This window comes from Leifsonia sp. EB34 (genome assembly GCF_041260585.1).
Lineage (GTDB): Bacteria > Actinomycetota > Actinomycetes > Actinomycetales > Microbacteriaceae > Leifsonia.
Genome location: NZ_JBGCCV010000003.1, coordinates 1 through 56,783, shown reverse-complemented (window position 1 = coordinate 56,783; position 56,783 = coordinate 1). Strand labels below are relative to the sequence as shown.

At 71.0% G+C, this 56,783-nt stretch carries 52 protein-coding genes (1 of these 52 running past the window's edge); 26 read left to right on the top strand and 26 right to left on the bottom strand.

The window, feature by feature from the left end:
• The 3 genes in view from ABIA36_RS17395 to ABIA36_RS17385 are tightly spaced (at most 38 nt apart) and all read left to right on the top strand, a layout consistent with a single transcriptional unit that may run on beyond the window.
• Positions 1–89: the final stretch of a TetR/AcrR family transcriptional regulator gene (locus ABIA36_RS17395; RefSeq protein WP_369963829.1), read on the top strand. It extends 520 nt beyond the left edge of the window; only the last 89 of its 609 coding nucleotides appear in the window; the start codon falls outside the window, past its left edge; the stop codon is at positions 87–89.
• A gap of 38 nt (positions 90–127) precedes the next feature.
• The gene (locus tag ABIA36_RS17390) at positions 128–397 is read left to right on the top strand and encodes a DUF1778 domain-containing protein (protein ID WP_369963828.1); all 270 of its coding nucleotides are present in this window, start codon (positions 128–130) and stop codon (positions 395–397) included.
• Between the two features lie 7 nt (positions 398–404).
• Positions 405–920: a GNAT family N-acetyltransferase gene (locus tag ABIA36_RS17385; RefSeq protein ID WP_369963827.1), complete on the top strand. Its 516-nt coding sequence runs from the start codon at positions 405–407 to the stop codon at positions 918–920.
• Here ABIA36_RS17385 and ABIA36_RS17380 read toward each other — a convergent pair.
• The 7 genes from ABIA36_RS17380 to ABIA36_RS17350 form a co-directional block, all read right to left on the bottom strand.
• The gene (locus ABIA36_RS17380; protein ID WP_369963826.1) at positions 913–1,995 is read right to left on the bottom strand and encodes an alpha/beta fold hydrolase; all 1,083 of its coding nucleotides are present in this window, start codon (positions 1,993–1,995) and stop codon (positions 913–915) included. The two genes, ABIA36_RS17385 and ABIA36_RS17380, sit on opposite strands and share 8 nt — an antisense overlap.
• Complete coding sequence (locus ABIA36_RS17375) at positions 1,996–2,904, bottom strand: alpha/beta fold hydrolase (protein WP_369963825.1); 909 nt, start codon at positions 2,902–2,904, stop codon at positions 1,996–1,998.
• Positions 2,901–3,647 carry a 3-hydroxybutyrate dehydrogenase gene (locus ABIA36_RS17370; RefSeq protein WP_369963824.1) on the bottom strand — a complete coding sequence of 249 codons (747 nt, stop codon included), beginning with the start codon at positions 3,645–3,647 and terminating at the stop codon, positions 2,901–2,903. Before ABIA36_RS17370 ends, ABIA36_RS17375 begins: the two co-directional genes overlap by 4 nt.
• 146 nt (positions 3,648–3,793) lie before the next feature.
• Positions 3,794–6,109, bottom strand: coding sequence for a glycoside hydrolase family 3 N-terminal domain-containing protein (locus ABIA36_RS17365; protein WP_369963823.1), 2,316 nt, complete (start codon positions 6,107–6,109; stop codon positions 3,794–3,796).
• Positions 6,110–6,168: 59 nt separating this feature from the next.
• Complete coding sequence (locus ABIA36_RS17360; RefSeq protein ID WP_369963822.1) at positions 6,169–7,041, bottom strand: carbohydrate ABC transporter permease; 873 nt, start codon at positions 7,039–7,041, stop codon at positions 6,169–6,171.
• Complete coding sequence (locus ABIA36_RS17355; RefSeq protein WP_369963821.1) at positions 7,041–8,105, bottom strand: carbohydrate ABC transporter permease; 1,065 nt, start codon at positions 8,103–8,105, stop codon at positions 7,041–7,043. The genes ABIA36_RS17360 and ABIA36_RS17355 overlap by 1 nt, the downstream gene beginning before the upstream one ends.
• Positions 8,106–8,116: 11 nt before the next feature.
• A complete protein-coding gene (locus ABIA36_RS17350) occupies positions 8,117–9,403 on the bottom strand; it encodes an ABC transporter substrate-binding protein (protein WP_369963820.1) in 1,287 nt (428 codons plus the stop codon).
• Between the two features lie 237 nt (positions 9,404–9,640).
• On the opposite strand from ABIA36_RS17350, the gene ABIA36_RS17345 reads away from it, so the two are divergent.
• The gene (locus ABIA36_RS17345; RefSeq protein WP_369963819.1) at positions 9,641–10,639 is read left to right on the top strand and encodes a LacI family DNA-binding transcriptional regulator; all 999 of its coding nucleotides are present in this window, start codon (positions 9,641–9,643) and stop codon (positions 10,637–10,639) included.
• A gap of 125 nt (positions 10,640–10,764) precedes the next feature.
• Here ABIA36_RS17345 and ABIA36_RS17340 read toward each other — a convergent pair whose 3' ends face one another.
• The gene (locus ABIA36_RS17340; RefSeq protein WP_369963818.1) at positions 10,765–11,367 is read right to left on the bottom strand and encodes a TetR/AcrR family transcriptional regulator; all 603 of its coding nucleotides are present in this window, start codon (positions 11,365–11,367) and stop codon (positions 10,765–10,767) included.
• Between the two features lie 123 nt (positions 11,368–11,490).
• On the opposite strand from ABIA36_RS17340, the gene ABIA36_RS17335 reads away from it, so the two are divergent.
• Complete coding sequence (locus tag ABIA36_RS17335) at positions 11,491–13,197, top strand: amidohydrolase (protein ID WP_369963817.1); 1,707 nt, start codon at positions 11,491–11,493, stop codon at positions 13,195–13,197.
• A 72-nt stretch (positions 13,198–13,269) separates the two neighbouring features.
• A complete protein-coding gene (locus ABIA36_RS17330) occupies positions 13,270–14,661 on the top strand; it encodes an APC family permease (RefSeq protein ID WP_369963816.1) in 1,392 nt (463 codons plus the stop codon).
• Position 14,662: 1 nt separating this feature from the next.
• On the opposite strand, the gene ABIA36_RS17325 is transcribed toward ABIA36_RS17330, so the two are convergent.
• Both ABIA36_RS17325 and ABIA36_RS17320 read right to left on the bottom strand, forming a co-directional pair.
• On the bottom strand, positions 14,663–15,529 hold the full coding sequence (locus tag ABIA36_RS17325) for a glycosyltransferase (RefSeq protein ID WP_369963815.1): 867 nt from the start codon (positions 15,527–15,529) through the stop codon (positions 14,663–14,665).
• Positions 15,530–15,644: 115 nt separating this feature from the next.
• Complete coding sequence (locus ABIA36_RS17320) at positions 15,645–17,120, bottom strand: MFS transporter (RefSeq protein WP_369963814.1); 1,476 nt, start codon at positions 17,118–17,120, stop codon at positions 15,645–15,647.
• Positions 17,121–17,209: 89 nt separating this feature from the next.
• Here ABIA36_RS17320 and ABIA36_RS17315 point away from each other — a divergent pair, with 89 nt between their 5' ends.
• On the top strand, positions 17,210–17,599 hold the full coding sequence (locus ABIA36_RS17315; protein WP_369963813.1) for a MarR family winged helix-turn-helix transcriptional regulator: 390 nt from the start codon (positions 17,210–17,212) through the stop codon (positions 17,597–17,599).
• Between the two features lie 68 nt (positions 17,600–17,667).
• On the opposite strand, the gene ABIA36_RS17310 is transcribed toward ABIA36_RS17315, so the two are convergent.
• The 3 genes from ABIA36_RS17310 to ABIA36_RS17300 are packed head-to-tail and all read right to left on the bottom strand — an operon-like array spanning position 17,668 to position 20,939.
• Positions 17,668–19,041 (bottom strand): extracellular solute-binding protein, encoded by a 1,374-nt coding sequence (locus ABIA36_RS17310; RefSeq protein ID WP_369963812.1) that lies wholly within the window; start codon positions 19,039–19,041, stop codon positions 17,668–17,670.
• A gap of 54 nt (positions 19,042–19,095) precedes the next feature.
• Entirely contained in the window at positions 19,096–20,034 is a 939-nt protein-coding gene (locus ABIA36_RS17305; protein WP_369963811.1) for a carbohydrate ABC transporter permease, read from the bottom strand.
• Entirely contained in the window at positions 20,031–20,939 is a 909-nt protein-coding gene (locus ABIA36_RS17300) for a carbohydrate ABC transporter permease (RefSeq protein WP_369963810.1), read from the bottom strand. The genes ABIA36_RS17305 and ABIA36_RS17300 overlap by 4 nt, the downstream gene beginning before the upstream one ends.
• Positions 20,940–21,132: 193 nt before the next feature.
• Here ABIA36_RS17300 and ABIA36_RS17295 point away from each other — a divergent pair, with 193 nt between their 5' ends.
• Entirely contained in the window at positions 21,133–22,209 is a 1,077-nt protein-coding gene (locus ABIA36_RS17295) for a glycerophosphodiester phosphodiesterase family protein (protein WP_369963809.1), read from the top strand.
• 43 nt (positions 22,210–22,252) lie between these two features.
• The gene (locus ABIA36_RS17290) at positions 22,253–23,350 is read left to right on the top strand and encodes a LacI family DNA-binding transcriptional regulator (RefSeq protein ID WP_369963808.1); all 1,098 of its coding nucleotides are present in this window, start codon (positions 22,253–22,255) and stop codon (positions 23,348–23,350) included.
• 12 nt (positions 23,351–23,362) lie between these two features.
• On the opposite strand, the gene ABIA36_RS17285 is transcribed toward ABIA36_RS17290, so the two are convergent.
• Positions 23,363–24,103 carry an MgtC/SapB family protein gene (locus ABIA36_RS17285; protein WP_369963807.1) on the bottom strand — a complete coding sequence of 247 codons (741 nt, stop codon included), beginning with the start codon at positions 24,101–24,103 and terminating at the stop codon, positions 23,363–23,365.
• Between the two features lie 114 nt (positions 24,104–24,217).
• On the opposite strand from ABIA36_RS17285, the gene ABIA36_RS17280 reads away from it, so the two are divergent.
• The 5 genes from ABIA36_RS17280 to ABIA36_RS17260 all read left to right on the top strand — a co-directional run bounded on the left by ABIA36_RS17280 (position 24,218) and on the right by ABIA36_RS17260 (position 28,445).
• The gene (locus ABIA36_RS17280) at positions 24,218–25,195 is read left to right on the top strand and encodes a zinc-binding dehydrogenase (RefSeq protein ID WP_369963806.1); all 978 of its coding nucleotides are present in this window, start codon (positions 24,218–24,220) and stop codon (positions 25,193–25,195) included.
• A 174-nt stretch (positions 25,196–25,369) separates the two neighbouring features.
• A complete protein-coding gene (locus ABIA36_RS17275; RefSeq protein ID WP_369963805.1) occupies positions 25,370–25,840 on the top strand; it encodes a hypothetical protein in 471 nt (156 codons plus the stop codon).
• Between the two features lie 142 nt (positions 25,841–25,982).
• Positions 25,983–26,459 carry a hypothetical protein gene (locus ABIA36_RS17270; RefSeq protein WP_369963804.1) on the top strand — a complete coding sequence of 159 codons (477 nt, stop codon included), beginning with the start codon at positions 25,983–25,985 and terminating at the stop codon, positions 26,457–26,459.
• A gap of 105 nt (positions 26,460–26,564) precedes the next feature.
• Positions 26,565–27,233 carry a phosphatase PAP2 family protein gene (locus ABIA36_RS17265; protein WP_369963803.1) on the top strand — a complete coding sequence of 223 codons (669 nt, stop codon included), beginning with the start codon at positions 26,565–26,567 and terminating at the stop codon, positions 27,231–27,233.
• A gap of 135 nt (positions 27,234–27,368) precedes the next feature.
• Positions 27,369–28,445, top strand: coding sequence for a COG4280 domain-containing protein (locus ABIA36_RS17260; RefSeq protein ID WP_369963802.1), 1,077 nt, complete (start codon positions 27,369–27,371; stop codon positions 28,443–28,445).
• Positions 28,446–28,475: 30 nt separating this feature from the next.
• Here ABIA36_RS17260 and ABIA36_RS17255 read toward each other — a convergent pair whose 3' ends face one another.
• Genes ABIA36_RS17255 through speB form a run of 5 tightly spaced genes read right to left on the bottom strand, consistent with a single transcriptional unit; the run spans position 28,476 to position 32,755 of the window.
• Positions 28,476–29,039, bottom strand: coding sequence for a Chromate resistance protein ChrB (locus tag ABIA36_RS17255; protein WP_369963801.1), 564 nt, complete (start codon positions 29,037–29,039; stop codon positions 28,476–28,478).
• A 31-nt stretch (positions 29,040–29,070) separates the two neighbouring features.
• The gene (locus tag ABIA36_RS17250) at positions 29,071–29,721 is read right to left on the bottom strand and encodes a cyclase family protein (RefSeq protein WP_369963800.1); all 651 of its coding nucleotides are present in this window, start codon (positions 29,719–29,721) and stop codon (positions 29,071–29,073) included.
• Positions 29,722–30,111: a nuclear transport factor 2 family protein gene (locus tag ABIA36_RS17245; RefSeq protein ID WP_369963799.1), complete on the bottom strand. Its 390-nt coding sequence runs from the start codon at positions 30,109–30,111 to the stop codon at positions 29,722–29,724. It abuts the gene before it with no gap.
• On the bottom strand, positions 30,108–31,706 hold the full coding sequence (locus ABIA36_RS17240; protein ID WP_369963798.1) for a cytosine permease: 1,599 nt from the start codon (positions 31,704–31,706) through the stop codon (positions 30,108–30,110). Before ABIA36_RS17240 ends, ABIA36_RS17245 begins: the two co-directional genes overlap by 4 nt.
• A gap of 59 nt (positions 31,707–31,765) precedes the next feature.
• Positions 31,766–32,755 carry an agmatinase gene (speB, locus tag ABIA36_RS17235; RefSeq protein ID WP_369963797.1) on the bottom strand — a complete coding sequence of 330 codons (990 nt, stop codon included), beginning with the start codon at positions 32,753–32,755 and terminating at the stop codon, positions 31,766–31,768.
• 149 nt (positions 32,756–32,904) lie between these two features.
• On the opposite strand from speB, the gene ABIA36_RS17230 reads away from it, so the two are divergent.
• Complete coding sequence (locus ABIA36_RS17230; RefSeq protein ID WP_369963796.1) at positions 32,905–33,483, top strand: helix-turn-helix domain-containing protein; 579 nt, start codon at positions 32,905–32,907, stop codon at positions 33,481–33,483.
• Between the two features lie 9 nt (positions 33,484–33,492).
• Here ABIA36_RS17230 and ABIA36_RS17225 read toward each other — a convergent pair whose 3' ends face one another.
• Positions 33,493–34,092: a TMEM175 family protein gene (locus tag ABIA36_RS17225; protein WP_369963795.1), complete on the bottom strand. Its 600-nt coding sequence runs from the start codon at positions 34,090–34,092 to the stop codon at positions 33,493–33,495.
• A gap of 226 nt (positions 34,093–34,318) precedes the next feature.
• On the opposite strand from ABIA36_RS17225, the gene ABIA36_RS17220 reads away from it, so the two are divergent.
• On the top strand, positions 34,319–36,061 hold the full coding sequence (locus ABIA36_RS17220; RefSeq protein ID WP_369963794.1) for an MFS transporter: 1,743 nt from the start codon (positions 34,319–34,321) through the stop codon (positions 36,059–36,061).
• Complete coding sequence (locus ABIA36_RS17215; RefSeq protein WP_369963793.1) at positions 36,045–36,509, top strand: MarR family winged helix-turn-helix transcriptional regulator; 465 nt, start codon at positions 36,045–36,047, stop codon at positions 36,507–36,509. The genes ABIA36_RS17220 and ABIA36_RS17215 overlap by 17 nt, the downstream gene beginning before the upstream one ends.
• Before the next feature lie 27 nt (positions 36,510–36,536).
• Here ABIA36_RS17215 and ABIA36_RS17210 read toward each other — a convergent pair whose 3' ends face one another.
• Both ABIA36_RS17210 and ABIA36_RS17205 read right to left on the bottom strand, forming a co-directional pair.
• Positions 36,537–38,102 (bottom strand): amino acid permease, encoded by a 1,566-nt coding sequence (locus ABIA36_RS17210; RefSeq protein WP_369963792.1) that lies wholly within the window; start codon positions 38,100–38,102, stop codon positions 36,537–36,539.
• 127 nt (positions 38,103–38,229) lie between these two features.
• On the bottom strand, positions 38,230–39,075 hold the full coding sequence (locus ABIA36_RS17205) for an EamA family transporter (RefSeq protein WP_369963791.1): 846 nt from the start codon (positions 39,073–39,075) through the stop codon (positions 38,230–38,232).
• A gap of 232 nt (positions 39,076–39,307) precedes the next feature.
• On the opposite strand from ABIA36_RS17205, the gene recQ reads away from it, so the two are divergent.
• Positions 39,308–41,320 carry a DNA helicase RecQ gene (recQ, locus tag ABIA36_RS17200; protein WP_369963790.1) on the top strand — a complete coding sequence of 671 codons (2,013 nt, stop codon included), beginning with the start codon at positions 39,308–39,310 and terminating at the stop codon, positions 41,318–41,320.
• Between the two features lie 13 nt (positions 41,321–41,333).
• Here the strand turns inward: recQ and ABIA36_RS17195 are convergent, their stop codons facing one another.
• Positions 41,334–41,909, bottom strand: a complete 576-nt coding sequence (locus ABIA36_RS17195; protein WP_369963789.1) for a dihydrofolate reductase family protein — start codon at positions 41,907–41,909, stop codon at positions 41,334–41,336.
• A 162-nt stretch (positions 41,910–42,071) separates the two neighbouring features.
• Between ABIA36_RS17195 and ABIA36_RS17190 the strand changes: the two genes are divergently transcribed.
• A complete protein-coding gene (locus ABIA36_RS17190; RefSeq protein WP_369963788.1) occupies positions 42,072–42,491 on the top strand; it encodes a hypothetical protein in 420 nt (139 codons plus the stop codon).
• An 85-nt stretch (positions 42,492–42,576) separates the two neighbouring features.
• Here the strand turns inward: ABIA36_RS17190 and ABIA36_RS17185 are convergent, their stop codons facing one another.
• The gene (locus ABIA36_RS17185; protein WP_369963787.1) at positions 42,577–43,188 is read right to left on the bottom strand and encodes a hypothetical protein; all 612 of its coding nucleotides are present in this window, start codon (positions 43,186–43,188) and stop codon (positions 42,577–42,579) included.
• A 223-nt stretch (positions 43,189–43,411) separates the two neighbouring features.
• Between ABIA36_RS17185 and ABIA36_RS17180 the strand changes: the two genes are divergently transcribed.
• The 3 genes from ABIA36_RS17180 (at position 43,412) to ABIA36_RS17170 (ending at position 48,184) form a co-directional block, all read left to right on the top strand.
• Entirely contained in the window at positions 43,412–45,235 is a 1,824-nt protein-coding gene (locus ABIA36_RS17180; protein WP_369963786.1) for a glycoside hydrolase family 3 protein, read from the top strand.
• A 149-nt stretch (positions 45,236–45,384) separates the two neighbouring features.
• On the top strand, positions 45,385–45,837 hold the full coding sequence (locus ABIA36_RS17175; protein ID WP_369963785.1) for a DapH/DapD/GlmU-related protein: 453 nt from the start codon (positions 45,385–45,387) through the stop codon (positions 45,835–45,837).
• A 184-nt stretch (positions 45,838–46,021) separates the two neighbouring features.
• Positions 46,022–48,184: an acyl-CoA dehydrogenase gene (locus tag ABIA36_RS17170; protein ID WP_369963784.1), complete on the top strand. Its 2,163-nt coding sequence runs from the start codon at positions 46,022–46,024 to the stop codon at positions 48,182–48,184.
• 79 nt (positions 48,185–48,263) lie between these two features.
• Here ABIA36_RS17170 and ABIA36_RS17165 read toward each other — a convergent pair whose 3' ends face one another.
• A complete protein-coding gene (locus ABIA36_RS17165) occupies positions 48,264–49,244 on the bottom strand; it encodes a malate dehydrogenase (protein WP_369963783.1) in 981 nt (326 codons plus the stop codon).
• A gap of 182 nt (positions 49,245–49,426) precedes the next feature.
• Here ABIA36_RS17165 and pip point away from each other — a divergent pair, with 182 nt between their 5' ends.
• A complete protein-coding gene (gene pip / locus ABIA36_RS17160; RefSeq protein ID WP_369963782.1) occupies positions 49,427–50,479 on the top strand; it encodes a prolyl aminopeptidase in 1,053 nt (350 codons plus the stop codon).
• 5 nt (positions 50,480–50,484) lie between these two features.
• Here the strand turns inward: pip and ABIA36_RS17155 are convergent, their stop codons facing one another.
• Positions 50,485–50,907, bottom strand: coding sequence for an adenylyltransferase/cytidyltransferase family protein (locus tag ABIA36_RS17155; protein ID WP_369963781.1), 423 nt, complete (start codon positions 50,905–50,907; stop codon positions 50,485–50,487).
• A 250-nt stretch (positions 50,908–51,157) separates the two neighbouring features.
• Between ABIA36_RS17155 and ABIA36_RS17150 the strand changes: the two genes are divergently transcribed.
• From ABIA36_RS17150 to ABIA36_RS17140, 3 genes are all read left to right on the top strand, one after another.
• Positions 51,158–51,901, top strand: coding sequence for a CDP-alcohol phosphatidyltransferase family protein (locus tag ABIA36_RS17150; protein ID WP_369963780.1), 744 nt, complete (start codon positions 51,158–51,160; stop codon positions 51,899–51,901).
• A complete protein-coding gene (locus ABIA36_RS17145; RefSeq protein ID WP_369963779.1) occupies positions 51,898–52,623 on the top strand; it encodes a hypothetical protein in 726 nt (241 codons plus the stop codon). Before ABIA36_RS17150 ends, ABIA36_RS17145 begins: the two co-directional genes overlap by 4 nt.
• A gap of 147 nt (positions 52,624–52,770) precedes the next feature.
• The coding region (locus ABIA36_RS17140) for a PKD domain-containing protein (RefSeq protein WP_369963778.1) at positions 52,771–56,783 on the top strand (4,013 nt) is incomplete at its 3' end.

The following is a 56,783-nucleotide window of genomic DNA, read 5'->3' as shown; positions in this document are numbered from 1 at the left end:
GCTGGGGAGGCGCGGCCGATCGGGGGTCGCTGCTGGCGCATGCGGTGGAGGGGATGCTGGGAGTGGAGCGCGGGGTGCTGGTGGGGTAGGAATTGTTTGTACGGCGATTTGCCGTACACTGGTGATCGTGCCTACCAAAGACCGACGACTCGAAGTGCGCGTGACGAGCGCTCAGCGCGAGCTGATCGAGCGCGCGGCGATCCTCCAGGGGCGCACCGTCTCGGACTTCACCGCCGACACGCTCACCGAGCGGGCGGAGGAGGTCGTGCGCCGTGAGCGCGAGCTGCGTGTCGATGAGGAGGCCTTCGCGGCGTTCGCGGAAGCACTCGACGCGCCCGCCCAGAGCGTCGAGGGGCTCGCCGAACTGTTCCGCCGCCGTACCGTCTTCATCGACTGATCGCTCCATGCCTCGGTACCACCGGCCGCGTCCCATCAAGGCCGGCGATATCGCCTCCGAGTTCGACTGCGGCATCGACGTCCTCGACCGCTGGCTGAAGGCGTGGGCGCGCCACAACGAGGCCGCGGGAGGCTCGCGCAGCTACGTGTCCGTCACGGACGACACGAATCACGTCGCCGGGTACTACTGCCTGTCGGCGAGTTCGATTGCGCGCGCGGACGCGCCCGGTGGCCTGGCGCGCAACATGCCCGATCCGATCCCGGTTGCGCTTCTCGGTCGGCTCGCGGTCGACCGGAGGCATGCGGGCGTGGGCCTCGGCGCCTCCCTGCTGCAGGACGCGGTGCTGCGCGCGATCCAGGCGTCCGAGACGCTCGGCATCCGTGCGCTCGTGGTGAACGCGATCGACGACGGAGTGGTCTCGTTCTACGAGAAATTCGGATTCCGGCGGTTCCCGGACGGCTCCGAGCGCATCCTGTATCTGAAGATCGCGGACGCGTTGAAGACGGCCGCAGACCTCAGCTGACCCACGCCGTCAACTCCGCCAGGAACTCCTCCGGCTTCTCGATGTGCGGCGAGTGGCCGGAACCCTCGAACACCACCTCCCGGGTCACCCCGCCCTCCGCCTGGTAGCGCTCCAGCACCGCGCGGATCTGCTGCAGCATCGGCTGCGGCGGCGCGACGTCCGGGCCGGGCCAGCCGGGGACGACCCCCGCCGCGCCGAGCTGGTTGAGGTCGAAGAAGGACCCGTCGTTGACGATCGCGTCGAGAGCGCCGTGGATCCAGAGGATCGGCGGCTTCTCCGGGAGGTCCACGATGCTGCTCGTGTCGAAGTAGGTCGGCGCCATCGTGTTGAGGACGCCGCGCGGACCCGGGGCGAAGCCCGGCCACGCGTCGGTCGCCGTCGCGTCTCCCGGGTAGTTGTCGACGCCCGTGGCCGTCGTGAGCATCGACTCCACCCAGAGGTCCTCGTACTCCGTTGTGAAGCCAGGCGCGACGTAGGCCGCGCGGTAGACGGCGCGGGGTGACGCGGGCGAGTCCTCTCCGGTGTCGCCGGCGGCGAGCCGTTCCACGAACTCCGGGTTCACTCCGCCCCCTCCGGTCCCCGCGGCGTCGGGGGTGAGGAGGCTGCCGTCGAGCGCGGTGCCGCCGAAACCGTACGGGGAGACCGTGGACACCAGGGTGAGGCTCCGCACCAGGTCGGGGCGGTCGAGCAGGAGCTGCATGACCACTCCGCCGCCCATGCTCCAGCCCACCAGGTGCACCGGCCCGGTGCCGAGCTCGTCGAGGACCGCCGCGACGTCCTCCGAGAAGTCGCGGACCCCGCGGGTCGCGTAGACGGGCAGCGTCTCGCTGTCGCCGAACCCTCGGAGGTCGACGGCGACGGCGCGCGTGCCCTCCGGCAGCGACAGCATCAGGGGCTGCCAGAACAGCGACGATGACACGTTGCCGTGCACGAACACGACCGTGCGGGCGGCGTCGGCGGCGGCGTCGGCGCCGGCGGCGACGGTGGGGTCGGTCGCGCGCGCCAGCACGTTGGCGGTGTAACGGGAGGTCGGGATGCTGCGGGCGACGATGCCCGGGAGCAGGGTTCCGGTCACTTACTTCTCCTTCGGGTGAGGGTGCGCTGCCGGGTCCGAGTGGTAGTGCGGGTGCGTCGGGTACGCGCCGGGCAGGTGCGGGGTGAGCTGGCGCACGCCGGCCTCCGTCATCACGATCGTGTAGTGGTTCACGTCGTCGGCCTCGAACGCCTCGAACCACGGCAGCCGGCCGCGCCACTCGGCGGGCTCCTCCGGGAGGTAGAGCGGGTCGGCGTTCAGGAGGCCGCGCGGGGCGCGCACGAACGCGATCGGGAGGGTCAGCCCGGCGAGCGCCTCCTCATAGCCGTCGGCGCCGCCGACTTCGACAGCGTTGGCCGACATGGCCTCCTCCGACACGCTCGACCGCAGCTCCGGAGGCGTGCCGACCAGGTCGTACAGCGCGTACGCCTCGACAGCGTCGTTCCACCAGGGGCCGAGCGCGGGATGCCGGCGCCAGAACGCGAGGTACTCCTCCTCGCTCGCGAACGTCATCCGCAGCCGGTCGCGCGCGGGGCCGAGGTCGGCCGTCCCGCGGACGGGGAGGCCGCCGTCGATCAGCACCAGCCGTTCCACCCGGTCGGGGTGGCGTGCTGCGAGCCAGACCGCGACGAACGCGCCCATCGAGTGCCCGGCGACGATCGCGCGCTCGACCCCGAGGCCGTCGAGCATCCGGGCGATGTCGTCGGCGTGCTGGGTCAGCCCGTACGGTCCGGGGAGGCCGTTGCTGCGGCCGCGGCCGCGCAGGTCCGGGGCGATCAGCCGCACGCCGGGCAGCGCGGCGGCGACCATCCCCCACGACACGTGGTTGGCGGTGATGCCGTGGATGCCGACCACCGGCATCCCGCCGGCGTCGGCGTGCCACTGGCCGCCCGCCAGCTCGCCGCCGTCGACCGGGACGCGGAACGGTTCCGCGGGCGTGAACCCGGTCACTTCGCGCTCCAGCCGCCGTCGATCGTGTAGCTCGCGCCGGTGACCATGCGCGCCCCCTCTCCGGCCAGCCAGAGCGCGAGCCCGGCGACCTCCTCCGGCTCGACCAGGCTCTTGATCGCGGGCTCGGTGAGCATGATCTTCTCGACCACTTCGTCCTCCGGGATGCCGTGCAGCCGCGCCTGGTCGGCGATCTGCTTCTCGACCAGCGGGGTGCGGACGTAGCTCGGCTCGATGCAGTTGGAGGTGACGCCGTGCGCGGCGCCCTCCAGCGCGGTCACCTTCGAGAGGCCCTCCAGGCCGTGCTTGGCGGCGACGTACGCGGACTTGAACTCGGACGCGCGCAGGCCGTGGACGCTGGAGACGTTGATGACGCGGCCGAAGCCGCGCTCGTACATCCCGGGCAGCGCGGCGCGGATGAGGAGGAAGGGCGCCTCCAGCATGATCCGAAGGATGAGGGCGAAGCTCTCCGGCTCGAACTCGGGGATCGGTCGGACGTGCTGGAGGCCGGCGTTGTTGACGAGGATGTCGGTGTCGAGCCGGAGGTCGCCGAGCGCGGCGGTGTCCGAGAGGTCGACCTCCCACGCCTCGCCGCCGAGCCGGTCGGCCGTCGCGCGGGCGGCGTCTCCGTTGAGGTCGGCGATGGTGACATGAGCGCCCGCGGCGGTGAACGCCTCCGCGCACGCCAGGCCGATGCCGCTCGCGCCGCCGGTGATGAGGGCCCTGCGCCCGGAGAGGTCCGCCATTGCCGCTTCCTTCCCGGGCTCCCGCCCACATCCGCACCCTACCCGCGGGCCGCGACCCGGCGGTAGGACGCATGTCGGGAACGGAGGAGATCGGGGCCGGGTGGGGGCGGATCTCCTCCGTTCGCGGCAGGGGAAGGGGGAGGGGGTCAGGCGGTGGGGGCGGGGGCGGGGGTGGCGACGGTGGTGCGGACGAAGCGGCCGTCCGCGGGGGTGACGGCGTGCTTCGGGCCGGTCAGCTCGATGCGGGTCTCGGTCTCGCGCGAGGCGCACGACGGTCCGACCCACAGCTCCACGTCGCCGGGCTCCACGATGCGCACGCCGTCGAGGCCGGTGAAGGCCAGCCGCGCGGTCGGCACCTGGAAGGTCACCTCGGCCTCCTCGCCCGGCTCCAGCGCCACCCGGGCGTAGCCGAGGAGCTGGGCCACCGGGCGTGTGACGCTCGCGAACACGTCGCGCGCGTAGAGCTGGACCAGGTCGGAGCCCGCGCGCTCGCCGCTGTTGCGGACGGTCACGCGCACCTCGAACTCGCCGCCGGCGGCCACGGCCGCGTCGGCCTCCAGCCCGGTGCGCTCGAAGGTCGTGTAGCTCAGGCCGTGGCCGAACGGGAGCACCGGCGTGCTGTCGGCGCTCGTCACGTCCGAGGGCCCGCCGAGCAGCGGGTGCAGGTACGAGAACGGCTGGGCGCCGGCCGACCGCGGCAGCGACACCGGGAGGTGGCCGCTGGGGGCGACACGACCGGAGAGCACGGCGGCGATCGCGCGGCCGCCCTCCTCGCCCGGGAAGAACGCCTGCAGCACAGCAGCGGGAGCGTCCGGGCCGGTGATCGCCCAGTCGATCGCGTACGGGCGGCCGGAGAGCACGATGACGATGGTCGGGGTGCCGGTGCGGACCACGGCCTCCACCAGTTCGCGCTGCACGCCGGGCAGCTCCAGGCTTTCGACGTCGTTGCCCTCGCCGACCGTGCCGCGCCCGAAGAGGCCCGCGCGGTCGCCGACGACGACCACGGCCACGTCGGCGTCGGCCGCGGCGCTGACCGCGGTGACGATGCCGGAGCGGTCGTCGCCCTCCACGTCGCAGCCGCGGGCGTGCACGGGCTCGGCCGCCGGGAACTCCGCGTGCAGCGCCTCCAGCACCGAGGGGAGCTCGAAGCCGAGCGGGACCTCCGGGTGGTGGGCGAGCACGTGGTTGGCGAACGAGTAGCAGCCCATCAGCGCCTCGGCGGCGTCGGAGTTCGGGCCGACGACCGCGATCCGGGCCGCGGCGCGGTCGCCCTCGAGCGGGAGGGTGCCGTCGTTGGTCAGCAGCACCAGCGACTCCTCGGCCAGCCGCAGCGCGAGCGCGCGGTGCTCGGGGGAGTCGAGGTCGACGGAGGCGGGCGGCTCCTCGAAGGTCTCGTCCAGCAGGCCGAGCTCCTCCTTCTGCGCGAGCAGGCGCAGCACGGCGCGGTCGACCAGCGCCTCGTCCGCGAGCCCGGCGCGGATGCGCTCGGCCAGCGGGGCGAGAAACGCGTCACCGGTCGGCAGCTCGATGTCGACGCCGGCTGCGAGGGCCAGCGCCGCCGCCTCGCCGCGGTCGGCGGCGACACGGTGCATGGTGTGCAGGAACGCTACGGCGAAGTAGTCGGCGACGACCGTGCCGTCGAAGCCCCACTCGTCCCGGAGCACGCCCGTGAGGTAGGCCGGGTTCGCGGCGACGGGCACGCCGTCGATCTCCGCGTACGAGTTCATCACCGAGCGCACGCCGCCGTCGCGGACCGCCATCTCGAACGGGGGCAGCAGCGTGTCGCGCACCTCCCGCGTCCCGGCGTGCACCGGAGCGTGGTTGCGCCCGGCCTGCGAGGCCGAGTAGCCGACGAAGTGCTTGAGGGTGGCGTGCACGCCCGACGACTGGAGGCCGCGCACGTACGCGGTGCCGATCGTCCCGACCACGTACGGGTCCTCCGCGATGCACTCGTCCACCCGGCCCCAGCGCGGGTCCCGGATGACGTCGAGCACCGGAGCCAGGCCCTGGTGGATGCCGAGCTCGCGCATCGAGGCGCCGATCGCGGCTCCCATCTCCTCCACCAGCTCCGGGTCGAAGGCGGCCCCCCAGGCGAGCGGGGTCGGGAAGGTCGCGGCCTTCCACGCCGCCAGCCCGGTCAGGCACTCCTCGTGCACGAGCGCGGGGATGCCGAGCCGGGTCTGCTCGCGCAGCCGGCGCTGCTCCGACCACAGCCAGGAGGCGCGCTCCACGGGGTCGACGGGCCGCGTGCCGTAAACACGGGTGAGGTGCCCGATGCCGTTCGCGGTGGCGTCCTCGTAGCTCTGGCCGGTGGTCATCTCCCCGTCGAGCGGTGCGACGTTGTCGTCGCCCTTGTCGACCCAGTAGCCGACGATCTGCGCGAGCTTCTCGTCGAGGGTCATCCGGGCGTGCAGGTCGCGCACGCGCTCGGAGACGGTGGGGAGGGTGTCAGTCGTAGTCATGCTTCTTTCCTGCATACGGGTGGTACGGATCGTGTCGGAAACGCGAGCGGGGCCCGGGATCAGCCCTTGACCGCACCGGTGAGACCGCCGACGATGCGGCGCTCGAACAGGCTGAAGAAGATCAGGGCGGGGATCATCGACAGCGACGTGAAGGCCAACACCTTGGAGGTGTCGGTGGCGTACTGCGACGAGAACGCCTGCACGCCGAGCGGCAGGGTGAAGGTCGCCTGATCGTTGAGGATGAACAGCGGGAGCAGATAGCTGTTCCAGCTCGCGATGAAGGCCAGGATGCCGACCGTGATCACGCCGGGGAGCGAGAGCCGCAGCACCATCCGGAAGAAGAACCCGAGCCGGCTGCAGCCGTCGATGAAGGCGGCCTCCTGGATCTCGTCCGGGATCGCCCGCAGGAACGGCACCAGGATGATGATGGTGGTCGGCAGGGCGAACGCGATCTGCGGGATGATGACGCCCGCGAGCGAGTTCATCAGGCCGAGGTTGCGCACCACGATGTAGAGCGGCGTGATCGCGACGGTGATCGGGAACATCAGGCCGGCAGCGAACAGCGCGTAGAGGAAGCCGTTCCACCGGAACGGGTACCGGGCGAGCACGTAGCTGGCCATCAGCCCGAGCGCGACGGCGCCGACGGTCGTGACGAGGGCGGTGATCGTCGAGTTGAGGACCTGGCCCCAGAAGACGCCGCCGGTCAGCACGTCCAGGTAGTTGGCCGGGTTCCACGGGTTGGGGAAGCCGGCCGGGTCCACCGTGATCTGCGAGTTGGTGCGGAAGCCGCCGATGATGATGTACGCGATCGGCACGATCATCAGCGCGATCACGATCAGCGCGATGAAGTAGACGGCGGGCGAGCCCCAGGGGAGGCTCTTCCTCTCGGCGCGGCGCGTGGCGCGGCGGGCGGAGACGGTGAGGGCGGTCATCACGCCGTCCTTTCTTTCGCCGCGTTTCGGCGGCCCTTGCGCTCGGCGTTCTTCGCTGTCGTCACGGCACCGGCGGTGTCGCGGCGGAGGACGAAGCGCTGGTAGATGAGCGCGACGATCAGGGAGATGAGGAAGATCACGACGGCGACGGCGTTGCCGTAGCCGTAGTTGCCGGCGTTGCGGCCGTTCGCGACCATGTAGGTGGCCATCGTGGAGGTGCCCGCCGTCGAGGCCACGTACTGGCCCCAGATGATGTAGACGAGGTCGAACAGCTGCAGGGCGCCGATGATCGAGAGGAACGCCCAGATCCGCAGCGTCGGGCCGAGCAGCGGCAGGGTGATCCTGCGCTGGATCTGCCAGTACGACGCGCCGTCGAGCGCGGCGGCCTCGTAGAGCTCCTCCGGGATGCCCTGCAGGCCGGCGAGGAAGAGGATGACGGCGAAGCCGACGTACTTCCAGGTCAGGATGCCCATCAGGGTCCAGATGGCGATGTTCGGGTCGGACAGCCAGTCGTGCGCCAGCGAGCCGAGGCCGACATTGTGCAGGAAGCCGTTGAGCGCGCCGTTGGTGGCGAGCATCAGGCTCCAGCCGGTGCCGACCACGACCTCCGAGATCACGTAGGGCACGAAGATCAGCACGCGGATGAGCGACTGGCCCTTCATGCGCCGGTTGAGGAGGAGGGCCAGCAGGATGGCGATCGGGCCCTGGATGACGATGGACATCACCACGATGAAGGCGTTGTGGCCGAGGGCCGCCAGGAAGGCCGGGTCGGTGAGGATCACGGCGTAGTTCTGGAGGCCGACGAAGTCGGTGGGGGTGCCGTACCCGGCCCAGCGGAAGAAGCCGTAGTACGCGGCCATCACGACCGGGAAGATCACGAAGGCCAGGAAGACGATGACGGCGGGACCGACCAGGAGGGCGATCTCGGCGCGGAGGGCCCAGCCCGCGCCGCGGCGGCGGCGCGGCTGCGACGGGAGCGACGCGGTGGCGCCGCTCCCGTCGTGCTGCGCGAGATCCGCCGTCGACACGCGCTCGGTCGAGGTTGACTCGCGGGTGTTGCTCACAGTCGGGCCTCTCAGCCCTTCTTGGCGGCGTCGTTGGCGGCCTGGATCATGCCCTTGGCGTCGGTCTTGCCGGCGAGCATGTCGACCACGGCCACGTTCAGCGCGTTGCCGATGTTCTGGCCGAGGACCGTGTCCAGCCACTGCGAGACGTACGGCGCCTTGTTGTAGGCGGCGAGCACCTCCTTCAGGTAGGGCTCGGTGACCTCCTTCTGGGCTGCGGTGTTGACCGGCGGCGAGTTGAACGCCTTGTAGTAGGCGATCTGCTGCGGAGTCGTCGCGATGAAGTTGAGGAAGTCCACGCACTCCTTCGGAGCCTTCACCGAGCAGGAGTAGCCGTCGACGCCGCCCATGATCGAGCCGGGCTCGCCCTTACCGCCGGAGAGCTCCGGGAAGGGGTAGAAGCCGAGGTCGGGCAGGGGCTTCGTGTCAGGGGTGAGGGAGGCGATCACGCCCGGGTCCCACGCGCCCATGAGCTCCATCGCGGCCTTGTGGTTGGCCACCAGACCGGCGGAGGAGCCGGCGCCCTGCTGGGCGGAGGTGGTCAGGAAGCCGTCGTTGAACGGCTTCTGGGCCGCGAAGCTCTCCAGGTCCTGAGCGGCCTTCAGCCAGCAGCCGTCCGAGAAGCTCTTCGAGTCCGCGGTCTTCTGCATCGTGGTGCCGGAGCACTCGCGGAGGGCGAACCAGTAGAACCAGTGCGCGGCCGGCCACGCGTCCTTGGCGCCGAGGGCGATCGGGGCGACGCCCGTGGCCTTCAGCTTCTGGACGTCGGCGCTGAGGTCGTCGATGGTCTTGGGAGCCTCGGTGATCCCTGCCGCCTTGAAGAGGTTCTGGCTGTAGAACAGGCCGCCGGGGAGCACCGCGAGGGGCATCGCGTAGACCTTGTCCTGGTAGGTCTCCGCCTTGAAGGAGCCGGAGGAGATGACCTTCTTGGTGTCGGAGGAGATCTTGTCGGTGATGTCCATGACCTGGCCGGCCTGCACCATCGCGGCCATCTTGCCGCCGCCGCGCTGCAGGAAGATGTCGGGCGCGTCACCGGAGTTGAGGGCGGTCTGCAGCTTGCCGTCGAGGTCCTCGTTCTGGATCGACTGCATCTTGATCGTGACGTTCGGGTTGGCCTTCTCGAAGGCCGCGATGGCGTCCTTCCAGTACTGCTGGCCGGGGCCGGTCGTCGAGTTCTGCCAGAGCGTCATGCTGACTTTGCTGCTGCTCGAGCTGTCGGAGGTGCCGCTGCACGCGGTGAGCGCGAGCGAGCCGGCTGCCAGGACAGCTGCTCCGATGAGGAGCTTCTTGGCTTTCATGTGATTCCAACCTGTTCTCTTCGTTGAGCGGCATCCGCGGATTCGCGATGCCAGGTGACGGCAGTCCGTGCCGGGGGCGTCCGGCTGGGCGAAGCCTCTCGCCTGGGGCCGGAGCTGGGACTCGTCGGGTCCGGGAGGCTGACCGGACCGTGTCAGTGTCGCAAGGCCGTCTGGGGGTGTCAAACGTTTTCGAAATCCTTTTCGAAATCCTTTTCCATGTTGCTAAGCTCCTCGGTCATGGGACGGCGTCCAACCATCAACGACGTGGCCGAGGCGGCCGGAGTGTCCGCTGCGACCGTGTCGAAAGCGGTCAACGGGCGCTACGGCGTGGCCTCGCACACGGCGGAGCGCGTGCTCCAGGTCGTGGAGGAGCTCGGCTACGAGTCGAGCCTCGTCGCGTCCAGTATGCGCTCGCGGCAGACCGGTGTGATCGGCGTGCTGGTGGCCGACTTCGAGCCGTTCAGCGCCGAGGTGCTCAAGGGTGTCGGCGCCGCGCTGTCGGACTCGCGCTACGACCTCCTCGCCTACAGCGGCTCCCGTCAGCTCTCCCCGGAGGGCTGGGAGCGGCGGTCGCTGAGCCGGCTCAGCGGCACGCTCATCGACGGCGTCATCATGGTGACGCCGACCGTGGTCAACGTCAACGCGGACGTCCCGATCGTCGCCGTCGACCCGCACACCGGCCGCGCCGACCTCCCGACCGTGGAGTCGGACAGCTTCGGCGGCGCGCGCAGCGCGGTGGACTTCCTGATCGGGCTCGGCCACCGCCGGATCGGCTTCGTCGCCGGCCGGCCGGACCTGCGCTCGTCGGCGGCGCGCGACGCCGGCTACCGGCGGGCGCTCACCGAGGCCGGCATCCCGTTCGACCCCTCGATCACCGGCGTGGGCAACTACGAGCAGGAGAGCGCGCGGGAGGCGGCCCGCCGGTTGCTGGGCGCACCCGAGCGGCCCAGCGCGATCTTCGCCGCCAATGACCTGTCCGCCATCGTGGTCATCGAGGTGGCCCACGAGCTCGGGCTGGAGGTGCCGCGCGACCTGTCGGTGGTCGGCTTCGACGACATCCCGGAGGCGTCCCGGTACTCGACGCCGCTGACCACGATCCGCCAGCCGATGGGGAGGCTGGGGGCCGCGGCTGCGGAACTGGTGGTGGCGCTCATGGCGGGCGAGGAGCCCGACCCCACGCACATCCGCCTCCCGACCCGCCTCATCCGCCGCGCCAGCACGGCGCCCCCCGCGTAGCGGTCCGGTCGCCTCGCGCGAGCGAAGGAGAACTGACCGGGACACGCCGCGCGAGTCCGTTCGGACGGCCTTCGGAAGGAGATTCGCGACCGTGTCTCCTTGCGGAGAGCGCGCCTCGGTCGCGGTCAGAGGGCGGTCGGGGCGCCCAGCCCGGAGGCGGCGGCACGCATGGCGGCCTCCGCGCTCGCGACGGTGATCAGGCTGTTGCCGGCGACGATGTGGAGGCCGTAGGCGTCCTCCAGGGCGACCAGGTTCATCGCCAGGGTCTCGATCGGGAGCGCCGGCGCGAAGACGCCCGCCGCGACGCCGCGCTCCAGGACGCCGGTGTAGGTCGCGAGCTGGCGCAGGTACATCCGCTCGACCAGCTCGTCGTGCAGCGTGGAGGTCCCGGCGAGCACATCGAATTCGTAGAGCAGGCGCATGAGCGCGTCGTCCGGGCCGCTCGGCAGGCCCTCGCGGATGGCGGCGGCGAGCTGGAGCTGCGGCTCGGGGATGCCCGCGACCACGGCGTCCCGGTGGTCGCAGAACCGCTCCAGGCCGGCCCGGTGCGCCTCCACGAGGAGCTGGTCGAGGTCCTCGTAGTAGTAGAGGATCGCGCCGCGGGTGAGCCCCGCCTTCGCCGCCACGTCGGCCAGCGAGAGCGAGCGGAGGCCGCGTTCGCCCACCGCGCTGAGCGCCGCCTCGATCAGGTCGGCGCGGCGCTCGTCCTGCTTCTTGGGCCGTGCCATGAGTCGACCCTACCGGCGCGCGAGCGCCTCTCGCGCTTGACACCTCTCGGGGGCTCGTGACACACTCGGGGCATTCTTTGACGCAAGTGTCAAATAATTCTCCTCACCGTCGATGGGACCACCGTGACCGCACCCCAGATCGCCAGGACCACTCAGACCGCCGACCTCCTGCTCACCGGAGCCCGGGTCAGGACCTTCGACGACGCGCAGCCGTGGGCGGAGGCCGTCGGCGTCACGGGCGGCCGGATCAGCTACGTCGGCCCCGCCGCAGAGGCTCCGGCCGCCCGCGAGACGCGCGCTCTCGACGGTGCTCTCGTCACGCCGGGGATCATCGACAGCCACAACCACCTCCTGCTCGGCTTCGACCCCGACGCGGTGAGCCTGGAGGGCGCCGACACCCTGGTGGAGGTCCGTCGCCGCATCCGCGACCTCGCCGAGCGCCGCCCCGACCTCGACTGGATCTGCGCGGAGAACGCCGTCTACTCGGTGGTCACCGGACGCCGCCCGAGCGCCGCCGACCTCGGCGGCCTCACCGACCGCCCGGTGTTCGTCACCACGTACGACCAGCACTCGGTCTGGCTGAACGACGCGGCACTGCGTGCGCTCGGCATCGCGGACGGCGGCGACATCCCGTGGGGCCGTCCCGAGCGCGACGACGACGGCCGCCCGACCGGCTGGGTCACCGACTTCTACACCAGCGCCATGACGACCGCGGGGCTCGCGGGCCTGCAGCGCGACATCCCGCTGTACTCCCCGGAGCGCCGCTACCGCCGCCTGCTCGGCAGCCTCGCCCTCGCCACGGCGTCGGGGATCACGACGGTGGTGGAGCCGCAGGTCCCGCTCGCGGAGGTCGGCCTCCTCGACCGGGCGCGCGAGCGCGGGCTGCTCAGCTCGCGGGTGATCGCCGCCCTGTTCCACCCCATCGACGCGGACGCCGCCTTCCGGCGCGAGCTGCGGGAGGCCGTCGACGGCGCCACGACCGACGAGCGTCTGCGCTTCGGCCCGGTGAAGCTGTACGCCGACGACGTGATCGAGCCGCACACCGCCTGGATGCTGGACGACTACGCGAACCGTCCTGGCCACCGCGGCCACCCCTCCGCCCCGGTCGGGGAGCTGACCCGCATCGTCACCGAGCTCGACCGGCTCGGCCTCCAGACCCACACGCACGCGACCGGCGACGGCGGCATCCGCCTCGCGCTCGACGCGATCGAGGCCGCGGCGCGGACCAACGGGACGCGCGACCGCCGGCACGGGATCGTGCACGTCGAGTGCCTGCACCCGGACGACCTCCCGCGGTTCGCCGGGCTCGGCGTCACGGCCGCGATGCAGCCGCGGCACTGCTCGCCCGACCTGGTCGCGGGCACCTGGATGGAGAACGTCGGCGAGCAGCGCTGGGACCGCGCCTGGCGCCTCCGCTCGCTGATCGCGTCGGGCGCGCACGTCGCGCTGTCCAGCGACTGGCAGGTCGGCGAGATGGACCCGCTCGTCGGGTTCTACTCGGCCCTCACCCGCGCGGGTCTCGACGGCCGCGACGCCTGGACGCCCGCCGAGCGGATCGGTCTGGACGACGCGATCCGCGGCTACACGCGCGAGGGGGCGTGGGCGTGGCATTCGGAGGACGACCTCGGAGTGCTGCGGGTCGGGGCGAAGGCCGACCTGGTCGCCTGGTCGGGCGACCTCTACGAGCACGAGGGCGACCCCGCCGGGCTGCTCGACCAGCGGGCCGCGCTGACCGTCGTCGGCGGCGAGGTCGTCCACGACGCCGACCGGGACGCGCCCGCGCCCGAGCAGTTCGGCGCGCTCGCGCACTGCTCGGCGGCGGAGCACTAGGCCGGACGGCCGCACCGCCGCACCCGTTCCTCTCCCACCCGTTCCTCTCCACCGCGCGAAAGGATCCACCCGATGTCCCAGCTCGACCCCGCTATCTCCCCCGCCCGCACCGCTGAGACTCCCGACGACCTGGAGGCCGCGGGCCTGCGCCGCAGCCTCACCCTCCGGCACATCGTCTTCCTCGGCCTCGCCTACATGGCGCCGCTCGCGGTCTTCGACACCTTCGGGATCGTCGCCGACATCACGCACGGCCACGTCCCGCTGTCGTACCTGCTGGTGCTCGTCGCCGTCCTCATCACCGCGCTCAGCTACGCGAAGATGGTCCGCTTCTACCCGCGCGCCGGTTCGGCCTACACGTACACCCGGGAGGCGATCAACCCGCACCTCGGCTTCCTGGTCGGCTGGGCGGCGACGCTCGACTACCTGCTGCTGCCGATGATCAACGCGCTCCTGTCCGCCATCTACATGACGGCGGCGTTCCCGGAGGTGCCGTCGTGGGTGTGGATCCTCTCCACCATCGTCGTCTGCACGGCGCTGAACCTGATCGGGGTGCGGATCGCGGCCAAGGTCAACGTGATCCTGGTGGTCATCCAGGTGGTCGTCGCCGTCGCGTTCGTCGGGCTCACGATCAAGAACATCGTGGCGGGCGCGAACGGCGCGCACTTCTCGCTGACGCCCTTCCTCTCGCCGGGGATCGACGCGGGCGCCATCGCCTCGGGCGCGGCGATCCTGGCGTTGTCGTTCCTCGGCTTCGACGCGGTCAGCACACTCGCCGAGGAGGCCGAGCACCCGCGCCGGGACATCCCTCGCGCCATCCTGATCATCGTCGGGGTCGCCGGCCTGTTCTTCGTCAGCGTCACCTACGTGATGCAGGTGCTGTTCCCGGACGTCTCGAAGGTCGGCAACATCGTGGGGGCATCCCCGGAGATCGCGAAGTACATCGGCGGGGCCGCGTTCCAGGCGCTGTTCATCGGCGGCTACATGGTGGCGGTGCTCGGGTGCGGGATCACGCAGCAGATGAGCGCGGCGCGCCTGCTGTTCGCGATGGGACGCGACGGCGCGCTGCCGCGGCGGTTCTTCGGCCGGCTCAATAAGGCGGGCGTCCCCGCCGGCAACGTGCTGCTGATCGCGGCGCTGGCGTGCTCGGCCGTCTTCCTCGACCTCAGCCGCGCGGCCTCCCTCATCAACTTCGGGGCGTTCGTGGCGTTCGTCTTCGTCAACCTGTCGGTGATCTTCACCTACGTGCGGTTCGTGAAGCGGCGCGGCTGGCGTCCGGCCCTCGGCTTCGTCGTGCTGCCGGCGCTCGGGGTGGCGGTCAACGTCGCCCTGTGGTTCAGCCTGGAGCCGAGCGCGATGGTGGTCGGCGGGGTGTGGGTCGCGCTCGGGCTGGGCTACCTGCTCTGGCGGACGCGGCTGTTCCGGGTGGCGCCGCCGGCGTTGAGCGGGCCGGTGGAGGAGCGCTGAGTCAGGGCCTCACATCGGTCCGCTGCGTCTGGACGCGGTCGCCGTGGGCGACGTTCAGCAGGATCTGCTTGCCGACCCACCACCGGGTGACCATCCGCACCGCCTGGTGGCGCAGGGTCCGGGTCCGTGAGGCGACGAGTTCTCGGGCCGTCACCGGCGCGAGCGGCAGCGCGAGGTCGAACCGGTCGCCGAGCGCCTCCGGCCGCAGCCGCCAGGCCACGGGCTGGACTTCGTTGAGCAGGTTCGCGCCGTGGACCACGATGATCCAGCACGGCGGCGCGGACACCTGTAGCACGTCCCCGTACTTCGCCGCGTCCGGGTGCGCGGTCGAGGAGAACACCGTGCGCGCCGACGTGTTCTCGGTGCGGCGTTCGATGAACGACAGGAACGCGTTCGCCGGGTGCAGGTAGGAGTACAGGGCGCCGTCGCGCTCGAACTGGAGGCCGCGCTGGAAGTTGACGTAGAGGCGGTCCTGGCCGTCGAAGGTCGCCTGGACGCGGCCGAGGTAGTCGCGTGCGATCGCGTCGTCGCTGTCGAGCCGGGTCGTGATGACGTGCGGCGCGGTGGCCCGCTCCGTCACGACCCGGTCGATGCTCGACCAGAAGACGTCGGTCAGCCAGACCACCTCGAAGACGTCGCCTGCGCCCAGTTCAGCGAGCTCGGCCTCCAGCCACGGCGCCCGGCAGCCCTCGTCCAGCAGCAGCAGCCAGGTGAACTCCGCACCGACCTGGTTGGCGACGCTCGGCAGACACACCGCCTCGAACAGGCCGATCCGGTAACGGAGCCAGGCCTCGTCGGGCGGAGGATCCTCGACCCTCCAGCGCACCGCGAACCGGGTGATCACGAAGTGGTCGAAGTCCTGCGGCACGGGCGCCCTTCCGGGATCGGCGAATGGCTGGCAGGAAGCCTACGGCCGGGCCGGTGACGTCACCCGCCCGGCCGTCACGGGCGCTGCCCACGACCCGGGAGATTCACCTGTCCCGTCACCCGAGCTCGACGGCGAGGCGCCGCCGGCGACGGGGCAGAGCCGCGATGAGGAGGCCGGCGAGCGCCAGCCCCGCGCTGAGGTACAGCCCCGGGCGGTAGTGCGCGAGCTGCTCCGCGAGGCCGGCCGGGTCGTGGGCGGCCCCGGCCGCCGGGCCTCCCGCGATCAGCGCGGACGTGACCGCCAGCGCGAGCGCGCCGCCGACCTGGGCGCTGGTCTGCACGAGCCCGGCCGCGAGGCCCTGCTCGTCGTCGTGGACTCCCGTCGTCGCCTGCACCTGGATGGCGGGGAAGCCGATCCCGAAGCCGACGCCGAGCAGCACCACCGGCGGCAGCACGTCGAGCCAGTAGACCGGGGCGGTGCCGAGCCGGAGGAACAGCAGGTAGCCGGCGGAGAGCGACGCCAGGCCGACGACGATGAGCACGGTCGGCCCGAAGCGGTCGATCAGGCGGTCGGTGAACGGCGCGCTCGAGACGACCACCAGCCCGGTCGGCAGCAGCGCGAGGGCCATGCCGAGCGGCGACCAGCCGAGGACGTCCTGGAGGTAGAGCGTGAGGACGAACTGGAACGACACGTACGAGCCGAACAGGGTGATGGCGGTGAGGTTGGCCCGCAGCACCGAGGCGACCCGGAAGATGCCGAACCGGATGAGCGGATGCCGCACCCGCAGCTCCAGGATCACGAAGGCGGCCAGGAGCACGGCGGCGACGACGAAGCCGAGCACGGTCTGCGCCGAGCCCCAGCCGGCTCCCGGGGCGGATACGACCGTGTAGACCAGGAGCAGCATCCCGGCCGCCAGCAGGATCGCTCCGACGACGTCGTGGCCCGCGCCGCGCTCCCGGGCGTCCTTGGGAACGAAGAGGAAGCCGAGCACCAGCGCGAGCACGGCGAGCGGCACGGAGAAGAGGAACGTCCAGCGCCAGCTCAGCGACGTCATCAGGCCGCTCATGATCAGCCCGAGGGAGAACCCGCTCGCCGCGAACGTCGTGAAGATCGAGATGGCCTTGTTGCGCTCGGGGCCCTCCTCGAAGTTGGTGGTGAGCAGGGAGAACGCAGCGGGGGCGGTGAAGGCCGCCGCGACGCCCTTGACGAACCGGCTGGCGATGAGGAGGCCCGCGTCCATCGAGAGGCCGCCGGCGAGGGAGGCGACGGTGAACACGCTCAGCGCGACGAGGAGCACCGTGCGCCGGCCGAGGAGGTCGGCCAACCGGCCGCCGAGCAGCAGGAGGCTGCCGTAGCCGAGAACGTAGCCCGACACGATCCACTGCAGCGCGCCGGGCTGGAGGCCGAGCTCCTTGCCGATCGACGGGAGGGCGACGCCCACCATGGAGACGTCGAGGCCGTCGAGGGCGATCACGATGCAGGTGGCGAACAGCAGCAGCCAGCGGGCGCGGCTCCAGCGGAAGGTCGGGGCGGCCCCCGCGGGCGGCGTGGGCCGGACGGCGGGGCGGGAGGCGGTGTCGGAGTTCAGCACGAACGAGAGTCTATGACACGGAATAGATTGTGTCTGCAAAGTATGCACATTCATGTAGTTCGCAAGGAATCGCGCGTATCATTGCCCTCGTGAACGAACCGGTCGACGTCTCGGCCCGCTGGCGCGAGTTGCAGGGCCTCTACCTCAGCACCGCCGCGGAACTGGAGCGCACCCTCCAGCAGAACCACCAGCTCGGCCTCAGCGAGTACGAAGTGCTCGACCTCGTCGCCGGATACGCGAACGAGTCGTGCACCATGCGCAACCTGGTGGACCTCACCCCGATGACCCAGAGCGCGCTCTCCCGCATCGTGGAGCGCCTCGTCAAGGCCGGCCTGGTGGAGCGCAACACCTGCGACTACGACCGTCGTGCCCTCTACGTCGGAATCACGGCCGACGGTGCGCGTGTGCACGACGACGCCAAGCGCGAGTACGACGGACTGCTCGAGAAGGCCTTCGCGGGCACGCCGGCCCTCGCCTGAGACTCCACTCGCCGACACCACGAGGGGCGGAGCCCATGCGGACTCCGCCCCTCCTGTGACATCCGACGTCAGTCCCCGGCGAGCTGCGTCTGGTAGTCCGCGATCGCCTGGTTCGCAGCGGTCGTCGCGTCGGCGAGCGCCTGCTTCATCGTCTTCGAGCCCGTGAACGCGGCCTGCATCTGCGGGACCATCGCGGCGCGGATCGCGCTGAACGCTCCGGTGAAGCAGCCGTGGCTGGCCGGGACGTCCGCGACATCCTTGACCTGGTCGATCGCGACCTGGGCGACCGGGTGGGAGGTCAGGTAGTCCGTGCGTGCGGCGGTGTTCTCCAGCGCCGTGTTGGCGGGGACGTAGCCGGTCGCCTCGCTGAACTTCGCCTGCGACGCGGGCGAGGCGAGGAAGGAGATCAGCTTCCAGCCGGCGACCTGCTGCGCCGGGGTGGCCTGGTTGCTCAGCCACATGGCCGAGCCGCCGACCACCGTGCCGGCCTTCGAGGCCGGCGCCGACAGCGGGAACGGCAGGGCGACGTACGGGAACGTGGTGCTGTTCGCGACCGAGGCCGCGACGGCGGACGAGTTGAACATCATCGCGGTCTTGCCGGCCGCGAACGCGGTCACGGCGTTGTTGTTGTCGGTGCCGACGTCGAGTCCGGCGCCCGCCTGGTACAGGTCGGCCATGGTGGTGAACGCCTTCACCTGCGACGCCTGCTGGAAGCTGACCTTGTCGGCGCTCTTCGTCCCGCGGCCGTTGGCCGGCGTGCAGTAGAGGTTGCCGCTGGCGGCGGTGAGCTGCTCGAACCACCAGTCGTCGAACGCCTCGGCGATGCCGGGCACCCCGGTGGTGTCCTTGATCTTCTTCGCCGCGGCCGCGAGGCCGTCGAGCGTCTTCAGCGAGGAGGTCTCGACGCCGGCCTTCTGCAGCAGCTCGCTGTTGACGAACAGCAGCGGGGTGGACATGTTCATCGGGACGGCGACCAGCTTGTCGTTCACGCTGTAGTAGCGCTTGCCGGCGGGAGCGAGCTGGCTGAGCTTCAGGTCGCCAGGGTTGGCCGCGGCCATCGCCTCGGGGGAGACGCTGCGCTTGACGTCGTGGAGGAAGCCGGAGGAGATGTCGTTGCTGAGGGTGACGGTCGGCGTCGACTTGTCGCGCAGGGACGCCGTGTACTTGGCGAGGAGGTCGGCGTACGAGCCCTGTGCGCTGGTGTCGACCTTGATCGTGCCGGCGTTCTCGGTGTTGAACTCGTCGACGAGTGACTGGAGGGCCTGGGCGTTGATGCCGCCGAGTCCGTGCCAGAAGTTGATCTCGGTGACACCCGTGGCGTTCGCCAGGGCGGACGGCCCGGGCGCGCCCGAGGCGGCCGGTGTCGCAGGTGCGTTGGCGCTGCAGCCGGCCAGCGAGAGCAGGACCAGAGCGGCGGCTCCCAGGGCGATGGATCTCTTCATTGCGGTGCGTTCACTTTCTCGTGGTGGGGGTGGTGCGGAGGCGCAGGTCGGGGCTCAGCGCAGGACGCCACGCGACATGCCGGAGAGCAGGAACCTCTGGCTGACGATGACGAGGATGACGGTGGGCAGGAGCCCGAGCGCGGTGCCGGCGAAGACGGCCCCGGGCGCCGTCGACTCCGCGGACACGAGCTGGGAGAGCCCGACCTGCACGGTGCGGTTGGCCGGGCTGTCGGTGATGAGCAGCGGCCAGAAGAAGCCGTTCCAGGCGAACAGCGCGCTCCACATGATCGCGGTGGTGACCTGGCTGCGGCAGGCGGGCAGCACGACCAGCAGCAGTGTGCGGAGGTCGCCGCAGCCGTCGAGCCGGCTGGCCTCCCAGATCTCCCGCGGCAGGGAGGCGAAGGCCTGGCGGAGCAGGAAGATCGGGTAGCCGAACGCGAGGTACGGGACGATGATGCCGAAGACGGTGTCCCGCAGACCCATGCTGCTGACGAGCTGGTAGTTCGGCACCACCAGGCTCTCGCCGGGGATCGCGAGGGTCGCGATGACGAGCGCGAACGCGATCCCGCGTCCGCGCCACTTCGGGAACACCAGCGCGTAGGCGGCCAGGGCGGACGTGATGAGCTGCCCCAGCGTCTGCAGCACCATCACGACGATGCTGGTCAGGTACTGCTGCCCGAGCGGGATGGCGGTGAGGGCGGCGGCGAAGTTGTCCAGGGTGACGTCGCTGAGCGGCGGGAAGAGGCCGCTGCGCGCGAACGCGCCGGTGCGGAAGAAGCCGCTCACGAACGTGAGGTAGATCGGGAACGCGATCAGCAGCGCGATCACGAGGAGCACGATCAGGCGCGGGAGGTCGGCGGCGCGCAGGCGCGGACGGCGCGATCGCGGTGGGCCGGGTTGCTGGGGGCGGGGTCGCTGGGTACCGGGTGGCTGGGTACCGGGTTGCTGGGCACGGGGTCGCTGGGTGCGGGTGACGGAGCCGGCGGCGCTCATGCGGTGACCCTCCTGTTGACGAAGCGGAACTGGAGCCAGGTGATGAGGGCGACGATCAGCACGAGGATCACGGCGACGACGGAGGCGCGACCGTAGTCGGGCGTCCCCTGGCCGAAGGCGTACATGTAGAGCTGGTAGACGAGCGTGGTGGTGCCGCCCGCCGGGCCGCCTCCGGTGAGGATGCGCACCTGGGTGAAGGTCTGCAGGCCGGAGATGGTCTGGGTGACGAGCAGGAAGAACAGGCTCGGGCTGAGCAGCGGGATGAGGATCGAGCGCACGAACCGCATCCCGGAGGCGCCGTCGAGCTCGGCGGCTTCGATCACCTCCGGGGGAAGGGTGCGCATCGCCGCGGCGAGGACGAGGAAGGCGAACCCGAGCTCGTACCAGGCGGTGGTCAGCGCGATGGTGAAGATCGCCCAGCCCGGCTGCTGCAGCCACGGGACGGCGCCGATCCCGACGTGGGCGAGGATCTGGTTGACCACGCCGGCGGCCGGGGCGAACATCCCCGAGAAGATCGCGGACGCCGAGGCGGCGGAGAACGCGAACGGCAGGGAGAAGATCAGGCGGAAGACGCCGCGGCCCGGGATCCACTTGCGCAGCAGGATGACCGCCGAGAGCGCGACGCCGACGGACATGGTCATCGACAGGCAGGCGATCAGGAGGGTGGTCCCGATCACCTGCCAGAACGACGGCTGCCCGAGCAGGCGCGCGTAATTCTGGAGCCCGACGAAGCGGGTCGGGTCGCCGAACAGGTCGGTGCCGAACAGGCTCAGCCGCACGCCGGTGACCAGCGGGCCGTAGAGGAACACGGCGATGAGCACCGCCGCCGGCAGCACCAGCCACGGCCCGATGCCGGCCCGGATGGCGCTGCGGGCGCGGCGCCCCGGCGCTGTGGTCTGTGTCATGGTCGCTCCTGCCCGCATCATTACGGGCACGTTCCCGGTTCGATGGAAAGTATCAGAGCGGCCGGGGCTCCGCAATGCGGAGACGCGCCGGTCCGACCTGGTGGTGTTTGCTAACCTACAGAGCGTTCGGGAACGTTCCCGGTGACGCAGGGTTACGCCTGGGTGAACAGATCGTGCGATCAGGGAGGGTGCCATGCGGACCGAAGCGAGTGGGACCCCGGCAGCGGCGGCGCGTCCCCGGATTACGCCCCACGGCGTCCCGCTCCCCGCGATCATCGGCCACCGCGGAGCCAGCGGCTACCGGCCAGAGCACTCCGCCGCCGCCTACGAGCTCGCCTTCGCGCTCGGCGCGGACGCCGTGGAGCCGGACCTCGTCGCGACGCGGGACGGGGTCCTGGTCCTCCGCCACGACGCCGAGATCTCGACCACGACCGACGTCGCCTCCCGGCCCGAGTTCGCCGCGCTGCGCACCACGAAGGAGATCGACGGCGCCCTCCTCGACGGCTGGTTCACCGAGGATTTCACGTGGCGGCAGCTCGCCACGCTGCGCTGCGTCGAGCGGCTGGAGGGGCTCCGACCGCTGAGTGCGACGTTCGACGGCCGCTACGGCATCCTCCGCCTGCGCGACCTGCTCGGGCTCGTCTCCGCTGCGTCCGAACGGCACGGGCGCGAGCTCGGGATCGTGGCCGAGCTCAAGCACGCCACCTACTTCGCGTCGCTCGGGCTGCCGTTGGACGAGCTGCTGCGGGTCGAGTTGGCGGCGGCCGGCTGGGATCGCGGGGCGCCGTTGGCCGTCGAGAGCTTCGAGGCGGAGGTCCTGCTCGCCCTCGCCGCGGGCGGCCTCGACGCCGACCTGGTCTACCTCGTCGAGGCGCACGGCGCCCCCGCCGACCGGGTCGCCCGGCGTGGGACGGCGGCGCGCCCCTACGACGACGACGTGAGCGACGACGGACTCGCTCGGCTCGCCGCCTCCGGCCTCACCGGTGTCAGCGTGGACCTGTCGCGGATGCTCCGGACGACCGGGGAGGACGCCCTGGCCGCGACCGACATCGCGCACCGCGCCGCGGTGGCCGGGGTGCAGACCTACTGCTGGACGCTCCGCCCCGAGAACGCGTTCCTGCCGCCGTCCGCACGACGCGGCCAGTCGCCGGGGGCGCCCGGCGACTGGCGGCGCGTCTTCGAGCTCGTCATGCGCAGCGGAGTCGCCGCGGTCTTCGCCGACCATCCCGACCTCGCGGCGAGTGTGCGGGAGGCGGCGCTCGGCGAATAGGCTGGCGCCGAACCCGTCCCTCCTCTCCGCCCAGGGAGCCCACGTGCCACGCGAGCGCACCAGACCGCCCACGATCATCGACGTGGCGAAGGCGGCCGGCGTCTCCAAGTCCGCGGTCTCCCGTGCCCTGCTCGGCCAGGGCGAGGTGAGCGAGAGCGTGCGGCAGCGCGTCGTGGAGGCCGCCGACCGGCTCGGGTACGTCGCCAATGCCATGGCGCGCGGCCTCGTCTCCGAGCGGACCAAGACCCTCGGCGTCGTGCTGCACGACGTGACCGACCCCTTCGCGGGCTACCTGCACGTGGCGATGCAGACCCGCGCCACCGAGCTCGGCTACGCCGTCGTCACGGCGACCAACCCGGGCGACCTGACGCTGGACAACGCGCTCACGGCGCTGCGGACGCTGATCTCGCTGCAGGTCGACGGCCTCCTGGTCTGCTCGGCGCGGTTCCCGTCCGAGCAGGTGCTGCCGTTCGTCGATCGTCTCCCCGTGGTCGCGGGCGGCCGCCGCGAGACCGCGCTCCCCAGCGTCTGCGTGGACGACCGCGACGGCGGCGACCGACTCGCGGACCACCTCCTCGGGCTCGGTCACCGCACGGTCGCGGTGATCCTCGTGGACGGCGCCTACTCCTACAGCCAGCACCTGCGCGGCGTGGCCATGATCGCCCGGCTCCGGGAGGCCGGCGCGACCGTGGTCGTACGCGAGGTCGCCACCAACGCCGACGTGCGAGCGGTGCTCCCGGACCTGGTCGCCGTCCCGGACCTCACCGCGATCATGTGCCCGAACGACCGCACCCAGGTGGCCGTCATGGAGTACTGCCGGGCGGCGGGCGTCGACGTGCCGGGGCGGCTCTCCGTGACCGGATTCGACGGGATCGGCCCGCTCACGACCTCCCTGCTGGCGCTGACCACGTTCCGCCAGCCCATCGAGAGGATCGGCCGCGCTTCGGTGGACCTGATGATCGACGCGATCGAGCAGGGTGCAGGGAAAGAGAGCTCAGGGGAGAGGGGCGCAGGGGAGAGGGGCACAGGGGAGAGGGGCACAGGGGAGAGGGGCGCGGGGGAGAAGGGTGCCGGGGAGCCGGACCAGATCCTGATCCGCGGAGAGCTCGTCCCCGGCGGGACGGTCGCCGCCGTTCGCTGAGCGGAGGGGACCTCAGTCCTCCGACTCGGTCGGCCACCAGCGGCTGCCGACCACCTTCGGATCGAGGCTGAGCCGCTGCACCGCGCGTTCGAGGACACCCGGCACCCCGGGGTCCGCCGAGCTGACCCGCGCGACGACCGTCACGTGCGAGCGCGGGCCCGGTGTGCTGTCCACCGAGCGCAGGACCAGGCCGGGCCGGTCGACGGTGTGGACGACGAGCGCCCGCACGCGCGACTCGCTCTTCTCCGTCGTCTCGGCCTCCAGCGTGAAGTCGCCGAGCTCCTCGGCGTCCTCGGCGTCCTCCGGATCCTCGGCCCAGCGGCGGGTGCGGCGGTTGACGAAGGAGCTGACCGGGCGCAGCAGGACGTTCGTCCCGACGATGCCGGCCGCCCCGACCACGGCCATCAGGAGGCTGCCCGCGCCGGCGAGCGAGCCGACCGCGGCGGCGCACCAGAGTGTCGCGGCCGTGGTCAGCCCGCGGATGTTGAAACCGTCGCGCAGGATCACGCCCGCCCCGAGGAAGCCGATGCCGGAGACCACCTGCGCCGCCACGCGGGTCGGGTCGGCGTCCGGCCCGGTCAGCCCCACCGACCCGACGATGACGAACAGCGCAGCGCCCACGGAGACGAGCGCGTTGGTGCGGATCCCCGCAGTCCGGAGCCGCCACTGGCGCTCGAGTCCGATCGCCGCGCCGAGCGCGATCGCGACCACGACGCGCACGGCGAGTCCGAGGATCAGAGCGGGATCGTCCATCGTCGTCTCCTTCGGTCGGGCGGTCGGAACAACGGGCCGGGAACGTTCCCGGTCAGTATAGCCGCCGCGGCTCGCTCCTGGCGGGGCGCATCACGGCCGCCTAGCATGGACCCCATGCGCGCGATCGTCCAGGACGAGTTCGGTGACCCGGCACGGGTCTTGAAGGTGGAGGAGCGGCCGCTCCCCGAACCGGGAGCGGGGCAGGTGCGCGTGCGCACCGTCCTCTCGCCCATCCACAACCACGACCTGTGGACCATCCGCGGCACCTACGGCTTCAAGCCGACGCTGCCGGCGGGCGCCGGGACGGAGGCCGTCGGTGTCGTGGACGCGCTCGGCGAGGGCGTCACGGCGCTCGCCGTCGGGCAGCGCGTGGTCACCGGCGGCACGTTCGGCGTCTGGGCGGAAGCGTTCGTGGCACCGGCCGGAGCGCTCATCCCGGTGCCGGACGGGCTGAGCGACGAGGTCGCGGCGCAGCTCGTCGCGATGCCGTTCAGCGCGCTGAGCCTGCTCGACTCGCTCGATGTGAAGCCGGGGGAGATCATCCTGCAGAACGCGGCGAACGGAGCGGTCGGGCGGCTGCTCGCGCAGTTCGCGGCGACCCGCCACGAGAAGGTCATCGGCCTGGTGCGGCGCCAGCACGACGCCGACGCGCTCGCCGCCCAGGGCATCCCGAACCTGGTCGCGACCAGCCACGACGACTGGCGCGAGCGGGTGCACGACCTCGCGGACGGCGCGCCGATCGCGGTGGCGGTCGACTCCGTCGGCGGCGAGGCGAGCGGCGACCTGCTGGCGCTGGTGTCGGAGGGCGGCACGCTGGTGTCGTTCGGGTCCACGGCGGGCGAGCCCATGCGGCTGTCGTCCGGTGACCTCATCTTCAAGCAGGCTGTGGTGAAGGGCTTCTGGGGCAGCAAAGTCAGCTCCGCGATGGAGCCGGCCAAGCGTGCGGAGCTCTTCGGGGAGCTGATCCGCGCCGCAGCGACGGGCGCGATCACGCTGCCGGTGGAGGCCGTGTTCGGGTTCGACCAAGTGCGGGAGGCGGTAGAGGTCGCTACCCGCTCCGGCCGCACCGGCAAGGTGCTGCTGCGCCCCTGAGAGCACCACGGGCGTCGCGACACGCCGGAGTCGTGTCGCCCGGATTGGGGGACAGATTCGTGTCCTCCAAACGACCCACAGAACGTTCTTTCTGGCTATGCTCGCCCTGACGCACCGAAGCGTCGAAGTTCCAAGCCTCCTGCCCCGACCCGAACCAAGCGGAAGGACCTTATTGTGAACCCCTCGAACGGAACCACTGTCGACCCCGAGACGGCCGCGGAGCGCGCGCACGTGCTCCTCGAGTCCGAGATCAACGCCCGCCTCGGCGCGGTGCGCGAGCTCGCCAAGCGACTCAACGACCTCGACAGCGCCATCGCCGAGTACGTCTGCGCCTGGCAGACCGCGCAGCGTGCCGGCTGGACCGCCGGCAAGCTCTCCGACATCGGCCTGCGCGCTCCCGAGTCCCTGCCGGCCCCCAACGGTCGGCGCTCCACGGACTCCACCGACGCCGCGTCCGCGCCCTCCACGCCCGCGGCCCCTGCGGCCCCCGCTTCGCCCGCGCTCGCGCCGGTCGTCGCGCTGACCCCGCCGCCCACGCCGGCCCCAATCGCGTCCGCGCCCAGCTTCGGACCGGCGCCGACGCTCGGCTCGGTGTCGTCGTTCGCGGCCGGCTCCCCGGCGGTCGTCACCACACCGTCGCACTGACACCCGCCTCGCACCGACACCTGTCGTACCGACACCTGTCGTACCGACACCTGTCGCACTGACACCCGTCGCACCGACACCCGCGGCGCGCACCGCGCCACACCTCACCCGCAGCAGTCACGTCTACCCGAAGGACACGTCTGTGAACCAACGCATCGCCTACGACCGCGCCCACGACGACGCGCAGCGGCTCGCCCGCCGCCACGAGCGCGACCTGCACTGGGCCAAGGAACGCCGCCGTCAGCAGGAGCGCGAGGTCGTCGCGGCCTCCGCGCTGCTCGCCTCGAGCAGGTGGGCGCTCGCGCGCCGCACCGTCCTGGTCTCGGGCTCCCTGCTGGCGGCGGTCGCCGTCGCCGCGGGCTTCGCGTCCGCGTCCCACCTCCCGGCCGGGTGGCTGCTGCTCGCGGACGCGGTGGCGATCGCGCTCGCGGTGACCGTGCTGATCTGCGCGACCGTCGCGCTGGCGGGCATCCGCTCCCGCCGCGCGGTCGCGCGGCGCCTGGTGGAGTCGCACGACGCGCGCCTGTCGCACACGCAGTACCACATCCGCGAGAGCGTGCACACGTTCATCGACGCGCACGCGGAGGTCGTCAACACCCGTCCGGCCAACGTCGCCTGAGTCGATGCGGCCTGAGAGACACGCAACGTTTCTCCGTGCCCTCTTAGAGCTTGCTGAGCCGATAAGTGCTTGACTGAGGCGTCCCCCCGAAAGGAGACCCGTCTCGTGAAGCCCGCCCAGCTCCGTATCCCCCGCCACTGGATCGTCTGGACCGTCGTCCTGTTCGTCCTGACCTTCGCGCTCGGCTTCGCCGCCAAATGGGTCGTGGCCCTGCGCTTCGGGTCGCTGGACGCCGCGGTCAACAAGGTGAACTCGTCGCTGCTCGACAAGGCCGCGCTGGTGCTCGACCAGCTCGACCGGCCGACCGTGGTCGCGGTCATCCTCGTGATCACCTTCGTGGTCCTGCTGTTCGTGAAGGGCTGGCGGCTCGCCCTCGGCACGGTCCTCGTCACCGGCCTCGGCTGGCTCACCACGCTGGTCGTGAAGACCGTGGTCGCCCAGCCGCGCCCGACCACGGCCGGCCTGACCCACCTGCTGCACGTGAACCCGGCGACCCTCAGCTACCCGAGCGGCCACGTGGTGTTCGCGGCCGCGCTCGTGACGGCGCTGGTGATGGTCTGCCGCGGCGCGCTCGCCCGCACGATCGTCATCGTGGTGGGCGCGATCTTCGTCGCCATCGTGATGTGGTCGCGCCTCTACGTCGGCGTCCACTACGGCACCGATGTGATCGGCGGCGTGCTCAACGGCGTCGCTGGCGTGCTGCTGTTCGCCGGGCTCTGGAACCTCGTCGCCGCGCGCGTCTTCGCCGGCAGCGGGCGGCGCGTCGAGGCCTAACGACCACGTTCCCCCGAAGCCCCGCGGCGATCCGATCGCCGCGGGGCTTCGTCGTTCATCGATTCTTTCCGCGTTCCGTCACCCATACGAGCTAACGGTCGTTACAATTCGAGTGACTCCTTGGGAAGGACTCCCGTGAACTCACTCGCCTTGTTCGTCGCCGTCTTCCTGGCGTGCCTGGTCGAAGCCGTCGAGGCGACCACGATCGTGCTCGCCGTCGGCGCCACGCGCAACTGGCGTTCCGCGCTGACCGGGACGGTCGTCGGCGTCGTCGTGCTCGCCGTCATCGTCGCCGTCGTCGGTCCGGCGATCACGCTCATCCCGCTCGGCTTCCTCCGGCTGGTCGTCGGCGGCCTCCTGCTCGTCTTCGGCATGCAGTGGATCCGCAAGGCCGTCCTCCGCGCCGGCGGCTACAAGGCCCTGCACGACGAGACGCTGATCTACCAGCGGGAGGTGGCGGAGGCCCGCGCTGCGCGGAAGGAGAGCCGCTTCGGCGTCAGCGACTGGTACGCCTTCACGCTGTCGTTCAAGGCCGTACTGCTGGAGGGGCTGGAGGTCGTCTTCATCGTGCTCACCTTCGGCGCGAACCAGAAGCAGATCGGGCTGGCCTCACTCGCGGCCGCCGCCGCGATCCTGGTGGTCGTCCTGATCGGCGCCGCGGTGCGCGCGCCGCTCTCGCGGGTGCCCGAGAACACCCTGAAGTTCGTGGTCGGCGTGATGCTGACCTCGTTCGGTCTGTTCTGGGGCGCGGAGGGCGCCGGCGCGGTCTGGCCGGGCGCCGACCTGGCGCTGCTGGCGATCATCCCCGCCGTCGCCGTGTACGCGCTGCTGCTGGTCGCCGTGCTGCGCCGCCGCAAGGCCGCGCAGCTCCGGCGCGACGAGCAGTCGCGGCCGGCCGCCGCTCCCGAGCCCGCGCCGGTGCTGGTCACGACGACCGGCGACGCCTCCGGGCGCGACGCCGAGACCGCCGCGGCGCCGGCCTCCGCCCCGGCCGCTCAGCCGCAGCGGGAGAACGCCGTGGTGCGCGGACTGACGTCGTTCGGCGTGTTCTGGTGGGACTTCATCGTCGGCGACGACTGGCGGATCGCCGCGGGCACAGCCGTCGGGCTCGCGATCACGTTCGCGGTCAGCGGCTGGCCGGCGTCCTGGCTGGTCATGCCGATCGCGGTGCTGATCCTCCTCCCGTACGGCATCCGGCGCGCGTTGCGCTGAGCACCGGGAGCGCCGAGGAGCGCCGAGGGGTCAGTGCCCCTCCGGCTCCTCCGCGTAGACACGCGCCGCGTACTCCTCCAGCGCTGCCGCGCACGACGCCACGGCCTCCTCCGCCTCTGCGCGCTTCGGCGCCCCGAACCGGTCGCGGGTCTGCACCTTCTCCAGCCAGTTCACCAGCTTGGTGTGGTCGACCTCGTTCTCCTCCAGCTCGGCGTAGGTGAAGTGCGACTCGGTGTACTCCTTCTCGAGCTCGCGCAGGAAGCCCTGGCACCGGTCGATGATCTCCTCGTACTCGTCCGTGCGGGCGGCCTGGAACGCCGACACGATGCCGGCGTCGCCCGCCAGCACCTCCGACCGGAGCAGCGCGGCCGTGCCGCCGAGCTCCAGGACCTCGTGCCGCAGCTTGCGGAGCGCCCGCTCGCTCGCGACATCGTCCGGGAGGGCGGCGACCGAGTTCTGCAGGTAGATCGCGCCGAGCGCCTTCAGCCGGCGCCACACGGTGGCCCGCAGCCGGGTCGGCTCGGACGGCACCCGGTAGACGAGCACGATCCACGACGTCGCGGGGCGTTCGGCGGTCTCGGCGTCGTCGGTCATCCACCAATCCTAGGAGCGGGCGTGCTCTGCACTACTCCTCGATGACCACCGCCCGCAGCGGCGCCCCGTCCCCTCCCGCGATCGGCAGCGGCAGCCCCACGAACCGCGGCGCCCGCGCCGTGATCCGGTCGAGCGCGGTGAGGTTCTCGATGATGAGCCCGCCCGCGCCGAGGAACACGTCGTGGAACGGCAGGGCCGGCGCCGGGTCGTCGGCCACGGTCTCGTCCGGGTTGAGCGCGTCGACGCCGACCACGGTCACGCCGGCGTCGAGCAGCGCGGAGGCGATCGAGGCGTCCAGGAACGGGTGGTCGAGGTAGCCGGGCTGGTCGAAGAGCGACGACCAGCCCGTGCGGACGAGCACGATCGTCCCCGGCTCGACGTCCCGCAGCTCCTCGCGCACATCCTCCAGGCGGATGCGCGTGCGCGGCGGCAGGCCGCTCACGTCGATCACCCGCGCCGGCCCGACCAGCCTCCCGAGGTCGACGGCGTCGATGGTCGCCCCGCCCTCGACGGTGTGGGACGGCGCGTCGATGTGGGTGCCGGTGTGGCTGCCCAGCTCCAGGCTCAGCACGCTCACCCCGGCCTCGGCGATCGTCACGGCCGGTTCTATGAGCACCGCCGGGTCGCCGGGGAAGACGGTCATCCCGCTGTGGATGGGGTGGCTGAGGTCGATCACCTGCATCTAGCGCTCCTCCCGCGGCGACAGGTGCTCGTGGACGCACGTCCAGCCGCCGTCGCGGCGCTGCATGACGATGGTCTCGCGCTCACGCACGGTCGTGCGGCCGTCGCCGTCGGCGAGTTCGGTCTCGACGTCGTGCGTGAAGATCGCGACGTCGTCGCCGGCGAACTGCACGCGCCGGCCGGTCGAGCGGCAGCCGAGCACCTGGAAGCCGTCGCGCTCCCAGGCGTCCCAGGCGGCCTCGTACTCGGCGCGCGACTCCAGCCGGACCGGGTGCGTGTGGAGCACGAAGGTGGCGTCGTCGGCGAAGCCCGAGAAGTAGGCGTCGCGGCGGTGGCTGCCGAAGTCGTCCACGATCCGGTCGACCGCCGCGAGGACGTCCTGCTCGGTCACGCTCCGACCTCCGGCGCCTCGACCGTGCGGGGCTCCCGGAGCTGGGCCTTCGCCCGGCGCGCGTGCGCACGGGCCGCTGCCGACCGCTCGTCCAGGTGGATGGGCGGCATGACCGCGTCGGCCGAGCGCACGCCGCGGGGACCGTCCGGCCCGAACACGTACCGCGGCTCCGGGAAGATCGCGAGGAGCGCCCCGTACAGGACACCCGCGACGACCACGCTGGACAGCAGGCTCAGGTCGACACCGCCGGCGAGGCCGCTGAACGGCCCGACGATGATCGGCGGGTAGGCGGCGAACAGCAGGCCGACGACGGCGGCGACGATCCACGCCGTCATCCCGCGCCAGTTCACGCCCGCCGCGAACCAGTAGCGGCCTCCCGTCTCGCCGCGGTTGAACACCTGCAGGTCGGACGGGTCGTAGAAGCCGCGCCGCACGACGTAGCCGATGGTCATGATGACCATCCACGGGGTCGTCGTGACGACGATCGCGCCGACGAACGCGTTGACGGTCCCGAGCAGGTCGAACACCAGCCGGCCGACCAGGATGAAGAGGAACGCGATGGTGCCGATGAAGATCGTCGCCTGCACCCGGCTGAACCGCGGGACGACCGACGAGAAGTCCAGGCCGGTGCCGTAGAGGGAGGTCGTGCCGGTCGACAGGCCGCCGATGAACGCCACCACGAGCAGCAGCAGCGCGTACCAGAGCGGCGAGACGTGGATGAGCGAGACGACGTAGTCCGACTTGCCGAACACGAGCGTGGCGGTGGCGACGCCGAACAGCAGCGGGATCAGCCCGAGGCCCTGGCCGAGGACGGTCGCGCCGATCAGCTTGCGCGGCGGGGTCGCCCGCGGGATGTAACGCGACCAGTCGCCGAGGAACGCGCCGAACGAGATGGGGTTGGCCATGACGATGAGCGCGGCGGCGATGAAGGTCGGCCAGAACGCGCCGCCGATCGCCAGTGCCTTGGGGCCCGGGTCGTAGCCCGCATTGAAGACGCCCGAGTACGCCACGATCGCGAGCAGGATCAGCGCCGTGTTCGCGAAGACCGCGACCTTGTTGACCAGCAGCATGAACTGGTAGCCGTAGATCACCACCACGATCACGATCAGGCCGATGATCGCGTAGATGCCGAGCCGCAGGCCGACCGAGTCGGGCACGCCGGCGAGCCGGGTCAGGGCGCCGACGATCGCGTCGCCGGACACCCACACCGAGATGGAGTAGAAGGCGATCGCGGTCAGCAGCGACAGGAACGAGCCGACGATCCGGCCGCGCACGCCGAAGAGGGCGCCGGACGACACCGCGTTGTTCGTCCCGGTCTTCGGCCCGAACAGCGCCATCGGCGCGAGGAACGCGATGCCGACGGCGACGCCGAGCACCGTCGCGGCGACGGCCTGCCAGAACGACAGCCCGAGTGCGATCGGGAAGGTGCCGAGCAGGATCGTGGCGAACGTGTTCACGCCGCCGAACTGGATGCGGGCCAGGTCGAGCCAGTTCGAGGTGCGGTCGGCGTCCGGGATGGTGTCGATCCCGTGGGCCTCCACCTCGGTGATCTTGGGACGCGGGTTGAGGGCAGCGGTGACGTCGTCGTCGGACATGCGGGTTCCCTTCGGGGTCAGGTGGCGCGGTCGGGTGGTGGGGTCGGGCGGGGGTGTGCTCAGCGGGAGAGGGCGGAGGCGTCGGCCGGCTGCCCGGCCGAGGTCTCCCGGTGCCGCAGCGCGAGCAGCGACACCAGGTCGTAGGCGAGGTGGGAGGCCGCCACCCCGGTCAGCTCGGCGTGGTCGTAGGCGGGGGCGACCTCCACGACGTCCGCGCCGATCAGGTTGAGTCCCACGAAGCCGCGGATGATCTCCAGCAGTTCGCGGCTGGTGACGCCGCCGGCCTCCGGGGTGCCGGTGCCGGGTGCGTGGGCGGGGTCCATGACATCCACGTCGATGGAGATGTAGAGCGGGCGGTCGCCGATCCGGTCGCGGAGCTTGGCGACGACCTCGTCCACGCCCAGCCGGTAGACGTCGGCGCTCGTGACGATGCCGAAGCCGAAGCGGTGGTCGTCGTCGAGGTCCTTCTTGCCGTAGAGCGGGCCGCGGGTGCCGACGTGGCTGAGCGCCTCGGTGTCGAGGATGCCCTCCTCGAACGCCCGGCGGAACGGCGTGCCGTGGGTGAAGGCGGCGCCGAAGTAGGTGTCCCAGGTGTCGAGGTGCGCGTCGAAGTGCAGCAGGGCGACCGGGCCGTGGCGCTCGGCCGCGGCGCGCAGCAGCGGCAGGGAGATGGTGTGGTCGCCGCCGAGGGTGACCAGGCGCGTGCCGTCGGCGGTGAGGTCGTAGGCCGCGGACTGGACGGTCTCGATCGCTTCCGCGATGTCGAACGGGTTGACCGCGATGTCGCCGGCGTCGGCGACCTGGGTCAGTTCGAACGGGGAGACGTCGAGCGCCGGGTTGTAGGGGCGCAACAGGCGGGAGGCCTCCCGGATGTGGTTCGGGCCGAAGCGCGCGCCGGGACGGTAGGAGACGCCGGTGTCGAACGGGACGCCCGCCACGACGATGTCCGCGTGCTCCACCTGGTCGAGCCGCGGCAGCCGGGCGAAGCCGTCGCGGCCGGCGTAGCGGGGCGTGAGCGACGAGTCGATGGGGCCGACGTTCTGCGGCATGCAACCTCCTTGGTGCGTGTCTTGCGTTCAGTGCTGGTTTCCTGTCACGGAACCTTTGTTGCATGAGAGGCTACAACGCCTTTCCCGTCGCCGTCAACGCACTCCCGCGATTCGGCGGCGGACGTCCGCCGACCGGTTACCGTTGTCCCATGCGCCCGATGCCCCTCGAACCCGCCGACCGCCGTGTGGCCATCGGCCCGCGGCTGCGGGCGGCGCGCCGGGCGCAGCAGCTCACGATCGACGAGGTCGCGCAGATCACCGGCCTGACCAAGGGCTTCCTCTCCCGGGTCGAGCGCGACATGACCTCCCCGAGCGTCTCGTCGCTCATCAGCCTCTGCGACGTCCTCTCCATCCCGGTCGGCTCGCTGTTCGAGGAGCCCGACGTGCAGCTCGTCCCCGCGGGCACCGGCGCCAAGGTCAACCTCGGCGGGGTGGACACGGAGGAGCGCCTGCTGTCGCCGCGCTCGGAGTCGCGCGTCCAGGTCATCCGCTCCGTCATCCAGACCGGCGGCCACGGCGGCGAAGAGCTCTACGCGGTGGCCGCGGACGTCGACGTGCTGCACGTCCTCCGCGGTGAGATCGAGGTCCGCTTCTCCGACCGCGAGTGGCGACTCGGGCCCGGCGACAGCCTGACCTTCAGCGGCCACGAGCCGCACAGCTGGCGGGTGCTCACCGACGACGGGGCCGACGTGATCTGGGTGCTGGTGCCGGCGCTCTGGAGCGCGTGACGACAGGCCTCAGGCCTCCGCCGCCCCAGTCTGGTTGAACAGGTAGTAGACGCTCAGCGCCGTGAAACCGACCAGCATCGCCGGGGCGTAGACGACGCCGACGAGGGTCAGCAGCGGGTAGAACACCGTGCCGGCCCCGAACCGACGGAGGTCGGCCCTGCGTTCCCGCGGATCGAGCCTGCCCTGGCGCACCTCGAGCAGGGTGACCCGGCCGAAGAGGAGGGTGAACGCGACAGCGAAGCCGGTCGACACCCCGCCGTAGAGCACCGCCGCGACGCGCACGTCCGCCGCGCTGCCGTCCGCGAGCGCCGCGGACAGCGTCGCCGTCGTGAACGGGATCGCGGTGACGAACATCAGCAGGATGAGGTTCCAGAACAGCAGCAGCCGGTCGACGGCCACCACGAGCCGCAGGACGGAGTGGTGGTTGACCCAGATCACCCCGATGACGAGAAAGCTGACGACGTACGCGGCGAAGGACGGCCACGCCGCCCCGACCTGGGCCAGGAGGCTGGTGCCGTTCCCCGGCACGAGATGGAGGTCGAGGACGAGGAGGGTGATCGCGACCGCGAGCACCCCGTCACTGAACGCCTCGAGCCTTGCCTTCGACACGGTTCCTCCTCGCGCGCTCATCTAAGTCAGCCGGAGGGGCGGCTGTCAACCGATCGGGCGGGAAGGCTGCGCGGGAATTCGCCCCGACTTCCGGGAACATCCCACCGGGATATATAGTTAACGCATATAAATCATCGGCGCACCGACGCGCTTCCCGCTCGGGCGCGCACCTTCCGCCTGGGCCGGCGACCCACGACACCGCATACGAAACGCACGAAGGACTCTCTTGGCCCGCACCGGCATCTTCACCAAGGATCACCCGCACTATCGCTGGGTGGCGCTCTCCAACACCACGCTCGGCATGCTCATGGCGACGATCAACTCGTCGATCGTCATCATTTCGCTGCCCGCCATCTTCACCGGCGTGAAGCTGAACCCGCTCGAGCCGGGCAACGTCTCGTACCTGCTCTGGATGCTGATGGGCTACATGCTCGTCACCGCCGTCCTCGTCGTCATGTTCGGGCGGATGGGCGACCAGTACGGGCGCGTGCGTATCTACAACCTCGGCTTCGTGATCTTCACCCTCGCCGCCATCGCGCTCTGCCTCGACCCGTTCTCCGGCGGCCCGGGCGCCATGTGGCTGATCGCGTGGCGGTTCGTGCAGGGCATCGGCGGCGCCATGCTCTTCGCCAACTCGACGGCGATCCTCACCGACGCGTTCCCGGCCAACAAGCGCGGCTTCGCGCTCGGCCTCAACCAGGTCGCCGCCATCGCAGGCTCGTTCATCGGCCTCATCCTCGGCGGCGTGCTCGCCGAGATCGACTGGCGCGCGGTGTTCTTCGTCTCGGTACCGTTCGGGATCATCGGCACCATCTGGTCCTACAAGTCGCTGCACGAGGTCGGCCAGAAGAACCCGGGCCGCATCGACTGGCTCGGCAACGTCACCTTCGCGATCGGCCTGATCGCGCTCCTCACCGGCATCACCTACGGCATCCAGCCTTACGGCGGCTCGTCGCAGGGCTGGGGCAACCCGTGGGTGCTCGGCTCGATCATCGGCGGCATCCTGCTGCTGGTCGCGTTCGTCGTCGTCGAGCTCAAGGTGCCGTCGCCGATGTTCGACATGCGGCTGTTCAAGATCCGGGCGTTCTCGTCGGGCATCTTCGCGGGGTTCCTGGCGGCGATCGGCCGGGGCGGCCTCCAGTTCATGCTGATCATCTGGCTGCAGGGGATCTGGCTGCCGCTGCACGGCTACAGCTACGAGTCGACACCGCTCTGGGCGGGCATCTACATGCTGCCGATCACGATCGGGTTCCTGATCGCCGGCCCGATCTCCGGCGCGCTCTCCGACCGGTTCGGCTCGCGGGCGTTCGCGACCGTCGGGCTCGTGCTGGTCGCGGTCACCTTCGTCGGCCTCCTGCTCATCCCGGTGAACTTCGAGTACTGGCAGTTCGCGCTGCTGACCGGCCTGAACGGCATCGGCTCCGGCCTGTTCTCGTCGCCCAACCGCACGGCGATCATGAACAGCGTGCCGGCCAACGAACGCGGGTCGGCCTCCGGGATGGCGGGCGTCGCCCTCAACGCCGGAAGCTCGCTCTCCATCGGCATCTTCTTCTCGCTGATGATCGCGGGCCTGTCCGTCGCGCTGCCGACCGCGCTCACCACCGGGCTGACCTCGCACGGCGTTCCGCAGAACGTGGCGGCGCAGATCGGCGCGACCCCGCCGGTCGGCAGCCTGTTCGCGGCGTTCCTCGGCTACAACCCGATCGCGAGCCTGCTCGGGCCGACCGGCCTGCTGCAGTCCCCGCACGTGGACGCGGCGACGCTGACGGGCAAGGAGTTCTTCCCGCAGCTCATCTCCGGACCGTTCCACGACGGCCTCGTGGTGGTGTTCATCGCCGCCGCGGTGATGAGTCTGATCGGCGCCATCGCCTCCTTCCTCGGCGGATCGAAGTATGTTCATGAGGAGGCCGTCGCAGCCGCGCGGCCGGCGCTTGTGGAAGGCGAGGAAGTCGGTGCAGGGCGAGCGTGAGCATTCCGAACGGCCGACGACCGGTGACGACGATGTCGCCGGCCGCCTGGCCCTCGCCGTCGGGCGGCTGAACCGCCGCATCCGCTCGGCCACGGGAGGGCTCAGCCACGGCCAGCTCTCGGCGCTCTCCACGATCGTGCGCCGCGGGCCGCTGCGGCCGAGCGAGATCGCCGCGATCGAGATCGTCGCGGCGCCCACGATCACGCGCGTGGTCTCCGACCTGGAGGCGAAAGGGCTGGTGACGCGCAACCCCGACCCGGCCGACGGCCGCTCGTTCTTCGTGACCGGCACGCAGGCCGGGAACGACCTGCTGCTCGCGGCGCGGTCCGACCGGGCGCGCGCCGTCGCCGCGATCCTCGCGGAACTGGCGCCGGAGGACGTGGAGGCCCTGCGCGCCGCCCTCCCCGCGCTGGAGGAGGCCGCGCACAACGCGCGCCCGGCCTCCTGACAGCGCGGCCGTTCGACGAGGGTCGGGTCAGGTGCGCGGTGGGCGGCGACGGTCGCGCGGCGGGCGCCGGGCGGCGACCACGGGGTGCGCGCCCGTATAGCCCTCGCGGGCCTGCGCGATCGCCAGGATGCGCGACCGCTGCGCGTACCAGCCCAGGATCAGCAGCGGGATGATGATGACCAGCGACGCGACCGTGAACGTCCCGGTCGGGTAGTCGAACGCCATCAGCACGATCACCGACGCCAGGAAGGCCAGCGTCAGGTAGGCCGTGAACGGCGCCCCGAACAGCCGGAACGACGGCCGGGCGAGCTTGCCCTGCAGCGACCACTTCCGCAGCTGCATCTGGCAGAGGATGATCATCGCCCAGCTCGTGACGATGCCGAGCGAGGCCACGTTCAGCACGATGTTGAACGCCTCCGCCGGCACGATCAGGTTGAGGAAGACGCCGAGGATGCCGATCGCCGCGGTCAGCAGGATGCCGCCGTACGGCACGCCGCGCGTGTTCATCCGCGCCGTGAACGCGGGCGCCGCGCCGGTCTGCGCCATCGAGTGCAGGATGCGGCCGGTCGAGTACATCCCGGCGTTCAGGCTCGACAGCGCCGCCGTGAGCACGACGAAGTTCATCACCGAGCCGACGATCGCGCTGAGCTGCGGGCCGCCGAGGTGGCTGAAGAACGTGACGAACGGGCTCTCGTTGCCGCTGTAGGCGCTCGCCGGGAGCAGCAGTGCGAGCAGCAGCACCGAGCCGCAGTAGAACACCGCGATCCGGAACACCACGCTGTTGATCGCGCGCGGCATGATCTTCTCCGGGTTCTCGGTCTCGCCCGCCGCGATGCCGACCAGCTCGACGCCGGCGTACGCGAAGACGACGCCCTGCACGAGCACGATCGCCATCCCGATCGTGGCGACGCCGTGCGGGAGCAGCCAGCCGTTCTGCGCCAGCATCGCGACACCGGTCGGGCCGACGTCGGTCGGCCAGCCGGCGGCGAGCACGATGATGCCGACGACGAGGAAGGCCACCAGCGCTCCCACCTTGATGATCGCGAACCAGAACTCCATCTCGCCGAACACCTTCACCGAGATGAGGTTGAGGCTGACGACGACCACGAGTGCGATCAGCGCGAGCAGCCACTGCGGCACCGACGTGAACAGCTGCCAGTACTTGACGTAGAGGGCGACGGCGGTGGAGTCCACGATCGCGGTCATCGCCCAGTTGAGGAAGTACATCCAGCCGGCGACGTAGGCCATCTTCTCGCCGTAGAACTCGCGCGCGTACGACACGAACGAGCCCGACGACGGCCGGTGCAGCACCAGCTCGCCGAGCGCGCGCAGCACCAGGAACGCGAAGAAACCGCAGACGGCGTAGACGAGGACGAGCAGCGGGCCGCCCTGCTGGAGCCGGCCGCCCGCGCCGAGGAAGAGGCCGGTGCCGATGGCGCCGCCGATGGCGATCATCTGGAGCTGCCGCGACGACAGCGCCTTGTGGTAGCCCTCCTGCTCGCTGGAGAAGTCCTGCACCGCCTGGGAGACGTCGCCCAGGTGCTCGCGGCGGTTCTCCAGATCGTCGGCGGGGTCGTGCTGTGGTGTGCTCATCGGCGCCTCCCTGGTCCGGCGTCCCACAGTACCCGGTGCTTTCGGCGCGGATGCAATCGCCGAGGGGGACGTGGACGCTCTCATCCACGGGTTTCAGCGGCGGCTGCGTGCCCTCGGGCGGTGGAGGTCAGGCGATGGCGAGGAGGGCGGCGGCGGTGATGGCGAGGACCAGCCCGACCCACTGCACGGGGGCGATCCGCTCACGCAGGACGACCGCCGCGAGCACGATCGTGCCGGCGGGGTAGAGCGCAACGAGCACCGACATCGTGGTCAGGTCGCCCGCCCGCAGCCCGAGCAGGATGAGCACGTTGGCGGAGGCGTCGAGCAGCCCGGAGCCGAGCCCGAGCAGCAGTCCGCGCCGGGTGAGCCTCCGGGTGACGCCGCGCGCGGCCAGGACGCCGATGATCGTCCACATGATCGCCGCGTTGACCGTGCGGTTGGCGACCAGCGGCACGAGGCCGGAGTCGGCCGGGGTCTGGTTCAGCATGATGAGGAAGACGCCGATCAGCGCGCCCGCGGCGACGGCCATCCCGAGCGCGCGGGGGCTGGGGCGCACGGCGCCGCGCTCCGGGACGAAGCCGACCAGCACGACCGCGACCAGCGCGAGTCCGAGCGCGACGTAGCCGATCGGGGCGAACCTGTCGCCCCCGGCGAGGCCCCAGACCATCGGCACGACCGCGGACACCAGCGCGGTCAGCGGCGAGAGGATGCTCATCGGCCCGATCGCGAGGCACGCGTAGAGCAGCGCGATCGCGAGCGCGCCGACCGCTCCGGAGGCCGCGCCCCAGCCGAGCGCGGCAGGCGACCAGACGCCGCCGGCGAAGGGCAGTGCGGCGAGGAGGAGCGCGAGGCCGCCGGCGGCGCCGAGGGCGGTGGTGCGCAGCGGGCCGATCGCGCGCGCGGCGAGGCCCCCGACGAAGTCGGCCGAGCCGTAGACGAGAGCGCTGACCAGGCCGAGGATCGCGGCCGACATCAGGCCGGGGCCGGTGCGATGCGTACGCCCGCGGTGCGGTGGGCCGGGGTGCTGTGGGCCGGGGTGCTGTGCGGCGCGGTGCTGTGGGCTTCGGGGTGCGTCCGCATGGGCCGATCGTACCGGAGGGCCCCGACGCACCCGGTTCGTCCTCCACGACCGCAGCGCCTTCGCGTGTTCTCCACAGATTCGCGACCCGGGCTCGGCGGTCGGCGGCGGTCGTTACGATCGAGGGATGAGCTGGAACACGTGGGAGCCCGACGACCGGGAGGCGCCGCCCTTCGACGAGCCGCCGTTCGACGTGGAGCCCCCGCTGCCCGACTTCGGCGACGACCCGTACGCGGACGTGCCGTTCTCGGGCGCGCCGCCGGCGGCTTCTGCGGAGGGTCCGTCCGCCGTCGCCGCACCGCGGGCCCCGCAGGCGACGCCGGCGCGCTTCGCTACTCCGGCCGAGGCGCTGCGCACCGTGTTCGGCTACGACTCCTTCCGCGGCCAGCAGGCCGAGATCATCGACCGGGTGGTGGCGGGCGGCGATGCCGTCGTGCTCATGCCGACCGGCGGCGGCAAGTCGCTGTGCTACCAGATCCCGTCGCTGGTGCGCGAAGGCACCGGCGTCGTCGTCTCGCCGCTCATCGCCCTCATGCAGGACCAGGTGGACGCGCTGCTCGCGGTCGGCGTCCGCGCGGCCTTCCTCAACTCGACCCAGGACTCCGGTCAGCGCGCTGCGGTCGAGCGCGCCTACCTCGCGGGGGAGCTCGACATCCTCTACGTCGCGCCGGAGCGGCTCTCGAGCGAGGCGACCAAGCGTTTCCTGGAGCGCGGCCGGGTGGCGCTCTTCGCGATCGACGAGGCGCATTGTGTGTCCCAGTGGGGCCACGACTTCCGTCCCGACTACCTGGCGCTCTCCGAGCTGGCCGAGCGCTGGCCGGACGTCCCGCGCATCGCCCTCACCGCGACCGCGACCGAGGCGACCCACCGCGAGCTCACCGAGCGGCTGCGCCTCCAGGACGCCGAGCATTTCGTCTCCGATTTCGACCGACCCAACATCCAGTACCGCATCGTGCCGAAGGTGGAGGTCCGCAAGCAGCTTCTCGACTTCATCACCGGGGAGCACCCCGGCGAGGCCGGCATCGTCTACGCGCTGTCCCGCAACTCGGTGGAGCGCACGGCCGAGTTCCTCGCCGGCCGCGGCCTCACCGCGCTGCCGTACCATGCCGGCCTCGACGCCCAGACGCGGGCGCGCACCCAGTCGCGGTTCCTGCGGGAGGACGGCGTAATCGTCGTCGCGACCATCGCGTTCGGCATGGGCATCGACAAGCCGGACGTGCGGTTCGTCGCCCACATCGACCTCCCGAAGTCGGTCGAGGGGTACTACCAGGAGACCGGCCGCGCCGGCCGAGACGGCCTCCCGTCCACCACCTGGCTGGCCTACGGGCTGCAGGACGTCGTGCAGCAGCGCCGCATGATCGACGAGTCCCCCGGCGACCTCGCGCACCGCCGCCGCCTCACCCAGCACCTCGACGCGATGCTCGCCCTGTGCGAGACCGTGCAGTGCCGCCGAATGAACCTGCTCAACTACTTCGGCCAGCGCGCGACGCCCTGCGGCAACTGCGACACCTGCCTCACCCCGCCCGAGACCTGGGACGGCACCGTCCCCGCACAGAAGCTGCTGTCGACCGTCGTGCGCCTGCAGCGCGAGCGCAACCAGCGCTTCGGCGCCGGCCACCTCATCGACATCCTGCGCGCCAAGCGCACCCCGCGCGTCGACCAGTACGGCCACGACCGGCTGTCCACCTGGGGCGTCGGCGACGACCTGGGCGAGAGCCAGTGGCGCGGCGTCGTCCGCCAGCTCATCGCCCAGGAGCTGCTGAAGCCCGAAGGCGAGTACGGCGTCCTCACGCTGACCCCTGCGAGCGCCGAGGTGCTGTCCGGCGGGCGGCAGGTGGTCCTGCGCCGCGAGCCCGAGCGGGCGCCCCGTTCGTCGCGGAGCAGCCGCGCCGCCTCGGCTCCCGCCGACCTGGCCCCTGCCGACGCCGGCCTCTTCGAAGCCCTGCGCGCCTGGCGCGCGGGCGAGGCGAAGACCCAGGGCGTCCCCGCCTACATCGTCTTCGGCGACGCCACCCTCCGTGCCGTAGCCACCGCCCGCCCCTCGTCGCTCGCCGACCTCGACGGCATCAGCGGCATCGGCGCCAAGAAGAAGGAGACGTACGGGGAGGCGCTGCTGGAGGTGGTGGCGGGGGAGGGGTAGTGGTGAGTGCCGGCTAGCCCAAGGCTCCCACCTCGTACTCCAGCGCCACCTGCCCACCCGGGTGGATGCTCGACGACACCAGTCGCAGCGGCGTCACCGGCAGCGCCTCCGGCACCACGCCGCGTCCGCCGCCAACGACGCTCGGCAGGATCCGCAGCCGCAGCACATCCACCTCGCCGGCCAGGAACGCCGCGTCCGCCAATCGCAGGCTGCCCCACACGATGATCTCGCCGGGGTACGCGGCCTTCAGCCGGCGCAGCGACTCCACGACGTCGCCGCGCTCGACGGTCGCCGGCGCGAGGTCGCCCCACGGCGCCGCGTCCAGGCCGTTGCTGAGCACGTGCTTCGGGAGGCGGTTGATCAGCCCGGCGATCGGGTCCTCCTCCTCGGAGGCCGTCGGCCAGTACGACGCGAACATGCGGTACGTGTTCGCCCCGAGCACGATCGCGGACAGGCCCGCGAGCCTCCGGAGCTGCTCCCGGTCGGCCTCGCCGCCGGTCGACTGCGGCGTCAGGAAGCTCATGCCACCGTCGGCGTCCGCCGCCTTCCCGTCCGCCGACACGATCTGCTCCACGATGAGCCGCGCCATCCCGTCCCCCTTCGACGCTCCGGACGCCGCCACCGTAGGTCCCACCTAACGGCAGCGTCAAGGAGCCCGCATCGTCGGCGTTGACGGAGGAGCAATACCGACCCCCGGCCGGCATCCCGCTGAACCCCTACCGTCCATCGAGATGCGAAATAGGCTGAACTCATGGGACATCGTGGCACCTGGGTCTTGGATCCCATCACGCAGGTCGAGTTGTGGGCCCCAGAGGGCTGTGATCCTGGAAGCGCGATCCGGCGAGCTCAGCTCCAGCGGGACGGGGCGCTGATTTCGGTTCGACTCCTCCCCGAGCACGGAGTTTCGTGGCCGATCTGGCAGCGCGAAGTCGGGCTCCTCGATGAGAACTCGCTGCCGTTGAGTCCCGCGCTGAATGCCGCGCTGCGCGAGTGGTCCCTGTTCTGGGCGACCCACCTGAGTATGGACGGCGAGTGGTCGTCTGCCGACAACCGGGACTGGTGGTTCCGGCGAGCGCGCGAGCTGGAAGACGCGTTGGAGATCGAACTCTGGGAGGTCGCGGTCATTGAGCGCGGGTTCCCGGTTGACGACGAGGGTGGCGGAGGCGCCTGAGGCTCGGCGCCTCCGCCCGACGTGCTTATGGCTCTGTATTCCTCAGCAGGTGGTGCCGGATTGAGGGAACGATGTGATGAGGCGATCACTGTCGTTTGCCCACGCGGATCGAACTCGGAAGGAGTAGACGACCTGGCTGGGGTTGTTCTTCTTTGCGAAGAAGATCTCGGTGACTCCGCAGGTCGTTGTTGTTGACGGGGCTGACGCGGCGATACTCGGGCCACATGACGGCGCTCGCCGTCGCCCCCGACATCAAGTCGTCCCAGGACTCGACACCTTGCGCCGCTGAATCGCACCCAGCTGCGCGCGCAGCATTCAGCTTGGCTTGCCAGTCGGCCTCCTTGCCGGCTCGGATGTGCTTGTAGCCCCATCCGCTGTTTTCATCTCCCGTTCCACACTTCAGGCGGACGTCTTTGCCCTGGCCGTCCCACCACGAGGTGTAGAGGGCGAAGGTGTCATCTTGGTGGTTGAGAGAGAAGCATCCGAACCACTGATCCCACCCGATGAGTCGACTGGAGATCGCGCCGCCGCTGGGATCCGTTGTCTCGGTGAGGTGCAGAGCACTGTCTGAGAAAGTCGAGTCGACTTCCACAAGCTCCCCGTCGACTTTGACGAACGCTGCGACCGCAGCTCTGTCGGGATCGAGTTCTCCCGCCCATGCGGGCGACGCCCAGAGCACACTGGCGAGCAGTGCCACGCAACCAGTCAAGACGGTCGCGCGCTTCCATCGCGTTTTCATTGAATTTCTCTCCCTTGAGTCGGTGAAACGCTGCATGCGCAACATCACAGCCACTATGGCAAACTCCGCAAAGAGAGCGATCGAGGAGGATGAATCACCCGCCGGTCCACTCACGGCAAAAACCAAGCACTACTCGGTTTATGATCGGAACCGTCAACCCATGACGCCCGAAGGAGTGCGAATGCCCGACACGACCGCCACCGACACGACCGCCACCGACCCCACCACCACCGCGACGCCCGCCGCCGCCCTCCCCGTCGACCCCCGCTTCCGCGACGCCAGCCTCCCGCTCGATGAGCGCGTCGAGATCCTGCTCGGCCAGATGACGTTGGAGGAGAAGGCCGGCCTGTTCTTCCAGACCATGATCACCATCGGTGAGGGCGGGACGGTCGCCGGGCCGAATCCGCTGTTCGGGATCGCGGACAGCGCCGAGATGATCCGTGACCGGCACATGACCCACTTCAACGTGTTCGGCGCCGCCGCCTCGGCCGCCGAGATGGCCGAGTGGCACAACCGTGTCCAGGAGGTCGCGGCGAGCACGCGCCTCGGCATCCCGGTCACGCTCTCCACCGACCCGCGGCATTCGTTCAGCGACAATCCGGGCGCGGCGATCATGGCCGGGCCGTTCTCGCAGTGGCCGGAGACGCTCGGCCTCGCGGCGATCGGGGACGAGCAGCTCGTGGAGCGCTTCGCGGACATCGCCCGGCAGGAGTACACCGCGGTCGGTATCCGGGTCGCCCTGCACCCGCAGATCGACCTCGCGACCGAGCCCCGCTGGGCGCGCCAGGTGGCCACCTTCGGCGAGGACCCCGACCTCACCTCGCGCCTCGGTGCGGCGTACATCCGCGGCTTCCAGGGCGCCGAGCTCGGCCCGGACTCGGTTGCGACGATGACCAAGCACTTCCCCGGCGGCGGCCCGCAGAAGGACGGCGAGGACCCGCACTTCCCGTACGGCCGCGAGCAGGTCTACCCGGGCGGCGCGTTCGAGACGCACCTCAAGCCGTTCGAGGCGGCCTTCGAGGCCGGCACCAGCCAGATCATGCCGTACTACGGGATGCCGGTCGGCACCGAGTACGAGGAGGTCGGCTTCGGCTTCAACAAGTCCGTCGTCACCGGCCTGCTGCGCGAGCGCTACGGCTTCGACGGGATCGTCTGCACCGACTGGGGACTGCTCTCGGACGCCGAGATCGCGGGCCAGCCGTTTCCGGCCCGCGCGTGGGGCGTCGAGCACCTCAGCACGCGGGAGCGGATGGCGAAGGTCCTGGATGCCGGCGCCGACCAGTTCGGCGGGGAGGCCATCCCGGGCCTCCTCGTCGACCTGGTGCGCAGCGGCGAGCTGCCGGAGGAGCGCCTCGACGTCTCGGCCCGGCGCCTCCTGCGCGAGAAGTTCCGGCTCGGGCTGTTCGACGCGCCGCTGGTCGACCCGGCGCGCGCGGCGGAGGTCGTCGGCAACGCGGAGTTCGTGGCGGCGGGGGAGGCGGCGCAGCGCGCGTCTGTCACCCTCCTGAAGAACGAGGGCATCCTTCCGCTGAGCCGGGGCGCGAAGGTTTTCGTGCACGGCTTCGACCCGGAGGTGGTCGCCGGCTACGCGACCGTCGTCGCCACCCCGCAGGAGGCCGAGGTGGCGCTGGTGCGCCTGCACGCGCCGTACGAGCAGCGCGCGACGGTATTCGAGAACTTCTTCCACGCGGGCTCGCTCGACTTCCCGCAGGAGACCGTGGACGAGGTCCTCGCCATCGCCCGCGCGGTGCCGACGGTGCTGGAGGTGTTCCTCGACCGTCCGGCCATCCTCACGCCGTTCGCGGCCGAGGTGCGCGCCATCGCGGCCGACTTCGGCGCGAGCTCCGCGGCCCTGCTCGACGTGCTGTTCGGGGAGGCCGCGCCGCAGGGGCGCCTCCCGATGGACCTGCCGTCGTCGATGGCCGCGGTGGTCGAGAACCGCCCGGACGTCCCCTTCGACACGGCCGACCCGCTCTACCGCTTCGGCCACGGCCTGGGCTACTAGCGCTCAGCATCTTCCGAGCGTTGCCCCTGGTCGCCCGCGGATCGCAGGCGTACAGTGCCCTTTCCGTGGGGCGATCAGGGAATCTTTCGTCCCCGCCCACGGTTATGTCAGGTGGCATAATTTCGCGACGATCTCGAAGGAGGGATGAAATGGCACGGAGGATCGAAGAACTCGAGGACGAGACCGGCGCAATCATCAAGTACAAGCGGCACATCAACGGCAAGGGGCTGGTGTCCCCGACGGCTCGCGTGGCCGACTCGGCCCGCATCGAGCCGACCGCCTACGTGGAGGCCGACGCCCGCGTCGGGCTGGACGCCTACATCGGCGCCGGAAGCTGGATCGACTCGGGCGCGACGGTCGGCGACCGCACCTTCGTCGGCGCCAACGTCCACATCGGCAAGGGCTGCGTCATCGGCAGCGGCGCGCGCATCGGCAGCAACGTGAAGGTGGGCGAGAACGCCATGATCGGCAACGGCGCCCGCGTCGACCGCGACGAGCAGATCGCGGCAGGCACCGTGATCGAGCTGCACGGGGCGAGCGCCGCGCGCGCGGCCCTCGCCGCCATGCCGCGCGAGGCGCGCCCGACCCGCCGGGCGGCCTGAGCGGTTACCGGCTTCCGGTCGCTCTTGTCCATACCCGATGACGTTCGGGACGGCGTTTTGGAGCATCCCACAAACGGCCCGCGGACCTCGCGGGCCGTTTTTGTCGCCTCCGCACCGACGGTTTCTCCTTGTCGCCGCCCGGTCGTAGCGTGACGATGACCCCGAGACATCGAAGAGGAAACTCATGGTTGATACCGCCGAGCGCGCACCCGAGAAGTCCAACGCAGTGAAGTCCAACGCAGTGAAGTCCGACGCCGTGAAGTCCGGCACCCCGGTCGTGGATGCCGCCGCGAGCGAAGCCGCGGCCGCCGCTGCCGCCACCGCCCCCGCCGGCGCCACGCCGCGCGTCGACGTGGAGGCGCTGGGCCGCCAGCTCCTGGGCACCTGGGCCGAGGTCCGGCTGGCGTCGCGGGAGCTCTCCTCGCGACCCGAGATGCAGAAGGTCGAGGGCCTCTCCGTCGCCGACCACCGCAAGCGCGTCTTCGGGCAGCTCAAGCTGCTGGTCGAGAACGGCCAGGTGCACCGCGCCTTCCCGAAGGTGGTCGGCGGCCTGGAGGACAACGGCGGCAACATCGCCGCGTTCGAGGAGCTCGTCGCGGCCGACCCGTCGCTGCAGATCAAGTCGGGCGTGCAGTGGGGACTGTTCGGCGCCGCCGTGCTGCACCTCGGCACCGAGCACCACCACACCACCTACCTGCCGGGGATCATGTCGCTCGACGTGCCCGGCGCGTTCGCGATGACCGAGACCGGGCACGGCTCCGACGTCGCCGCGATCGCGACCACCGCCACCTACGACCCGGAGTCGCAGGAGTTCGTCCTCGACACCCCGTTCCGCGGCGCCTGGAAGGACTACCTCGGCAACGCCGCGGTCGACGCCACCGCCGCTGTCGTGTTCGCGCAGCTCGTGACGAAGGGCGTCAACCACGGCGTTCACGCCTTCTACGTGCCGATCCGCGACGCGAACGGCGACTTCCTGCCGGGCATCGGCGGCGAGGACGACGGCCAGAAGGGCGGCCTCAACGGCATCGACAACGGGAGGCTGCACTTCACCGGCGTGCGCATCCCGCGCACCGACCTCCTCAACCGCTACGGCGACGTCGCCGAGGACGGCACCTACTCCTCGCCCATCGCGAGCCCGGGCCGGCGCTTCTTCACGATGCTCGGCACGCTCGTCCAGGGCCGCGTCTCGCTCGACGGCTCCGCGATCATCGCCTCCAAGATCGGCCTGAAGATCGCGCTCACCTACGGCGACCAGCGCCGCCAGTTCACCGCGGGCAGCGACACCGACGAGGAGGTCGTGCTCGACTACCAGCGCCACCAGCGCCGCCTGCTGCCGCTGCTGGCGACCACGTACGCGGGGAGCTTCGCCCACGAGGTGTTCCTGCACAAGTTCGACGACGTGTTCAGCGGCAAGACCGACACCGACGCCGACCGGCAGGACCTGGAGACCATCGCGGCGGCCCTCAAGCCGCTCAGCACCTGGCACGCGCTGGAGATGCTCCAGGAGGCGCGCGAGGCGTGCGGCGGCGCGGGCTTCCTCACCGAGAACCGGATCACTTCGCTGCGCCAGGACCTCGACATCTGGGTGACCTTCGAGGGCGACAACAACGTCCTCCTGCAGCTCGTCGCCAAGCGGCTGCTGACCGACTTCAGCCGCAAGTTCGCCAAGGCCGACGCCGGGGCGCTCGCGCGCTACGTGGTCGTGCAGGCGGCAGGGAAGGCGTACCACGGCAGTGGGCTCCGCAGCGTCGGCCAGACCGTGCGCGACTTCGGCTCGACGGCCCGCGCGGTCAACTGGCTGCAGGAGTCCGCGACCCAGCGCGAACTGCTCACCGACCGCGTCGAGACGATGATCTCGGAGATCGGCGGACGACTGCGCCCGGCCTCCAAGCTCGGCAAGAAGGCCGCGGCCGACCTGTTCAACTCGCAGCAGAACGAGCTGATCGAGGCCGCCCGCGCCCACGGCGAGCTGCTGCAGTGGGAGGCGTTCACCGAGGCGCTGGAGCAGGCGCCGGACGCCGGTACCAAGCAGGTGCTGACCTGGCTGCGCGACCTGTTCGGCTTCGGGCTGATCGAGAAGCACCTGGCCTGGTACCTCATCCACGGCCGCCTGTCTCCGCAGCGCGCGCAGGCCGTCTCGGCGTACATCGACCGGCTGCTCACCCGCATCCGTCCGCACGCCGTCGATCTGGTGGATGCTTTCGGCTACGGTCCGGAGCTGGTGCGCGCGAAGATCGCGAGCGGCGCCGAGGCCGAGCGCCAGGCGGAGGCGCGCGCCTACTACGCCGAGCGCCGCGCCGACGGCACGCTGCCGACGCCCGAGAAGGCGCCGAGCAAGCACCGCTGACGAACGACCTGACAGAACACGCCGTCTCGCGAACCCGCGAGGCGGCGTGTTCTGTCAGGTCGTGCTGTTCTGCCGGCCGTCAGAGCAGGCCCAGCGCGCGCACGGCGTCGCGCTCGGCCACGAGCTCGGCGACGGAGGCGTCGATGCGCTCGCGCGAGAAGGAGTCGATCGCGAGGCCCTGAACGATCTCCCAGCGGCCGTCGACGGACCGCACCGGGAACGACGAGATGAGGCCCTCCGGTACGCCGTAGGAGCCGTCCGAGACGACCGCGGCGGAGGTCCAGCGCTCGCCGGTGCCGTCCACCCAGTCGCGCACGTGGTCGATGGCGGCGCTCGCCGCAGAGGCCGCCGACGACGAGCCGCGCACCGCGATGATTTCGGCGCCGCGCTTCGCCACGCGCGGGATGTACTCGTCCGCGAGCCAGCGCTCGTCGACGAGTTCCGTGGCGGGGCGGCCGTTCACGGTCGCGTGGCTGAGGTCCGGGTACTGGCTGGCCGAGTGGTTGCCCCACACGATGACGCCCTCGATCGCCGCGACCGTCACGCCGAGCTTGGCCGCGAGCTGCGCGACCGCGCGGTTGTGGTCCAGCCGGGTCATCGCGGTGAAGCGCTCGGCGGGGATGTCGGGGGCGTGCGCGCTGGCGATGAGCGCGTTGGTGTTGGCGGGGTTGCCCACCACGAGCACGCGGAGGTCGTCGGCGGCGACGGCGTTCAGGGCGGCGCCCTGCGGGCCGAAGATGCCGCCGTTCGCTTCCAGGAGGTCGGCGCGCTCCATCCCGGCGGTGCGCGGCCGGGCGCCGACGAGGAGGGCGACGCTCGCCCCGTCGAAGGCAGCGCGCGGGTCGTCGGACACGTCGACCCCGTGCAGCAGCGGGAAGGCGCCGTCCTGCAGCTCCAGCGCCGTGCCCTCCGCCGCGCCGTGCCCGGCCGGGATCTCCAGCAGCCGCAGCCGCACCGGCACGTCCCGCCCGAGCAGCTGCCCGGAGGCGATGCGGAAGAGCAGGGCGTAGCCGATCTGTCCACCGGCGCCGGTGACGGCGACGGTCACGGGGGTGCTCATGCCGTGAGCCTAGCCCTGTCGGTAACGGAGGACATCCGCCCATCGGGATGGCCGAATGGCGGGTAACGGAGGAGATTCGGGCAGGTCCGGGGCCGGAGTCCTCCGTTGTGCGCGTGTGCGCACGGGGGCTCGGGGCCGCGCGGCGTGAGGGGGGAGGGGCAGTGGGCCGCTACAGTCGCACCATGCGCACTCTCTACCCGGAGATCGAGCCGTACGACAGCGGGATGCTGGACGTCGGCGATGGCCAGCAGGTGTACTGGGAGACCAGCGGCAACCCCGAGGGCAAGCCGGTGGTGTTCCTGCACGGCGGCCCCGGCGGCGGCAGCACGCCCTCCCACCGCCGGCTGTTCGACCCGGAGCGGTACCGGATCGTCCTGCTCGACCAGCGCAACTGCGGTCGCAGCCTCCCGCACGCGAGCGACCCGGACGCCGACCTGTCGGCGAACACCACCTGGCATCTCGTCTCCGACCTGGAGAAGCTGCGCGAGCACCTGGACGTCGAGCGCTGGCAGGTGTTCGGCGGCTCGTGGGGCAGCGCGCTGGCGCTGGCGTACGCCGAGACGCATCCCGAGCGCGTGAGCGAACTGATCGTGCGCGGCATCTTCACGCTGCGCCCGGCCGAGCTGGACTGGTTCTACGAGGGCGGCGCTGCGGCGCTGTTCCCCGACCTGTGGGAGGACTTCGTGGCTCCGGTGCCGCCGGAGGAGCGCGGCCATCTGATCCGTGCGTACAGCCGCCTGCTCGCCGACGAGGACCCGGCCGTGCACGGTCCGGCCGCCGTCGCCTGGTCGCGGTGGGAGTCCTCGACGATCACTCTGCTGCCCCGGCCGGAGGTCGTTGCCACATTCACCGAGGAGAAGTACGCGGTCGCCTTCGCGCGCATCGAGAACCACTACTTCATGAACGGCGGCTGGTTCGAGGAGGACCAGCTCATCCGCGACGCGCACAAGCTGGAGGGCATCCCCGGCGTCATCGTGCAGGGCCGTTACGACGTGTGCACCCCCGCGATGACGGCGTGGGACCTGCACCGGGCGTGGCCGGAGGCGGAGCTGACCATCGTCCCGGACGCCGGGCACGCGTACGACGAGCCGGGGATCCTGGACGCGCTGATCGAGGCGACCGACCGGTTCGCGGGCGGAGAGCCGGCCGGAGACGCGGCGGACGAGGAGACCGCGGACGAAGAAGCCCCGAGCGAAGAGGGCCCGAACGAAGAGGGCACAGACGACGAGGAGTAGCCCGCTCAGCCCGCGAGGGCCGCGAGCGCCTTCCTGAGCTGCGTCGAGGAGGTCGTCACCGTGTACGGGAAGTACACGACCTCCACCCCGACCGCGGCGAACTCCCGCTCCAGCCGCAGGCCCTTCTCGGTGCCGCGCCAGTCGTCGCCCTTGAAGAACACGTCGAAGTGTAGCTCCCGCCACATGTCGAGCTTGTCCGGGACGGTCTCGGCGACCGCCTCGTCCACGTAGGCGATGTGGCGCACGATCTCGATCCGCTCCGCGAGCGGGATGACCGGGTCGACGCCCTTGGTGAGCCGCAGCATCTCGTCGGAGACCACTCCTGCGATCAGATAGTCGCACTGGCTCTTGGCGTGCTTGAGGATGTTGAGGTGTCCGATGTGGAACAGGTCGAACCCTCCTGCGGCATAGCCGACGCGCATCGTCACTTCGGGCGGCCCCCTTCGGGTGAGGTATTCTCACCTATTCTGCACAAAAACTGAGAAGTTGTCACTAGAAGTTCACGAGGGGGTGGGTGCGCGCTCGCCGTGTCACCCGAATGGGGTGCGAATCGAGGGATGTTAGTTGAGAGTTTCTCAACTAGACTCCTGGGCACGGCCCGACCGCCGCAGGGAACCCGAACCCGAACCTGGTTCCACGCTGTCCGGCCACGGCCGACGACGTCGGGAAGGGGGAGGGATGAGCACCAGCGACAGCACCGCGTCGTACGGCGACATCGTGCGCCGCCTCGCCGGCGCGCAGAAGGTCACGCTGCCGGGCTCCCCGCCCTACTCCATCTACGTGAACCGCAAGGCCGGCCGCCTGATCGCCGCCTGGGCGTACCGCGCGGGGCTGACGCCGAACGCGGTGACCGCGATCTCCGCTGCCCTGACCTTCGCGGGCATCCTGTGCATCGCGCTCATCCCGCCCGCAGCGTGGAGCGGCCTGCTGGTCTGGCTGCTGCTGGCGCTGGGCTACGCGTTCGACTCGGCGGACGGGCAGGTCGCCCGGCTGCGCGGCGGCGGATCGCCCGCCGGCGAGTGGCTCGACCACGTCGTGGACGCCGCGAAGCTGTCCAGCCTCCACATCGCGGTCGCGATCGCGATGTTCCGCTGGTTCGCACTGCCGCCGGGATGGCTGCTGCTCCCTCTTCTCTATGCGATCGTCTCCGCGGTCACGTTCTTCGGCATGATCCTCAACGACCTGCTGCGCGACGCGCGCGGCGGCCGCAAGCGCGACGTCGGCACGCGGTCGCTGGCGCACACGATCCTGATCCTGCCCACCGACTACGGGATCCTCTGTCTCGTGTTCCTGCTGCTCGGCTGGCCGCTGCTGTTCACGATCGCCTACGGCCTCTTCTTCATCGCGAACCTCGGAGCTCTCGCCTTCGCGCTTCCGCGCTGGTTCTCGCAGATGAAGCAACTCGGAAAGGAAGTCCGATGACCTCGCACGACGAGAAGGAGCCCCCGCAGGGCCCCGCGCGGATGAAGCCGCGGAACATCGCCCTGATCGCTGCCGGCGCCGTGGTCGTGCTCGGCCTCGCGGCCGTGGGGGTCTGGTGGGGCGTGGCGAACGGGCCGGCATCGTCGCCGGTGGCCGCCGACGGCGCTCACACGTCGTCCGCCGCGTCCGCGCCCGGTGCGTCCTCCGCGCCTGGCGCGTCCTCCACTCCGGGCGCTCCGGCCTCGGGCGCGCCCGGGAGCGGGGCGCCCGGCTCCACGAACGCGCCGGGCACCGTCCCCGGAGCGGCGGGCGCCGCCCTTCCGCAGCGTCAGCCGGTCGCGCTGGAGTCCACCGCGGCCGTCGTCAAGGGCGTGACCGTCGCGATGACCAAGCTGGAGTCGGTCAAGGGCCAGGCCCAGGGGGTCGGCGAGATCGCCGGGCCCGCGATCCGGTTCACGCTGGACTTCACCAACAACGGGAGTGCCGCCTACTCGACCCAGGGCGTCGTCGTGAACGTCTACTACGGCAAGGACAACACGCCGGCGCTGCCACTGAGCGGTCCGGGCGGGAAGACCCTCGCCGCGAGCGTGGCCGCGGGCGCCTCGGCGTCCGCCACCTACATCTTCACCGTGCCGGAGGACCAGCGTGGGTCCGTCATCGTCACGGTGGACTATCAGGCGGGTGCGCCCGCCATCGCCTTCCAAGGCGCCGCCCCGAAGTGACGGGCCGCCCCCCAATACGGGGGGCGAGCGCTCCACTCCACTCGATGCTGAGCTAAGCTCAGCGCCAGAAAACTGAGAAATTGTCGAGAAAGCCCCCGAACACCCCGAACGACATTTCTCCTCACAACCCGAACACAGGATGAAATCGTGACTGCATCGCACGAACCTCCCGCCAGGAGCGGGACCTCACCGGAGCCGGTGGATCGACCGCGCCGGAGCAGAGCGCTCCGCGCCGCGGCGGTCGGCCTCATCGCCGCAGTCGCGACGATCGCGGCCTCCCTCGTCGTCACCCAGCCCGCGCTGGCCGACACCGCGCCACCGCCCGGCGTCCCCGCGACCGTGAGCGCCGACCCGCTGCCGACCGTCCAGATGGACGGCGTGGCCTGGGTCGAGCAGGTCGTGGGCAACACCGTATACGTGGGCGGCCAGTTCGCGAACGCGCGGCCCGCGGGCGCGGCAGCGGGGACCAACCTCACCCCGCGCGCCAACATGCTCGCCTTCGATCTGACCACCGGCGCGTTGAACACGTCGTTCAACCCCGGGCCGAACGCGCAGGTCAAGGCGATGGCGGTCTCCCCCGACGGCACGCGACTCTACGTCGGCGGCTCGTTCACGACCATCGGCGGTGCGACCCGGTACCGGCTCGCGGCGTTCAACACCGCGACGGGCGCGCTCATCTCGACCTTCGTCCCGGTCATCAACGCCACGGTCAACGGCATCGTCGCCACGAACAGCACGGTCTACGCCGTCGGCGCGTTCTCGTCCGCCGGCAACCAGGCACGCACCTACGCCGCGGCGTTCTCGGCGAGCAACGGCGCGCTCCTGCCGTGGGCGCCGACGGTCGCGGGCGGCACGGCGCAGCACGTGGTGATCTCGCCCGACGGCTCGAAGGTCGTCATCGGCGGCAACTTCACCTCGGTCAACGGGTCGTCCAACCCGGGCTACGGTCTCGCCGCGCTCACGCCGGACACCGCGACCATGCTGCCCTGGAACATCAACAACCTCATCCGCAACGGCGGAACGCAGGCGGCGATCGAGAGCCTGCACGCCGACGCGTCCGGCCTCTACGGGTCGGGCTACGTCTTCGGCTCCGGCGGCAACCTCGAGGGCTCCTTCCGCGCAGACTGGACGAACGGCGACCTGGTCTGGGTCGAGGACTGCCACGGCGACACCTACGACGTGACCGTCCTGCAAGGCGTCGAGTACGTGGTCGGCCACCCGCACTACTGCGGCAACGACGGCGGCTTCCCGCAGACCAGCCCGACGTGGACCTTCCACCGCGGCCTGGCCTTCACCACGGACGTCCGCGGCACCATCACGACCGACCCGTACGGCTACTACAATTTCGCGGGCAACCCGCGTCCCGACCTGCTGAACTGGTACCCCGACATCAACGTCGGCAGCTACACCGGGCAGAGCCAGGGACCGTGGAGCAACGAGTCCTCCGGCAACTACCTGATCCTCGGCGGCGAGTTCACGCAGGTGCAGGGCAAGGGCCAACAGGGCCTGGTGCGGTACGCCATGCCGTCGATCGCCCCGCTGAAGATCGGACCGCAGATCCCCGCGGCCTCCTACACCCCGAACGTGATCTCCCTCACCTCGGGCACGGCGCGCATCTCGTTCAAGACGAACTGGGACCCGGACAACGAGACCCTGACGTACGACGTGATCCGCGGGCAGGCCACCGGTCACCCGATCTACACGACCCAGGTGACGACGCCGTTCTGGCAACCCAAATCCCTCGTCTTCACCGATACCGGGCAGACACCCGGGTCGACGCAGACGTACCGGATCAGGGCGACGGACCCCAACGGCAACTCGGTGATGGGCCCCTCGGTCTCGGTGACGATCGCCAGCTCCGGCTCGATGACTCCGTACGCCTCCAACGTGCTGAGCAACAGTCCTGAGTACTACTGGCCGCTCAACGAGAGCTCCGGCAGCACGGCCTACGACTGGGCGAACGGGAACGACGCGACGCTGAACCCGGGAGTCACCCGCTCCGGCACCGGTCCGCTGAACCCGGACAGCACGACGGCGGCGTCCTTCGACGGCCAGGGCGACGGGTTCTACCCCGCACCCTCCAACGAGGACGGTCCGAACACGTTCACAGCACAGGCCTGGATCAAGACCACCACCACACAGGGCGGCAAGATCCTCGGCTTCGGCAACCAGTCGACGGGCAACTCGGGCAGCTACGACCGGCACATCTACATGGCCAACAACGGTCAGGTGTACTTCGGCGTGTACCCGGGCAGCGTGCAGACGCTGAACACCCCGACCGCGCTGAACGACGGCCAGTGGCACCAGATCACGGCGACCCTCGGCAGCGGAGGCATGGTCCTCTACGTCGACGGCAAGCGTGTGGCCTCCCGGACCGACATCACGTCGGCCCAGGGCTACAACGGCTACTGGCGGGTCGGCGGCGACAACCTGAACGGGTGGACCAACCAGCCGTCGAGCAGCTACTTCGGTGGCAGCATCGGCCAGGTGGCCATCTACCCGACGGTGCTCACCCGCACGCAGGTCTCGGCCTCGTACCAGGCGGCCGGCTACACCATGAACATCCCGCCGGCTCCGGCCGACGCGTATGGTGCAGCCGTCTACCAGAGCGATCCCGACCTGTACTGGCGGCTGGCCGACACCGGGGCGACCGCGGCCGACTCCGGCCAGTACGGCCAGACCGGCACCTACCAGGGCGGCTACACGCACAACCAGGCCGGCGTGCTGAGCGGGGTGGCCAACGCGGCGACGTCGTTCGACGGCAACAACGGAGTGCTCGTGAGCAACACCCAGGTGTCGAACCCGACCACCTACTCGCTGGAGGGCTGGTTCAAGACGACCACGACCTCCGGCGGCAAGCTGATCGGGTTCGGCGACCAGCCGAGCGGGCTGTCGAGCAACTACGACAGGCACATCTACATGCAGAACGACGGTCGCATCGTCTTCGGCGTGTGGACCGGCCAGACCAACACCATCACCTCGCCCAACCCGTTGAACGACGGCAACTGGCACTACGTGGTGGCGACGCAGGCCTCGGACGGCATGGTGCTGTACGTGGACGGCGCACAGGTCGGCACGAACCCGCAGACCCAGGCGCAGGGCTACAACGGCTACTGGCGCGTGGGAGGTGACAACACCTGGGGCTCGAGCAGCGCGTACTTCAACGGCACGATGGACGAAGTCGCCGTCTACTCGACGGAGCTCTCGGCGGCGACAGTGGCCAACCACTACTCGCTGGGGACGAGCGGCACGCCCGCGAACAAGCCGCCGACGGCGTCCTTCACGGCGTCCTCGTCGGGGCTGATCGCCTCGGTGGACGGCTCCGCGTCGAGCGACCCGGACGGCACGATCGCCGGGTATGCGTGGAACTGGGGCGACGGGTCGACCTCGACCGGCGCCACCGCCAGCCACACGTACGCGACGGCCGGGACCTACACGGTCACGCTGACGGTCACCGACAACGCGGGAGCGACGGGGACGTCGTCCCAGTCGGTCACGGTCGCGCCCGTCCCGAACCAGCCGCCGACGTCGTCCTTCACGGTGACGCCGACCAACCTCTCGGTCAGCACCGACGCCTCGGCGTCGACCGACCCGGACGGGACCATCGTCGGCTACGCCTGGAACTGGGGTGACGGCTCGACCGGCACCGGGGTCACCGCGACGCACACGTACGCGGCCGGCGGGACCTACACGATCACACTGACCACGACGGACAACAGCGGCGCCTCGACCAGCTCGACGAAGCAGGTGACGGTCACTGCGCCGAACCAGCCTCCGACGGCGGCGTTCACGTCGACCGCCAATGGACTGGCGGTGAGCGTGGACGGGACGAGCTCCAGCGACCCGGACGGCACGATCGCGTCGTACGCGTGGAACTTCGGTGACGGCTCGACCGGCACCGGGGCGACGGCGTCGCACACCTACGCGGCGGCCGGGACGTACACGATCGCGCTGACCGTCACCGACAACCAGTCGGCGACGGGCACCACGTCGAAGCAGGTGACGGTCGCGAAGGCGAACGTCGCTCCGACGGCGGCGTTCACGACGTCCGCCACCGGGCTGGCCGTGAGCGTGGACGGGACGAGCTCCAGCGACCCGGACGGCACGATCGCGTCGTACGCGTGGAACTTCGGTGACGGCTCGACCGGCACCGGGGCGAC

What these genes read in the sequence shown, in the direction of transcription:
- ABIA36_RS17250 (WP_369963800.1), bottom strand. Translation starts at nt 29,721, where the DNA reads ATGCAGGTGATCGACCTCAGCCACCCCATCCACAGCGGGATGACCGTC.
- speB (WP_369963797.1), bottom strand. Translation starts at nt 32,755, where the DNA reads ATGCCGCAGAACGTCGGCCCCATCGACTCGTCGCTCACGCCCCGCTAC.
- ABIA36_RS17150 (WP_369963780.1), top strand. Translation starts at nt 51,158, where the DNA reads ATGAGCACCAGCGACAGCACCGCGTCGTACGGCGACATCGTGCGCCGC.
- ABIA36_RS17230 (WP_369963796.1), top strand. Translation starts at nt 32,905, where the DNA reads ATGCGCCCGATGCCCCTCGAACCCGCCGACCGCCGTGTGGCCATCGGC.
- ABIA36_RS17210 (WP_369963792.1), bottom strand. Translation starts at nt 38,102, where the DNA reads ATGAGCACACCACAGCACGACCCCGCCGACGATCTGGAGAACCGCCGC.
- ABIA36_RS17370 (WP_369963824.1), bottom strand. Translation starts at nt 3,647, where the DNA reads ATGGCGGACCTCTCCGGGCGCAGGGCCCTCATCACCGGCGGCGCGAGC.
- ABIA36_RS17295 (WP_369963809.1), top strand. Translation starts at nt 21,133, where the DNA reads ATGCGGACCGAAGCGAGTGGGACCCCGGCAGCGGCGGCGCGTCCCCGG.
- ABIA36_RS17205 (WP_369963791.1), bottom strand. Translation starts at nt 39,075, where the DNA reads ATGTCGGCCGCGATCCTCGGCCTGGTCAGCGCTCTCGTCTACGGCTCG.
- ABIA36_RS17195 (WP_369963789.1), bottom strand. Translation starts at nt 41,909, where the DNA reads ATGGCGCGGCTCATCGTGGAGCAGATCGTGTCGGCGGACGGGAAGGCG.
- ABIA36_RS17345 (WP_369963819.1), top strand. Translation starts at nt 9,641, where the DNA reads ATGGGACGGCGTCCAACCATCAACGACGTGGCCGAGGCGGCCGGAGTG.
- ABIA36_RS17285 (WP_369963807.1), bottom strand. Translation starts at nt 24,103, where the DNA reads ATGGACGATCCCGCTCTGATCCTCGGACTCGCCGTGCGCGTCGTGGTC.
- ABIA36_RS17300 (WP_369963810.1), bottom strand. Translation starts at nt 20,939, where the DNA reads ATGACACAGACCACAGCGCCGGGGCGCCGCGCCCGCAGCGCCATCCGG.
- ABIA36_RS17170 (WP_369963784.1), top strand. Translation starts at nt 46,022, where the DNA reads ATGGTTGATACCGCCGAGCGCGCACCCGAGAAGTCCAACGCAGTGAAG.
- ABIA36_RS17305 (WP_369963811.1), bottom strand. Translation starts at nt 20,034, where the DNA reads ATGAGCGCCGCCGGCTCCGTCACCCGCACCCAGCGACCCCGTGCCCAG.
- ABIA36_RS17190 (WP_369963788.1), top strand. Translation starts at nt 42,072, where the DNA reads ATGGGACATCGTGGCACCTGGGTCTTGGATCCCATCACGCAGGTCGAG.
- ABIA36_RS17385 (WP_369963827.1), top strand. Translation starts at nt 405, where the DNA reads ATGCCTCGGTACCACCGGCCGCGTCCCATCAAGGCCGGCGATATCGCC.
- ABIA36_RS17350 (WP_369963820.1), bottom strand. Translation starts at nt 9,403, where the DNA reads ATGAAAGCCAAGAAGCTCCTCATCGGAGCAGCTGTCCTGGCAGCCGGC.
- ABIA36_RS17145 (WP_369963779.1), top strand. Translation starts at nt 51,898, where the DNA reads ATGACCTCGCACGACGAGAAGGAGCCCCCGCAGGGCCCCGCGCGGATG.
- recQ (WP_369963790.1), top strand. Translation starts at nt 39,308, where the DNA reads ATGAGCTGGAACACGTGGGAGCCCGACGACCGGGAGGCGCCGCCCTTC.
- ABIA36_RS17255 (WP_369963801.1), bottom strand. Translation starts at nt 29,039, where the DNA reads ATGACCGACGACGCCGAGACCGCCGAACGCCCCGCGACGTCGTGGATC.
- ABIA36_RS17340 (WP_369963818.1), bottom strand. Translation starts at nt 11,367, where the DNA reads ATGGCACGGCCCAAGAAGCAGGACGAGCGCCGCGCCGACCTGATCGAG.
- ABIA36_RS17240 (WP_369963798.1), bottom strand. Translation starts at nt 31,706, where the DNA reads ATGTCCGACGACGACGTCACCGCTGCCCTCAACCCGCGTCCCAAGATC.
- ABIA36_RS17175 (WP_369963785.1), top strand. Translation starts at nt 45,385, where the DNA reads ATGGCACGGAGGATCGAAGAACTCGAGGACGAGACCGGCGCAATCATC.
- ABIA36_RS17365 (WP_369963823.1), bottom strand. Translation starts at nt 6,109, where the DNA reads ATGACTACGACTGACACCCTCCCCACCGTCTCCGAGCGCGTGCGCGAC.
- pip (WP_369963782.1), top strand. Translation starts at nt 49,427, where the DNA reads ATGCGCACTCTCTACCCGGAGATCGAGCCGTACGACAGCGGGATGCTG.
- ABIA36_RS17330 (WP_369963816.1), top strand. Translation starts at nt 13,270, where the DNA reads ATGTCCCAGCTCGACCCCGCTATCTCCCCCGCCCGCACCGCTGAGACT.
- ABIA36_RS17310 (WP_369963812.1), bottom strand. Translation starts at nt 19,041, where the DNA reads ATGAAGAGATCCATCGCCCTGGGAGCCGCCGCTCTGGTCCTGCTCTCG.
- ABIA36_RS17360 (WP_369963822.1), bottom strand. Translation starts at nt 7,041, where the DNA reads ATGACCGCCCTCACCGTCTCCGCCCGCCGCGCCACGCGCCGCGCCGAG.
- ABIA36_RS17165 (WP_369963783.1), bottom strand. Translation starts at nt 49,244, where the DNA reads ATGAGCACCCCCGTGACCGTCGCCGTCACCGGCGCCGGTGGACAGATC.
- ABIA36_RS17180 (WP_369963786.1), top strand. Translation starts at nt 43,412, where the DNA reads ATGCCCGACACGACCGCCACCGACACGACCGCCACCGACCCCACCACC.
- ABIA36_RS17280 (WP_369963806.1), top strand. Translation starts at nt 24,218, where the DNA reads ATGCGCGCGATCGTCCAGGACGAGTTCGGTGACCCGGCACGGGTCTTG.